Here is a 56,479-nt window from a genome sequence, read left to right as displayed (position 1 = left end):
GGGCGGTGCGCGATGCCGTGGCCGAAGCGGTGCCCGCGCCCGATGTCCGGCTGGACGCCGCCGGCTACGGCGAGGCGCTGCCCATGGCCTGCGACGAGACGCTCTGGGGCCAGCGGGTCAACCGCCGGGTGGAGGTCTGGCTGGACTAGGGCAGAGGTTCGTCCGCGGGGCTACAGGTAGCCTTCGGAGCGGAAGCTGAGCGTGCGGCCGCGCCCGATGATGACATGGTCGTGGAGCGCCAGGTCGAGGACCCGCGCGGCGGATTCGATGGCGCGGGTCAGGGCAATGTCCGCATCGGACGGGGTGGGATCGCCGGAGGGATGATTGTGCACCAGGATCAGCGACTTGGCGTTCAGTTCCAGCGCCCGCTTGACGACCTCCCGGGGGTAGACGGGCACATGGTCCACCGTGCCGCGGGACTGTTCCTCATCCGCGATCAGGGTGTTCTTGGTGTCGAGAAAGAGGATTCGGAACCGCTCGGTCGGGGCGTGGGCAAGCGTTGCCTGGCAGTAGTCGATCAGCGCCTGCCACGACGACACGACGGGCCGGTGCAGGGCCCGGCTGCGCAGGGTCCGGCGCGTGACCGCGTTGGTGATGGCGATCTCCTGCGCGATGGATGGCCCGATCCCGGGCGTGGCCGACAGCTCGCCCGGGCCTGCGGCAAGCACCGCGCCGAGATCGCCGAAGCGGTCGATCAGCGCGCGCGCCAGGGGCTTCACGTCGCGCCGGGGCACGATGCGGAAGAGCAGCAGTTCCAGCAGCTCATAGTCCGGCATGGCGTCGGCGCCGCCCTCAACGAAGCGCTGGCGCAGGCGCGCGCGGTGGTCCGCAAGGTAGGATGGCGCTCCGGGCGGTGCGGGCGTCTCATCGAAAAGGGCCGGCTGTTCCGCGAAGTGGCGCATGGGCGCGACGGTGCGGGGAACCGGGTTAAGATGGGGTTAATTGCACCGCCGGGCGGAGATCGGCCGCAGGCCTGCGCTCTGCGGCTTGATCTCTTCGCCGGAGCGATCCCAGGGGGCTATGCACCTGGGGGACCGCCGATCACCCCTTCATGCCGTCCCAGAAGGATTTCACCTTGCGGAAGAAGCCCGAACTTTCCGGATTGTTCTCTTCCGACAGGGAGTCGAACTCCCGCAGCAACTCCTTCTGGCGCGAGGTCAGGTTCACCGGAGTCTCGGCGGCCAGCTCTATGTACATATCGCCCGCCGCGTTGGAGCGGAGTACGGGCATCCCCTTGCCGCGCAGGCGCATCTGCTTGCCGGACTGGCTGCCCGGCGGGATCTTCACCCGGCTGCGCCCGCCGTCGATGGTCGGCACCTCTATGTCGCCGCCCAGCGCCGCGTCGATCATCGAGACCGGCACGCGACAGAAGAGATTTTCGGCTTCGCGCTGGAAGATCGGGTGCTCGGCGACCTCGATGAAGATATAGAGATCGCCCGACGGCCCGCCGCGCAGGCCGGCCTCACCCTCTCCGCCCAGGCGGATGCGGGTGCCGGTCTCGACCCCCTTGGGGATATTCACCGACAGCGCCCGGTCCTTCTGCACGCGGCCGGCGCCCCCGCAGGAATGGCAGGGGTTCTTCACGATCTGCCCGGCGCCAGAACAGGTGGGGCAGGTCCGCTCGACGGTGAAGAAACCCTGCTGCGCGCGGACCTTGCCCATGCCTGAGCAGGTGGGGCAGGTTGCGGGTTCTGCGCCGCCCTCCGCGCCCGTGCCGTCGCAGGTGCCGCAGGTCACGGCGGTGGGCACGGTGATGGTCTTTTGCAGGCCGCGATAGGCCTCTTCGAGGGAGACGCGCAGGTTGAAGCGCAGGTCGGAGCCGCGGGTTGCCCGCTGGGCGCCGCCGCGCCGCTGGCCCATGAAGTCGCCGAAGAGATCGTCGAACACGTCCGAGAAGGTGTTGGCGAAATCGCCCCCGCCGGTGCCGCCGTAGCCGCCGCCGGGCCGTCCGCCGCCGCCGCCCATGCCGCCATCGAAGGCGGCGTGGCCGAAGCGATCGTAGGCAGCTTTCTTCTCGGCGTCCTTCAAGACCTCGTAGGCCTCGTTCACCTCCTTGAACTGCGACTCCGCGTTGGCATTGCCGGTGTTGCGGTCGGGGTGCAGTTCCTTGGCCTTGCTGCGATAGGCTTTCTTAATCTCGTCGGCAGACGCGGCTTTCGACAGCCCGAGCACGTCGTAGAAATCACGTTTTGCCATGGTGGTTCGGTTCCTTGACGGAAGAAGGCCGGCCCATTGGGACCGGCCCCCTTATTTCGGAAGCGGGCGGGCCTCAGGAGGCGCGCTTGTCGTCGTCGATATCCTCGAAATCGGCATCGACGATGGATTCGTCCTCACCGTCGGGTCCCGCGCCGTCGCCGCCCTGATCGGCGCTCTCCTGGCTGGACTTGTAGATCGCCTCACCCAGCTTCATGGAGGCTTCGGTCACGTTCTGGATGCCGGACTTGATCTTGTCCGGGTTGTCGGTCTCAAGCTGCTCCTGCAGGTTCGAGATCGCCAGTTCGATGGCCTCGACCGTGGTCGGATCGACCTTGTCCTTGTGCTCTTCCAGCGACTTCTCGGTCGAATGGATGAGGCTTTCGGCCTGGTTGCGGGCCTCGACCAGTTCGCGCCGCTTCTTGTCGGCGTCGGCGTTGGCTTCCGCGTCCTTCACCATCTTGTCGATATCCTCGTCGGACAAGCCGCCGGAGGCCTGGATGGTGATGTTCTGCTCCTTGCCGGTGCCCTTGTCCTTGGCGGACACGGACACGATGCCGTTGGCGTCGATGTCGAACGTCACCTCGATCTGGGGCATGCCGCGCGGGGCGGGGGGGATGTCCTCAAGGTTGAACTGACCCAGCATCTTGTTGTCGGCGGCCATCTCGCGCTCACCCTGGAAGACCCGGATCGTCACCGCGTTCTGGTTGTCCTCGGCGGTGGAGAAGATCTGGCTCTTCTTGGTCGGGATCGTGGTGTTGCGGTCGATCAGGCGGGTGAACACGCCGCCCAGGGTCTCGATCCCCAGGGACAGGGGCGTTACGTCGAGCAGCACAACGTCCTTGACGTCGCCCTGCAGCACGCCGGCCTGGATCGCGGCGCCCATGGCCACGACCTCATCGGGATTGACGCCCTTGTGGGGCTCCTTGCCGAAGAACTTGGTCACTTCCTCGACCACGCGGGGCATCCGCGTCATGCCGCCGACCAGAACCACCTCGTCGATGGCGGAGGCCGAGACGCCGGCATCCTTCAGCGCGGCCTGGCACGGCTTGATCGAGCGCTTGATGAGATCGCCGACCAGGCTTTCCAGCTTGGCGCGGGTCAGCTTCATGACCATGTGCAGCGGCTGGCCGTTGACGCCCATGGTGATGAACGGCTGGTTGATCTCTGTCTGGCTGGAGGACGACAGCTCGATCTTGGCCTTCTCGGCGGCTTCCTTGAGGCGCTGGAGCGCCATCTTGTCCGCGCGCAGGTCGGCGCCGTGCTCTTTCTTGAACTCGGCCGCCAGGTAGTCGACGATCGCCATGTCGAAGTCCTCACCGCCCAGGAACGTGTCCCCGTTGGTGGACTTCACCTCGAAGAGGCCGTCGTCGATCTCCAGGATGGTGATGTCGAACGTGCCGCCGCCAAGGTCATAGACGGCAATGGTCTTGGTCTCTTTCTTGTCGAGTCCGTAGGCAAGGGCCGCTGCCGTCGGCTCGTTGATGATGCGCAGGACTTCAAGGCCGGCGATCTTGCCGGCGTCCTTGGTGGCCTGACGCTGCTGGTCGTTGAAATAGGCGGGAACCGTGATGACGGCCTGCGTCACCTCTTCGCCGAGATAGCTCTCGGCGGTTTCCTTCATCTTCTGAAGAATGAACGCGGAAATCTGGCTGGGCGAGTACTTCTCGCCGCGCGCCTGCACCCATGCGTCGCCCTGACCGCCATCGACGATGGTGTAGGGCAGGTTCTTCTTGTCCTTCTCCAGACCTTCGTCGGCGAATCGGCGCCCGATCAGGCGCTTGACCGCGAAGACGGTGTTCTCGGAGTTGGTGACGGCCTGCCGCTTGGCGGACTGGCCGACAAGGCGCTCATCGTCCGTGAACGCGACGATGGAGGGCGTCGTGCGCGCCCCTTCGGAGTTTTCGATGACCCGGGGCTGGCTGCCGTCCATGATGGCGACGCAGCTGTTGGTGGTCCCGAGGTCGATACCGATGACTTTAGCCATGCTCTCAATGGTCCTCTTGTTAGGCGATGTCTACGCTGGCAGACCCGCAAGTGCGGCACCCGCCCGCCGATCCCGATATGCCGATGTTTTTCGCCGTCGGCCGGCGTCCGCTCGTATATAGGGAGGGCGTTTTGGCGCTGCAATCCCGGTACGGACGCCGATTTCGCCGGATATTGCGGAAAGGACAGCGGGAATGGACAGGGTCGATCTTCGCGGGGTGGCGGTCTTTCGGGGCGCGCTGGACCCTGAGGCGCAGGTCCGGGTGCTGTCCGACCTGCGTGCGGTCCTGGCCGGGGCGCCGCTGTTTCGGCCCGAAACCCGGCGCGGGCGCAAGATGAGCGTGCGGATGACCTCTGCGGGGCGGGTCGGATGGATCAGCGACCGGCGCGGCTATCGATACGCGGCGCGGCATCCGGGCGGCGGCGCCTGGCCCGACATCCCGCAGAGCCTGCTGGCGCTGTGGGATGCGCACGCGGGCGCGGACCGGGCGCCGGACACCTGCCTGGTGAACTTCTACGGGGAGGGCGCGCGGATGGGATTGCACCAGGACCGGGACGAGGCCGACCTGTCCCATCCGGTCCTGTCGCTTTCGCTGGGCGACGAGGCGCTGTTTCGCGTCGGCAACGTGGCGTCCGGCGCGCCGACGGAAAGCCTGTGGCTGAGATCCGGCGACCTGGCGGTGATCGGCGGTGCGGCACGGCTGGTCCATCACGGGGTGGACCGGATCCGTTTCGGGTCTTCGTCGCTGCTGCCGGACGGGGGGCGGGTGAACGTCACCCTCCGCGTGGCGACCTGAGCGGGACCGCCCGCCGGTCCCGGACCTAGCGCCCGGCGCCCCAGCTCAGCGACGAGCTGCGGCGCGTGAAGTGCTCTCCCATCAGGCCGATCATCAGCACGACAAGGCTGGCGACGACGGGATAGGTGACGTTGGAATTGTGCGGGAAGTAGTTGATGAAGAGGAAACCGCGGGTCTGGTCGATGACGTGAAACAGCGGGTTCCAGTCGAACCAGCCCACCATGTAGCCGGGCATGGCGTTGGCCACGAACATCTTGCCAGAGGTGATCATCGACGCGCGGGTATAGATCAGCTGGATCTTCGAGATCAGGTCCGGGATCCAGGGCTTCAGCGACAGAAAGACCAGCCCCACCGCGACGCCGAAGAACCACGACAGCAGCACCATCCCGAAGGCTCCGGCCCACTGATGGATCTGTATCGGCCCCCAGCCCACGTGATAGATGTAAAGGACCGTGAGGACCGACAGGATCTGGATGTAGAGCGTGCTGAACGCGGCGGACATGATGGTGACCGCCGTGGTCATCGGCGCGTGCTGCATCATCCCCGATGTCGGCCCTTCGGACTTGAAGATCGCCGTCACGGTGCGGATGTGGACGATGTAGAGGAATATCCCGCTCATCAAATAGAGCATGAAGTCGCCCCTGATCGCCGCCCCGCGCATCCCCAGCACCACGAAGAGAAGGTAAAAGGACATCACCATGATGGCCATCTGCGCAATGTTGAGCACGATCGCCAGCACCGCGTTCGCATGGGTCGAGCGCACCGCGCGAACGGTGTTGTGGTAGATCAGTTCGAGAACGCTGGTCGCGCCGCCGAGCTTGGTCTTGTTGACGCGGTTCTGGAACATCGCGGATCCCCTGGCCCTGCGCTAACCATTGGCATCAAAACCTTTTGGTTTTCTTGACGCGCGATGATAACGGCTGCGGCGCGTGTCCGACAGGGCGCCGTGGATAAATCGGCAGGGAGATGCGACTTGGACCACCCCAAACTCGTCACCGTCATGCGGCGCCTCGCGCTCGAGGCGGGGGATGCGATCATGGAGATCTACGGGCGGGCCGACATGGGCGTGCGCGAAAAGGCCGACGACAGCCCCGTGACGGAGGCGGACGAAGCCGCGGACGGGCTGATTTCTGCCGGTCTGCAGGCGGTCTTTCCCGATATCCCCCTGGTGACGGAGGAGCAGGCGGCCAGCCACGGGCAGGATGTGGACACGTTCCTGATCGTCGATCCCCTGGACGGCACCAAGGAGTTCGTGCAGCGCCGCGGCGATTTCACCGTGAACATCGCCTATGTAGAGGCCGGCGTGCCGGTCCGCGGCGTCGTTTACGCACCCGCCAAGGGGCGGCTTTTCTATACCGATGCCGAAGGGCGCTCGGTCGAGGAGGCCGGCGATTTCGCCAAGGAAACACCGGGTGAAACCAAGGCCTTGTCGGTGCGCGCGCCGGACAATGACGCGCTTCTGGTCGTGGCGTCGAAATCGCATCGCGACAAGGCGACGGACGACTATATCGGCCAGTACCGCGTCGCGGACATGAAGAGCGCCGGCTCGTCGCTGAAGTTCTGCCTTGTCGCCACAGGCGAGGCGGATCTTTATCCCAGGCTGGGCCGGACGATGGAATGGGACACGGCGGCGGGCCACGCGGTGCTGTCCGGCGCGGGCGGGCAGGTCGTGCGCTTTGACGATCGCGAACCGTTGACCTATGGCAAGGACGGGTTCGCCAACCCGTTCTTCATCGCTCACGCACCGGGGGTGGCGTTGAAACACGGCGGATCGCACTAAGACATAACCCAAACGTCATTCCACCGGAGAGATACATTCCTCATGGCTCAGAAAGTCACCAAGGCCGTCCTTCCCATTGCCGGTCTCGGCACCCGGTTCCTGCCCGCCACGAAATCCATGCCAAAGGAGATGATGACCCTCGTCGATCGTCCCCTGATCCAATACGCCATGGACGAGGCGCGCGAGGCCGGGATCACCGATTTCATCCTGATCACGGCGCGGGGCAAAGGCTCTCTGGTGGATTACTTCGACCGCGCGCCGGAGCTGGAGGCCTCCCTTGAGGAGAAGGGCAAGACCGAGCTTCTGAAACAACTCGCCCACACGGACATGCCCTCCGGCGCGATCTCGACCATCCGCCAGCAGCAGGCCCTGGGGCTGGGCCACGCGGTCTGGTGCGCGCGGCGGCTGATCGGCGATGAGCCCTTCGCCGTGATCCTGCCCGATGACGTGATCGCGGGAGACACCGCCTGCCTCAAGCAGATGGTCGATGCCCATGAGCAGACCGGCGGCTGCATGGTCGCGGCGATGGAGGTCGATGCCTCGGAGACCTCGAAATACGGGATCCTCGACGTCGAGCCGGGCGACGGTGCCGCGGTCCGCGTCAAGGCCATGGTCGAGAAGCCCGACTCTCATGAGGCGCCATCCAACCTGGCAGTGATCGGGCGGTACATCCTCACACCCGAGGTGCTGAAGATCCTCGACAGCCAGGACACCGGCAAGGGCGGCGAGATTCAGCTGACCGACGCCATTGCCCAGCAGATCGGCAGCGAAAAGGGCGTCTGGGGCTACAAGTTCGACGGCCAGCGGTTCGATTGCGGCTCCAAGCCCGGGTTCCTGCAGGCGACGGTGGCCTATGGCCTGCGCCGGCCGGACCTGCGCGACGATCTGGCCGCCTACATCAAGACGCTCGGACCCCAAGAGCTCGGCTGAGCTTGCCGCCGCGCCGGCCCCTGCCGCCTCCGGGGGCCGCGCCGCGCCTGCCGCCCGATCCCTGGGCGGCCTACCGGCTGCGATGGAAGCGCCGCCGCTTGCTGGCGCGGGCCGTCGTCCGCCGGCGCCAGTTGTCCGCGGTACGGGACCGCACGGACGCGATCCGCCCCGGCGACATCCTGTGCTTCCTGACCGTTCGGAACGAGGCGGCGCGCCTGCCGCATTTTCTGGATCATCACCGCGCCCTGGGCGTGAACCAGTTCCTGGCGGTCGACAACGGCAGCACTGACGGCACCGGGCCGCTTCTGGCCGCCAGACCCGACGTGTCCCTCTGGCGCACGGACGCGTCCTATCGGCTGTCGCGGTTCGGACTGGACTGGCTGACATGGCTGATGATGCGCCACGGTCACGGACACTGGTGCCTGACCCTCGATGCCGATGAGCTGCTGATCTATCCGCACTGGCAGACCCGCCCCCTGGACGCGCTGACCGGATGGCTGGACGACAGCGGGACACGGATGATGGGCGCGCTGATGCTGGACCTTTACCCGGAGGGTCCGCTTGGTACCGCTGCGGCGTCGCACAGCGCCCTGACCCATTTCGATGCCGGCAATTACACGATCCAGCGCCAGGAGCCGATGGGCAACCTGTGGATTCAGGGCGGTCCGCGCGCCCGCGTCTTTTTCGCCGACGATCCCCGCCGCGCTCCGACGCTGCAGAAGGTGCCGCTGATCCGCTGGGACCGGCGCTATGTCTATGTGAACTCGACCCATGCCGCGCTGCCGCGCCGCCTCAACGCGATCTACGGCGATGGGGAGGCCCTGACCGGGATCCTGCTGCACACAAAATTCCTGGACGAGGTGATCGAGAAATCGGCCGAAGAACTCAACCGCGGCGAGCATTTCCGCCATTCGCCGCTCTACCGCGATTATTACAGAAAGATCCTGGACGGGCCCGTCCTGTGGTCGGAGCGCTCGACCCGGCTGACATCCTGGCGCCAGCTTGAGGCGCTGGGCCTCATGTCGCGCGGCGGATGGGTGTGACTGGACAGCGGCACCCGAAATGCGTTCAACCTGTGGTTAAGGGAACTCGGCCATAACCCGTGCACGGATCGGGACGATGCGGCGCTGACGAAGGACGATGCGGTTGAAACTCAGTTCGAGGATCCGGCTGGGGATGCGGCGGCGGCGGTGCTACTACCGCGCGATCCGCAAGCGCCGGGATCTTTCGCCGGTTGCGGTTCGAAAGGACCGCATCCGCAAGGCGCGCACGGTGCTGATCTGCGTCCTGCGCAACGAGCTGGTGCGGCTGCCGTATTTCCTGGACTACTACCGCGCCATGGGGGTCGAGCACTTCCTGTTCGTGGACAACGACAGCTCGGACGGCGGCGGGGCCTTTCTGGCAGAGCAGGCGGATTGCTCGGTCTGGACCACGGCGGCCAGCTACCGGCGGTCCCGCTACGGGGCCGACTGGATCAACTGGCTGGCCCGGCGATGGTGCTGCGGGCGCTGGGTGCTCTGCGTCGATGTGGACGAGTTCTTCGTCTATCCGTTCTGCGACACCCGCCCGATCCAGGCCCTGACCGACTGGCTGGACGGCTCGCAGGTCAAATCGTTCGGCGCGATGATGCTGGACATGTATCCCAAGGGACCCATCACCCGGACGCCCTATGAGGCGGGTAGGGATCCCATGGCCATCGCGTGCTGGTTCGATGCGGGCAACTACACCATCGCGCGCAATTGGCTCTATTGCTCGCTCTGGATCCAGGGCGGGCCGCGGTCGCGGATGTATTTCCGCGACGCTCCGGCCCAGGCCCCGGCGCTGAACAAGGTGCCTTTGGTGAAATGGCGGCGGGGCACCGTGTTCGTGTCATCCACGCACCTGGTTCTGCCGCGGAGCCTCAACCAGGTGTTCGAGGACGGCGGCGGCGAAAAGATCTGCGGCGTCCTGCTCCACGCCAAGTTCCTGGACACGTTCGCCGCCCGCGCGCGGGAAGAGGCCGCCCGGGGCGAGCACTACGCCGCAGCCCAGGAGTACCGCGCCTACGCCGACCGGGCGGAGGCCGACGCGGACATGTGGTGCATGTGGTCGGAGAAATACATCAACTGGCGGCAGCTTGAGATCCTGGGCCTCATGTCGAAGGGGAACTGGGCGTGACGGTCGGATTTATCATGCTGTGTCACGAGGCGCCGGACCGCGTCGCCCAGGTCGCGCGCCACTGGTCCGAGGCCGGCTGTCCGATCGTCATTCACCTCGATGCCGCGGTTGGCGCGCGGGAGCACGATGCGCTCCGGGCGCGGCTGTCGGACCGGCCCAACATCCTGTTTTCCCGCCGCGTGAAATGCCAGTGGGGACGCTGGTCGCTGATCCGCGCGACCCAGATGGCCGCCGAGACGATGCTGGAGCGGTTCGGGAACGTCAGCCATGTCTATCTGGCGTCGGGCAGCTGCCTGCCGCTCCGCCCGCCGGATGACCTGCACCGATACCTCGACACCCATCCCGGCGTCGATTTCATCGAGAGCGCCCGGATCGAGGACGTGCCATGGACCCAGGGCGGTCTGGACCACGAGCGGTTCACCCTGCGGTTCCCGTTTTCCTGGAAGCACCGGCGATGGCTCTTCGACGGCTTCGTTCGGTTGCAGCGGCGGATGCGGGTCCGGCGGCGGATCCCCAGGGGCCTGACGCCGCACATGGGCTCGCAGTGGTGGTGTCTGACGCGGGAAACGCTGGACGCGATCCTGACCCACCCGCGGCGGGCCGAATTCGACCGCTACTTCCGGTTGGTGTGGATCCCGGACGAGAGCTATTTCCAGACGCTGGTCCGGCTGGTTTCGGAACGCGTCGAAAGCCGGTCGCTGACGGTGGCCAAGTTCGATTTCCAGGGCAAGCCGCATGTGTTCTATGACGACCACCTGCAGCTCCTGCGCCGGTCAGACTGCTTCGTGGCGCGCAAGATCTGGCCCCGGGCGGACCGCCTCTACGCCGCGTTCCTGTCCGGACCGGCGGACGGCGCCGGCAGCGCTACCCCGCAACCCGGCAAGATCGACCGCATCTTCTCCAAGGCGATCCTGCGCCGGACGGAGGGCCGCGAGGGGCTCTACATGGCGGGCCGCTTCCCGCGGCCGGACCGGATCAAGGCGACGACCTCTGCGCGCTACTGCGTGTTCGAGGGCTACGGTGACCTCTTTGACGATTTCCCCGACTGGGTGCGGCGCGCCACCGGACTGCGCACCCATGGCCATCTCTTCGCGCCCGAACGGGCGGAATTCGCCGACGGGCACACGATGTATTCCGGGGCGCTTTCGGACAATCCCACCTTGCGCGACTACAATCCCAGCGCCTTCCTGACCAATCTGATCTGGACCACCCGCGGCGAGCGGCAGGCGTTTCTTTACGGCCCCCGCGACACGCCGGATCTGGACCGGATCTTTCCGTACGATCCGAATGCCGACGTGATGGTGGTCAGCGGGGCCTGGGCGGTCCGGCTGTTCCGCTCCGACATGCCGTTTGCCGAAATCCGGCAACGGGCGACGCTGCTGCAAAAGCGCGAAGACGCGCATTTGCAGCATCTCCGCTCGCGCTGGGTGAAGGCGCGGGTGCGGATCACGACCATGGCCGATTTCGTCGAAGCGCCGGAGGAGGCGTTGCAGACCATCGTCGATGACCTGTCGACCCGGAGGGCCGTCCAGCTGACGGAAGCGCCGCGCATGGTCGATCTGTCCGGCTTCGGCCAGTTCCTGCAGAACCTGCGCAACGTGGGGATGCACCCCTATCTGATGGGCGATTTCCCGACCGAGGAGCCGGCCAGTCGCGACGTTCCCATGGTCCGCAGGCCCTATGTCGCAAGGTAGCGGGCCGCCTCTGACCGACCGCTTCGATCGGTTCGTGCTGCTGGCCGAAATGCGGACCGGATCCAACTTTCTCGAGGAATGCCTGAACCAGATCGACGGCCTGCGCTGTTGGGGAGAGGCGTTCAACCCGCATTTCACCGGCCATGCCGGCAAGACCGAACTGGCCGGCGTGACCGTCGCGCAGCGCGACCGGGACCCGGGGCGGCTTTTGCAGGCGATGACCCGGCAGACCGACGGGATGGCGGGGTTCCGGTTCTTTCATGACCACGACCGCCGGGTGCTCGACCGGCTGCTGCCGGACCCGCGTTGCGCCAAGATCGTGCTGACCCGCAATCCGCTCGACAGCTATGTCAGTCTGAAGATCGCGCGAACCACCAACCAGTGGCGCCTGAATGACATGACGAGCGCGAAAACCGCACGGATCGCCTTTGATCCGCCTGAGTTTCGTGCCCATCTGGCCGCGCTGGGGGCATTCCAGATGGAGGTCCTGCGCGCGCTCCAGACCAGCGGGCAGACGGCGTTCTACATCGCCTATGAGGACGTGGGCGAGCTTGACGTGCTGAACGGGCTGGCCGCGTGGTTGGGTGCGCGGGGCCGGCTGGACAGGATTGCGCAAAGGACGCGGGTGCAGAATCCGTCCGACCTGCGAGACAAGGTCGAGAATTTCGACGAGATGGTCCGGAGCCTGAGCGATGTGGATCATTTCGGATTGGGCAGGACCCCGAATTTCGAGCCGCGGCGCGGTCCGCAGGTCTCCGGCTTCGTGACCGCCCGGACCGCGCCGCTGCTCTTCATGCCGGTGGCCGGCGCGCCGTTCGCGTCCGTGGAGCGCTGGCTGGCACGGCTGGACGGTGCGGAGGTTGCGGAACTGGGCCGGCCGACCTCTCAGAAGGACATCCGCCGGTGGAAGCGGCAGCGCCCTGAGACCCGCGCCTTCACCATGCTGCGCCATCCGGTGGCGCGGCTGCACGACACGTTCTGCCGCCACGTGCTGATGCCGGGACCGGAATGTTTCGTGGAGATCCGCGACACGCTGCGCAGCCACTACGGCGTGCCAATCCCCGAGACGGCACCGGGCAAGGGGTACGACGCGGCGGCCCATCGCGCGGCGTTCATGGCCTTCGCGCGCTTCGTCGCCGGCAATCTGGGCGGCCAGACCGCCATCCGCGTGGACCCGTCCTGGGCCAGCCAGTCGTCGCTGCTGCAAGGCATGGCGCAGTTCATGCTGCCGGACCTGATCCTGCGCGAGGACGAGGCCCCAGGTCACCTGCCGGAACTGGCCGCGCGGATCGGGCGGGACGCCCCCCCTTGGGCGGAAGAGACCCCCCCGCCGCCCCTGCCGCTGTCCGCGATTTACGATAGTGAGGTCGAGGAGACGGTGCGTGGCATCTACCGGCGCGACTACATCATGCTGGGTTTCGCATCCTGGCGCCGATGACCGTACCGCTCAGGCCGCATGGATGGCGCTCGGCTGGCTGAGGACCGCGTGGATCGTGTCGGCCTCATGGTTGGCGCGCAGGGTGGCGCAAAGATCGGGGTCGCGCAGGGTGCGAGAGACGGAGGCCAGCGCCTTCAGGTGATCGACGCCGGCGTTCTCCGGCGCGAAAAGGCCGAAGATCAGGTCCACGGGCTGGCGGTCCGCGGCGCCGAAGTCCAGCGGGCGATCCAGCTTCAGGAAGGCACCGCGCACCTTGTCGAGCCCGGCCATCCGCGCATGGGGCAGTGCCACGCCCTGGCCGACGGCGGTGGGACCCAGGTTCTCACGCTCCATGAGCGCCTCGCGCACGACCTCCCGGTCAAGCGCATAGGCCTGCTCGGCCACTTCGGCAAGGACCTGGAATAGGCGCTTCTTGCTGGAGATGGACGGAACGATCCGAATGGCCTCTTGCGCAAGAAGGTCGGACAGAATCATGAATGTACCTGAATTGCTTTGCGGACGGGCCGCTCATCGTGCCGTGTTGGGGTCGATCCAGCCTATGTTGCCGTCATCCCGGCGGTAGACCACGTTGACCCCGCTTGACTGTTTCTCGTTGCGGAACACCAGGACGGGGGCGCCCGCCAGTTCCATCTGCATGACCGCCTCACCGACCGACAGGGACGGGATCCGGGTTTCCATCTCGGCGACGATGACGGGCTGTAGCGTGTCGGGCTCTTCCGTATCGGCTGCTTCGTTTCCGGCGAGGATATACGAGGCGGCGCCGGAAAGTTCAACGGGGTCCACCCGCTCCTTGTGGTGGTCCTTGAGGCGGCGCTTGTAGCGACGCAACTGCTTTTCCATCTTTGCCACGGCCGCGTCCGCGGCGGCGTAGATGTCGTGTTCCCGGGCGCTGGCCTGAACGGTCAGCCCGGTGGACAGATGCACGACGGTTTCGCAGCAAAAGGCCGACCCGTCCTTGGAAAACACAACCAGAGCGTCGGTCGGACGGCCGGGATACTTGCCCAGTGCCGTCTCGATCTCTGACCGGACGTGGCCCTGCAAGGCTTCGCCGACATCGATCTGCTTGCCGCTGATCTGATAGCGCATTGTGGTCTCCCTTCTGGAATGGGCGGGACAGCGTGTGCGGGGCAACCGGTCGGTCGCCGCGCAGATCCGCGCTGTAGGGCTGCAGGTCCGGCACCGGGGCGATGAAGAGATCCAAGCCCCTGAAAGGACTGATCTTTGCCGTGCGGTCCGGTGTCATCTTGGCCGGGTCTCATCCGATACATTTCGCGCTCAAAACTGCTGCCCTGTCAAGGCGAAGCGCAGCATTGTCGGCGTTTCACCCCAGCCGGAAGCTTTCGCCCAGATAGACCCGCTGCACGTCCGGATCGGCCACCACCTGGGCGCTGGTGCCGCTCATCAAGACCCGGCCATCGTGCAGGATATAGGCGCGATCGACGATCGACAGGGTTTCCCGCACGTTGTGGTCGGTCACCAGCACGCCTATTCCGCGGTCGGTCAGCCCGGCGACAAGATGGCGGATGTCACCCACGGCGATCGGATCGACTCCGGCGAACGGTTCGTCCAGCAGCAGGTACTTGGGTTCGGCAGCCAGGCAGCGCGCGATCTCGGCGCGACGCCGCTCCCCGCCCGACAGAGCCAGCGCGGGGGTGGCGCGCAGATGCGCGATCGAAAACTCGTCCAGCAGCGTCTCAAGGCGCTCTCGCCGGCGCTGCCGGTCCGGCACGGCAAGCTCCAGGATCGCCATGATGTTGTCTTCGACCGACAGACCGCGAAAGATCGACATTTCCTGCGGCAGGTATCCGATGCCCATGCGCGCGCGGCGGTACATGGGCAGCGACGTGACCTCTCGCCCATCGATCCGCACCGCGCCGCCGTCGGGCGTGACAAGGCCCGCGATGGCGTAAAAGCAGGTGGTCTTGCCCGATCCGTTGGGCCCCAGCAGCGCGACGACCTCTCCGCGCCGAAGCTGGAGAGAGACGTCGCGGATCACCGGACGCTTGCGGTAGCTCTTGGCAAGGTGCTCGACGTTGAGGCCGGTTGCGGCCGCTGCCGCGACCGTGGCGGGGGCTGCGTCCATCTACCGGCCGCTGGTCTCGAAGATGGTGCGCACGCGCCCCTCCATCCGGCCGGTGCCGCTGGTCAGGTCGATTACCAGCCGGTTGCCTGACAGAGCCGTCTGGCCCTGCGTCAGCAGCACGTCGCCGGTCATCACCACGTTACCGGCGTCGATGTCGTAGACGGCCTCTGACGCTTCGGCGGCCTCGGATCCGTTGACCAGGGTGACGCCGCCATTCGCGTTCAGCGTCCGGATCCGGCCCTGGCCGCCGGTCGCGTAGACGACCTGGATGCGGTCGGCGGAAAGCTTCATCTCACCCTGGGTGACCAGGACGTTGCCGGTGAACACCGCGGTTCCGTCGGTCTGGCTGACATCGAGGTTGTCGGCGGCGACCTCCACGGGCAGGGAGGTATCCTGGGTCAGCCCGCCGAACTCGATCGCGGCCTGTTGCGCCGTGACGGGCGCGGCCGTCAGGAGCAGGCAGAGGGTCAGGGCGCGGGCGATCATGTCACTCTCCGTCGGGTGTCGCGGGATCGTATATCAGCTTAACGCCGTCTGAGAAGGTCAAGCGGGGCTCCCCCTCCTTTTGCACCACGCGCATGGACCCGGCGGCGATCTCTCCGGCGGGCGAGGTTCCGCTGACCGGACCCGGCGAGACGACATCGGCGGTCTCCAGGTCGATCTCCAGCGCCTCGCTGCGGAGTCGGTAGCCCTGCGCGTCGCGGATCGACACGTCGCCCTCCAGAAGCGCGCGGCCGCCGCCGCCGGTCAGCCGCGCGGCGTCCGAGCTTAGCGCGACGCGGGCGCCGTCGGACGTCTCCCAGGCGCCGATGACGTTGGACGCAAGCATCGTCTCGCGGCTGGCATCCTCGGGCCAGGCCTCGTCCGCCGACAGGGTGACGGCGGCGCCGCCGGGGGCGACGCCGGCATAGGAGGGGTTGGCGATCCGCCCTTCGTTCACGATCCGGTCAAGCTGCACGTCGCTGTAGGGAATGGCGTCGCCGCTGCCGCGCCGGTCGGCGACAAGAAACAGGGTCGACAGGATCGCGAGCGCCGCCAAGGGCAGCGCGACCTTGAGCCAGGCAACCCAACGCGAATGCGGATTGTCGAAATGGCCCGTCGGGCTGGAGGATGTGCCGCGTCGCATGACATCCGATCTACACGTCCCGGATCGCTCCGCACAGGTCAGTGCGCGAAAATGTCAACGTCCGGCCAGCCCTCAAGGTCCAGAAGCGCCCGCGTCGGCAGGAAGTCGAAGCAGCTTCGGGCCAGATCCATGCGTCCCTCACGCGTCAGCCGACGGTCCAGTTCGTCCCGCAGGCGATGAAGATACAGCACGTCCGACGCAGCGTAAGAGAGCTGGGCGGGGGTCAGCGTCTCTGCCCCCCAGTCGGATTGCTGCTGGAACTTGGAGATGTCCACATCGAGCAATTCGCCCAGCAGCTGCTTCAGCCCGTGGCGGTCGGTGTAGGTGCGGACCAGCTTGGACGCGATCTTCGTGCAGTAGACAGGCCGCGCCAATGCGCCGAAGGCGTGGTGCAGGGCGGCGATGTCGAAACGGCCGAAATGAAAGAGCTTCAGGACCGCCGGATCGGCGAGAAGCCGGGCGAGGTTCGGCGCGGCGCCCTGGCCGGGGGCGACCTGGATCATATGCGCGTCGCCGTCGCCGCCGGACATCTGCACCACGCAGAGCCTGTCGCGGTGGGGGTTCAGCCCCATGGTCTCGCAGTCGATGGCGACCACCGGCCCCAGGTCGAGCCCGTCCGGAAGATCGCCCTGATAGAGATGATTGGTCATGCAGCCTCCGGTGACTCCAAGCCTCGTAACGCGGCGGAGGCCGTGCGTCCATCGCGGCCGGGGCCGAATTTCCTTGAGACCCGGAGCATTTGCCTCAAGAAAGGGCGGTGATCCGCCCGGAAGGAGACCCATGTCGCTTATCCTGATCGTTCTCGCTCCCTTCCTCGGCGCGCTCCTTCCCGCCGTCATGGCCAATGCCGGCCGGCGGACCTGTGCTCTGACGACGCTGACGGTGTCGGCGGTGGCGCTGGTGGGTCTCGTCTCGCGGGTGCCGGAGGTGCTGGCCGGCGACATGCCGGTGGCGCAGGTCGAATGGATGCCGGAGCTGGGGCTGAACTTCACCCTGATGCTGGACGGGCTGGGGCTGTTCTTTGCCGCGCTGATCCTGGGGATCGGCTGTCTCGTCATCATCTACGCGCGCTACTACCTGTCGCGCGACGACAACATGGGCGAGTTCTTCACCTACCTGCTGCTGTTCCAGGGGGCGATGCTGGGCATCGTGCTGAGCGACAACATCCTGGTCCTGCTGGTGTTCTGGGAACTCACGTCGCTGTCGTCCTTCCTCTTGATCGGTTACTGGAAGCACCTGCCAGACGGGCGGCAGGGCGCGCGGATGGCGCTGACCGTGACCGGCATGGGCGGCCTGGCGATGATCGGGGGGATGCTGATCCTGGGCCGGATCGCGGGCAGCTATGACCTGTCCGTGATCCTGGAGAACCGGGAGGCGATCCAGGCAAGCCCGCTGTACCTGCCCGCGCTGCTTTTGATCCTGCTGGGATGCTTCACAAAGTCGGCGCAGTTTCCGTTCCACTTCTGGTTGCCCCATGCGATGGCCGCGCCCACGCCGGTGTCGGCCTACCTGCATTCAGCGACCATGGTGAAGGCGGGGATTTTCCTGATGGCCCGCCTCTGGCCGGTCCTGTCGGGCACCGAGGTGTGGTTCTACCTTGTCGCCGGAACCGGCCTTGTAACCATGGTGATCGGCGCGGTCGTGGCGCTGTTCAAGGACGACCTCAAGGCGCTGCTGGCCTTCTCTACCGTCAGTCAGCTGGGGCTGATCACCTTCCTGCTGGGCACCGGGTCGGCCTATGCCGCCGTGGCTGCGGTGTTCCACATCCTCAACCACGCGATCTTCAAATGCGCGCTCTTCATGACCGCCGGGATCGTGGATCACGAGGCCGGAACCCGGGATATCAGGCGGCTTGGGGGGCTCTGGCGTCTGATGCCCGTGACCTTCGCCATCGCCCTGATCTCTGGCCTGTCTTTGGCGGGGGTTCCGCTCTTCAACGGGTTCCCGTCGAAGGAGATGATGCTCGAAGAGGCCACCCACGTCACGTTCTTCGGGCCAGAGTGGCTGGTTCCGGCGCTGGCGACCGTGGGCGCCCTGTTCTCGGCGGCCTATTCGTTCCGGCTGATCGGACACGCGTTCCTGGGGGCCAAGCGCGACGACTACCCCGCCAAGCCGCACGATCCGGGGATCGGCATGTGGGGCCCGCCCGCATTGCTCTGCGTGCTGGTGCTGGTCATCGGCATCCTGCCCTGGCTGGCCCAACCTGCGGTGTTCTTCGTCGCGCAGTCCGTCCTGGGGACCACGGCGGACATCCCCGAGGGCCTGTATCTCAAGCTGTGGCCCGGCATCACCGAGGCGCTGATGATGTCGGCGATCTCGCTGGCGGGGGGGCTGGTCGTGCTGCTGCTCTTCCGGCCGGCGGCATGGCTCTGGACGGCGGCCCATGTCCCCCACGCCAAGTCGATCTTCGACGGGATCGTGGCCGGTGCCGTGGCGCTGTCGCGCGGGCTGACCCAACCGCTCCACGACGGGGCGTTCACCCGTTACGCCATGATCTTCGCCGTTGCCGTGGCGGCCCTGTCCGGCCACGCCTGGCTGACCGGAGAGGTCGGCCCGCCCACCCGCGAACCGCTGCCGATGAACGAGGTCGCGGTAGCCGGCTGGCTGATGCTGGTGACCGCCACGGCGGCGATCGTCGTGTTCCACCGCAACCGGCTGTTCGCGCTGATCCTGATGGGGATCGTCGGGCTGATGGTGTCGATCGGCTTCGCGCTCTTCTCTGCGCCGGACCTGGCGATGACCCAGATTTCGGTCGAGGTGGTAACGATCATCCTGCTGCTCCTGGCGCTCAACTTCCTGCCGGACGAGACGCCGCGCGAAAGCTCCGGCTTGCGGCGGCTCCGCGACGGGACGGTGGCGGTCGTCGGCGGGCTGATGGCCGCAGGGCTCAGCTATCATCTGCTGCTGAGGGATTTCGTGGAGCCGTCGATCTCTGCCTACCAGCTGGAGAACAGCTACAAGGGCGGCGGCGGCACAAATGTCGTCAACGTCATCCTGGTGGACTTCCGCGGCTTCGACACGTTCGGAGAGATCATCGTGCTCGGCATCGCGGCGGTGGTGATCTACGCCCTGACCGAGGCGCTGCTGTCCGGACCCGTGCGCGCCAAGCTCCTGAACCGCCGTCCCGAAAAGGATCTGGCCGGCGACATGCACCCGCTGATGATGGTGGTGCTGACGCGGGTCATCATGCCGCTGGTGCTGATGGTCGGCGTTTACATCTTCCTGCGCGGCCACAACATGCCCGGCGGCGGTTTCATCGCCGGCCTGATCGTGGCCATCGGACTGGTCATGCAGTACATGGCCTCTGGCTACTACTGGGCCGCCGACCGCCAGCGCTATCCGTTCCACGGCATCATCGGCGCGGGGGTTCTGGTTGCGGGCATCACCGGCATCGGCGCATGGTTCGCGGGCTATCCGTTCCTGACCAGTTCCTACGGCTACATCACCATCCCGCCGCTGGAAGAGTTCGAGTGGGCCAGCGCCATGGGCTTCGATCTGGGCGTGTTCCTGGCCGTGGTGGGCGCGGTGATGCTGTCGCTGGAAAGCTTCGCGCGGATGGCCCGCAGGCGGGACCAGAAGGACAGCGAACACGCCATGGACATCGATCCGTCGCGCAAGGAGACGACATGAGCATGGAGCTGATCGTCGCCTCCGCCATCGGCATCCTGACCGCCGCCGGGCTCTACCTGGTGATGCGGTTCCGCACCTTTCCGGTCATCGTCGGGACTTCACTTCTGACTTATGCGGTGAACGTGTTCCTGTTCGCCTCCGGGCGGCTGGTGGTGAACCGCCCGCCGATCCTGACCGGGGCGGACACCTACACCGATCCGCTGCCCCAGGCCCTGGTGCTGACCGCCATCGTGATCTCCTTCGGTATGACGGCCGTGGCGGTGATGATCGCCCTGGGCGCCTATCTGGGCGTCGGCGACGACCGCGTGAATGCGGATGAGAGGCTGCGGGATGAGCCCGACGCCGGGCGAGAGGACCGGGCATGAGCCACTGGATCGTCATGCCCATCGTGCTGCCGGCGATGCTTGCCGCGCTGATCGTGCTTGCCGCGCGCTATCACGTCGCCCTGCAACGGGTGCTGTCGGTCGGCGGCACCGTGGCGCTGCTGGGCATCTCCGCGGGGCTTGCCTTTGGTGCGTCCGACGGCACGGTGACGGTCTATCTGCTGGGCGACTGGACGCCGCCCTTCGGGATCGTGCTGGTGGCCGACCGGCTTTCAACCTACATGGTGGTTCTCACCGCGCTTCTGGCTTTTCTGGTCCTGCTTCACGCCATCGGCAGCGGCTGGGATCGGCGCGGGCGGCATTTTCATGCGCTGTTCCAGTTCCAGATCATGGGGATCATGGGCGCGTTCCTGACCGGTGACGTGTTCAACCTTTTTGTTTTCTTCGAGGTCCTGCTCATCGCGTCCTACGGGCTGATGATCCATTCTGGCGGCGCGATTCGACTGCGCGCCGGCACGCAATACGTAATCTACAACCTGCTCGGCTCGACGCTGTTCCTGTTCGCGCTGGGCACGCTCTACGCAGAGACCGGAACCCTCAACATGGCGGATCTGGCCGGCCGCGTGGCGGCGATCGACCCCGGTGCGTCGTCGGCGATCCGCGTGGCGTCGGTGCTGCTGCTGCTGGTCTTTGCCGTCAAGGCCGCCCTGGTGCCGCTGCACTTCTGGCTGCCGGCCTCCTACGCAGAGGCGCCAGGCCCCGTCGCGGCACTGTTCGCGATCATGACCAAGGTGGGCGCCTATGCGATCATCCGGATCTATACGCTGATCTTTCCGCCGGACCTGCCGCTGACCGAAGGCCTGCACGGCATCTGGCTGCTGCCGCTGGCACTGGTGTCGGTCGCCGTCGGCATGATCGGCGTGCTGGCCGCGCGCCGTCTGGACCGGCTGGCGGCGTTCTCGGTCATCGGCTCCATGGGGATGGTGATGACGGCCATCGCATTGATGACGCCGGCGGGGATCGAGGCGGCGCTCTACTACATCGGACATTCCACCTTTGCCACGGCGGCGCTGTTCCTGATCGTGGACATCGTGCGCGACAGGCGCGGCGGCCACGGCGTCCGGGTAGAGCGCGCGCCGCCGATTGCCGGCGGCGCGCTGATCGCGGGCCTGTTCTTCGCGGCGGCCATCGCCATGGCGGGCCTGCCGCCGCTGTCCGGCTTCCTTGGCAAGCTGCTGATCCTGGACGCGGGGTTCGGGTCGCCCCTGGTGGGCTGGATCTGGTCCGTCGTGCTAGCGTCGTCCCTGGTGGCTGTGTTGGGCTTCGCGCGGGCCGGATCGACCGTCTTCTGGAAATCCCGGGAGGCCACGGCGACCGATGCCGGCGACACGGGCGACGCCCCCCCTGAGGCCGGGGTCGACGGTGGCCCGGTCTCTCTCACGCCGGCCCTTCCGGTGATCGCCGCGGCCGGCTGTATCGCGGTTCTGGTGGCGCTCACGGTATTCGCGGGACCGATGACCGGCTACCTGAGGGCCACCACGGCGCAGTTGATGACGCCGCAACCCTATATCTCGTCCGTGATGACCGCAGAGGGCAAGCCGATCCCCGACAAGGAAAAGGACTACGGCAAGGACCCAGGGGGCGACGACGACGGCGCCGCACCGGACGGGCTGGTCGGCACCGAAGGCGCGGAGGGCGGCGACCGATGAGGACTGTTTTCCTGCGTCTTCTGCCGCATCCGATCCTGTCGCTCCTGCTGACAGTGGTCTGGCTGCTTCTGGTCAACAGCTTCAGCCTGGGCACGCTGGTCCTGGCGGTGATCCTGGGTCTGGTGATCCCGGTGCTCACCGCCGCCTACTGGCCGGATCGCCCGCGTGTGCCGCGTCTGGGCAGGCTGGCGGTCTATCTGGTTATCGTGATGTGGGACATCCTGGTGGCCAATGTCACGGTGGCCTTCATCGTCCTGTTCCGCAGCAACCGGGCGATGCGGACGCATTGGGTGGTCATCCCGCTGGACCTCAAGACACCGGAGGCCATCGCGATCCTGGCCGGGACCATCACCCTGACCCCGGGCACCGTTTCCGCGGATCTCTCCGCGGAGGGTCGCTGCCTGCTGGTCCACACGCTTGACACCGCCGACCCCGACGAGGAGTCGAAAGGCATCAAGAACCGCTACGAAAGACGGCTCAAGGAGATCTTCGAATGATGACACTCGCCTTCATCGTCTCGTTCTTCTGCGTCAGCCTGGCGCAGGTCCTTGCCATGGTCCGGCTTATCAAGGGCCCCTGCGTCGGCGACCGGATCCTGGCGTTGGACACGATGGCGGTGAACGCCATAGCACTCTTGATTCTTCTGGGACTGGCCGGCGGCACGCAGATCTATTTCGAGGCGGCGCTGATCTTCGCCATGCTCGGTTTCGTGTCCACCGTCGCCTACGCGCGGTTCGTACTGCGGGGGGATATCATCGAATGACCATGGAAATCGCCGACATCGCCATCGCTCTGGCGCTGCTGTCGGGGGCGTTCTTCACCCTCGTCGGCTCCATCGGCCTGCTGAAGCTCGACACGCCGATGAAGCGCGTCCATGCGCCGACCAAGGCGGGAACCCTGGGCGTGGGGTCTTTCCTTCTGGCGTCGATGATCGACGGATTCGCCTATCGCGGCGGATCGCTGCATGAACTGCTGATCATGGCGTTCCTGTTCGTCACAGCGCCGATTTCGGCCAATTTCATCTCAAAGGTCAACATGCATCGCGGCGATATCGACCCGACCCCGCCGCCGCCGGGCGAGCGGACATGGGCCACCTTCAATACCGGCCCCGCAGACAAGGCGGGAGACGGGCCCATGTGACCGATGCGGTGCCCACCCGGCTAGCGCGCCAGCAGGGCGTCGATCGCGGCCCGATCCGGCATCGACGGGGCGGCGCCGGCCCGGGTCACCGAAAGCGCCGCCGTCGCATTGGCAAAGCGCAGCGCGGCGCCGATCTCACTGCCTTCCGACAGGGCCACGGCCAGCCCGCCGTTGAAGGCGTCGCCCGCGCCCGTCGTCTCTACCACCGGGCCGGCGGACAGCCCGTCAATCCGCGTCACGGTGGCGCCGTCCACGTAGAGCGCCCCGGCTGCGCCCAGCGTCACCGCAACGGCGCCCGCACCGCGCGCGAGCAGAACCCGCGCCGCGGCTTCGGCGTCATTGACGGAGGTCACGGCGCGGCCGGACAGCAGCGCTGCTTCGCTCTCGTTCGGGGTGACGATGTCGCAGAGTGCAAGCATGGCGTCGGACACTTCCGCGGCGGGGGCCGGGTTCAGGATGGTGCGCACCCCGGATGCGCGCGCGATCTCCAGCGCGCGTCCGGCGGCCTCCAGCGGTTGTTCGAGCTGCACCAGGAAAATCTTTGCGGCCCGGATCGTGTCGGCCCAGCCGTCCACCTCCGCCGCGCCGATGGTGCCCGCGGCGCCCGGCGCCACGATGATCGCGTTGTCTCCGCTGGCCGCGTCCACATAGATGAACGCCGCCCCGGTGGGATGCTCGGCCACACGCGACCCGGCGAAACGAACGCCCGCCCGGGTCCAGGTATCCACGGCCAGATCGCCGAACGTATCCGTGCCGATCCGGGTCAGAAACGCCACGTGCCCGCCTGCCTGGGCCGCCGCGACCGCCTGGTTCGATCCCTTGCCGCCGGGGTTCAGTGCAAAGCCTTCGCCCAGGATCGTTTCTCCCATTTCGGGCATCCGGCTGGCCCGATAGGCCGTATCTGCGGCAAAGATGCCCAGCACGGCGATGTCATGGGTCATTCGGCGTGTCCTTCCGGTTCAGGCTCTGGAGCACCGGCGTTCCGGCTGATGCGACACCGGGTCCGATGATAGGGTAAGTTGAGGGTTTCGCCAGGCCGTCATCGTCTCCGATCTGCCCGCGAATGGCACGGCCCCGTTCAACGCTGCCGGCCCGGTGCGTCGACGCAAACCTCCCGCGAGACGGGCCTTGTCCCAAGGGCACTCAATTCGGTTGCGGAATGTGACGGAAGGGGCGCCTGGCGACGCCCCCCGGGTGGACCGCTCGCTTTCAGAGATGCGAGAAGATCCGGTCAGGTGTCGCGGGGTAGTCGCGGACGCGCACGCCGCAGGCGTTGTAGATCGCGTTGGTGATCGCGGCACCGGCACCGGAAAGTCCCAACTCTCCGATTCCCTTTGCCTGGATCGGGTTTGCGTCGTCGTCCCGCTCTTCCACGAAGATCACGTCCAGGTCCGGCACATCCAGGTTCACCGGCACGTGGTACTCTGCCAGGTCGTTGTTGACGATATGACCGGTGCGGGGATCGTGGTCGAGCCCTTCGGTCAGCGCCGTCCCGATCCCCCAGATCTGACCGCCCCAGACCTGGCTCCGGGCGGTCTGCTCGTTCAGGATCCGGCCCGCGGCCATTGCGGCAAGCATCCGCCGCACGCGAACCTCTCCGGTCACGGTATTGACCGCGACTTCCGCGAAATGGGCGCCGTAGCCGGCCTGATGGACGTCATTCGACTTCGCACCCGTTTCCAGATGGCCGATTTCGGACAGGGGCGCATCCATCAGCTCGGCCAGGGGGCGCCTGTTGTTGCCCCCGGTGGCGACGCCGTCCTGAAGGCGCAGGTCCTCCGGCGTGCAGCCCAGCCGCTCTGCCAGCCGTCTGCGGATGCCCTTCGCGCCCAGGAATACCGCCGATCCGGCGGAGGCCGCGCCCCAGGAGCCGCCGGAGCCCGATGCCTTGGGCAGGTCGGTGTCGCCGAGTTCGACCGTCACTTTTTCCGGCGGCAGGCCCAGCATCTCTGCCGCGATCTGACCCAGGATGGCGTAGGTGCCCGTGCCGATGTCCGTCATGTCGGTTTCGACCAAGGCCGTGCCGTCCGGGTTCAAGGTGACCCGCGCCTTGCTTTCCTGCAAGATGTTGGTCCGCGCCGCAGAGGCGACGCCCATGCCGATGAGCCACTCTCCCTCACGCCGCGCCCCGGGGGCCTGTCGCGCGGACCAGCCGAAGGCTTCCGCGCCCTGGCGCAGGCATTCCGCCAGCGAGCGGGACGAGAACGGCTTGCCGTTTTCAGGGTGGGTTTCGGGGATGTTCGCCACGCGCAGATCGATCGGGTCGATGCCGGCGGCTTCCGCCAGTTCGTCCATGGCGTTTTCCAGTGCCAGCATCCCCACGGCCTCACCCGGTGCGCGGACGGAGCCCGCGGCGGACCGGTTCACGATGGCGATATGCTGCCCATAGCGGCGATTGGCGCCGGCATAGAGGAAATGCGTCGCCAGATCGACGGGTTCGGCAAAGGGTTCTTCGGGCAGGTTCGACTGCCAGTTCTCCTGTCCGATGCCCGTCAGCTTACCGTCCGCGTCCAGCGCCAGGCGCAGGCGCTGACGGGTTTCCGTCCGGCGCACGACCGTTTCGAACACATTGTTGCGGGTCATGACGACGCGCACCGGGCGGCCAAGCTCCTTGGCCGCGACGGACGCCGCGATGGCCTCTGGCGAGATTCCCAGCTTGGATCCGAATCCACCGCCGATATAGGGCGACAGCAAGCGCAGGTTTTCCGCGTCGATCCCCAGCGAATCGGCCAGTTCGTTGCGGTTGTAGCCGAGCATCTGCAGCGATGCGCGCACGGTCAGCTTGTCACCGTCCCAGACCGCAAGGGCGGCATGGGGTTCCATCGCGGCGGAATTGTGGCCCTTGGTGGTGTAGGTCGCGTCCACGGAATGGGCCGCGTCCGCCATCGCCCGGTCGAGGTCGCCCTGATCGAACGGGTCGTCCTTTTCGTTCACCTGCTGCGCGGTGTCGGGGCCCGCGGCCACGTCATCGTCGCGGTCGTAGTCGATCTTGAGGGCGGCGGCGATGTCGCGGGCCTGTTCGAACGTCTCGGCCACGGCCACGGCGATCGGCTGGCCAAGGTACTGTATCTCATCGCCGATCTGCGCGGGGTTGGTATTCATCGTGCCCTGCGCGGCGTTGCGCGGCATCCGGTCGGTATAGACGCCCAGAAATCCCGGCATCGCCTCGACCGAGGATGCGTCAACTTTGTAGTGCCCTTTCGGGATGGCGGCGCGGACCAGCACCCCGTTGGCGGCATTGTCCATCTTCCATTCGGCGGCGTAGGTCGCCCGGCCAGAGACCTTGAGCGGTCCCTCGGGGCGCGGCATGGGGCGATGGATCGCGCCCTGGGTGGTTTCGTCGAGAAGGCGCGGCTGCACCTCATCCATCTTCAGATGTTCGGTCATTGGGATACTCCCGTCAGGTCGCTCAGCACCGCGGCGACGACGCGGCGGGTCAGCGGGATCTTGAAATCGTTCTCGCCCTGGCCCTTGGCATCGGCCAGAAGCACGTCGGCGGCCTTGTCGAAAAGCGCGCGGGACGGCGTTTCGCCCTCCAGGACGGATTCGGCATCGTGGTCGCGCCAGGGGCGCGGCCCAAGCCCGCCGAACGCCATGGCGGCGGACGCGATCTTGCCGTTCTCCACCGAAACGACGGCACCCATGGACACCAGGGCAAAGGCGTAGGAGGACCGGTCCCGCACCTTGCGGTAGGCCTGCGCGCCGGCGGGCGGGTCGGGCAGGTGGACCGCCACGATCAGATCACCGGGCTCCAGCGCGGTTTCCCGTTCCGGCGTGTCGCCGGGCAGACGGTAGAACTCGTCCAGGGGCAGGAGCTTCGTGTCGCCGTCGGCGGTTTCGATCTCTACCCGCGCGTCGAGCGTGCGCATCCCCACCGCCATGTCGGACGGGTGCGTGGCGATGCAGTGGTCGGACGTCCCGAGGATGGCCAGGATGCGGTTCACCCCGCCGATGGCCTGGCAGCCGGTGCCGGGCGCGCGCTTGTTGCAGGGCTGCGTGGTGTCGTAGAAATACGGGCACCTTGTGCGCTGCATCAGGTTGCCGCCGGTCGTCGCCTTGTTGCGTAACTGCCCCGACGCGCCGGCCAGAAGCGCGCGGCTCAGCACCGGATAACGCTTGCGGATGAGGGGATGCGCGGCAAGGTCCGAATTGGTGACGAGCGCACCGATACGGACCGAATTCTCGGCCTCGTCTATCTCATGCATGTCGAGGCGTGTGACGTCGAGCAGACGCTCGGGCGTCTCGACCTGCAGTTTCATCAGGTCCAGCAGGTTGGTGCCGCCGGCGATGATGCGCCCGTCAGCGCGGTGGGCGTCGTCGCGGGTTTCGGCGCGAACATACTCGAACGGTCTCATTCGGCGGCCTCCGTCTTGTGCATGCCCTCATCCGGGGCGGCGTCGCGGATGGCGCGGCAGATGCCGGGATAGGCCGAACAGCGGCACAGATTGCCGGACATGCGCTCCTTGATTTCGGCGTCGGAAAAATCGGGCGCGGCGGTGAGGTCGTCGGTCACGTTGGACGGCCAGCCATTCCCGAACTCCTCAAGCATCGACTTGGCCGACATGATCTGGCCGGGGGTGCAGTAGCCACACTGAAAACCATCGTGCCGCACAAAGGCGGCCTGAAGCGGCGACAGGTTTCCGGGTTCGCCCAGACCTTCGATGGTGGTGACCTCATCGCCTTCGTGCATGACCGCCAGCGCCAGGCAGGAATTGATCCGGCGGCCGTTCACGTGCACCGTGCAGGCGCCGCACTGGCCGTGGTCGCAGCCCTTCTTGGAACCGGTCAGATCGAGGTGATCCCGGAGCGCGTCGAGCAGTGTCGTCCTTGGGTCTATGTCGAGAGCGTGGCTCTCTCCGTTGACGGAGAGTGTGATCTGCATGGCAAGTCTCCTGGATTCCTTCTGCCTCTCAAAAGCATGGTCGGCCGTAAGGTTCCTGCGACAGTTCGCGACATGCGGGTGACCGCGCACGAAGGGGCCCACCCGGGATCGGCAAGCTGCACGGCTCATGGACGGGTCGCGGTGCCTGCGGTCGCGGATTATTCGAAAAGCGCGGCCATCAATGCGGAATCGGGTTCGAGAAGCCCATCGATGACGTCGAAATGATGCCTGTCCGCGTCGATGACCAGAGGGGCCGACCACGCGTCCGACAACCATCGTGCCTGGTCGAGAAACGCCGGCAGCTCCGCACCGCCGACCCAAACGGCCGCGGGAAAGGCGCGGGCGGACGGCAGCAGCGCGGGGCTTTCCGCCGCGGCCTCTTCCGGGGTCAGCCGCAGATCTTCGTTGATCGCAAGGGCGAGGAGCGGGCGCAGGTCCGACACAGGTGAGATCGGCACGATGCGCGCGATCCGTCCTGCCACGGCGTCGGGCAGCATCACGTCAGCGGCGCGCATACGGGCGACCAGATGGCCGCCCGCGGAGTGGCCGACAAGCCGGATCGGGACGTCGGGGACCTCTTCGGCCAGCCGCACGACGGCCAAGGCGATCTGTAGTGTGATGCGTGAGATCCGTGCGTCCGGCGCCAGCGTGTAGGAGGGCATGGCGACGGCCCATCCCCGTGCCAGGGCGCCCGCGGCGAAATGGGACCAGTCGTGGCGGTGGCGCGAGCGCCAGTAACCGCCATGAACGAAGATCAACAGCCCCTCCGGCGCGCGATCGGGAAGGAACAGGTCCGCCTTTTCGCGCGGCGTGGCGCCGTAGGGTATGGCAAGCCGGGCGCGGTCGCCGCGCGCGTCGCGGAAGGCCGCCGCCTTCTTCTGCCAGACCGCGGAGATCCGGTCGATCTCGGGCACCGCCGCGCTGTTGTCGTACTCGGCGTCGGTGGCGGTGACCGTATCCATGCGCGTGTCCTGCAATTGTCGCACCGATTAAGCCGCCTCCGGCGCGAAAAGGCAATCGGCGGGTGCGGGGCTTTCGGCGATTCCGACGATAGGATAGGGACCGCAAAGGCCGTGCCGCGCGTTCGGCAGGCACAGCTTGACGAAAGGACAGGACATGGCTGACACGACCGATCTGGCCTCGCGGCTTTCGGACCCGGAGTTGCTGCGCGATCAGGCATATCTGGCCGGCGATTGGGTCGGGGCCGGAGATGGCAAGACCTTCGAGGTCAAGAACCCCGCACGCGGCGACGTTCTGGCGAGCGTCGCGGATCTGGGCCGCAAGGACGTGGCGCGGGCGCTCGACGCAGCCGCCGCCGCCCAGAAGGACTGGGCCAGGCGCACCGCAGAGGACCGCGGCAAGGTGCTGATGGCGTGGCACGACCTGATGGTGGACCATGCCGACGACCTGGCGACGATCCTGACCGCCGAGCAAGGCAAGCCCCTGGCCGAGGCGAAGGGTGAGGTCATGTACGGCGCCGGCTTCATCAAGTGGTTCGCCGAAGAGGCGCGCCGCGTCTATGGTGAGATCATCCCCGGGCACGCGCCCGACAAGCGTATCCACGTCATCAAGCAGCCCATCGGCGTGGCTGCGGCGATTACGCCGTGGAACTTCCCGAACGCTATGATCACCCGAAAAGCGGGTCCGGCGCTGGCCGCCGGCTGCGCCTTCGTCGTGCGCCCACCGACGCTGACGCCGCTGTCGGCTCTGGCGCTCGGCGTTCTGGCCACCCGTGCAGGTCTGCCGGAGGGCATCTTCTCGGTCCTGCCGTCGAGCGACTCCAGCGGCATCGGCAAGGAATTCTGCGAGAACGACATCGTCGGCAAGCTGACCTTCACCGGCTCGACCGAGGTCGGGCGCATACTCCTCCGGCAATCGGCCGACCGGGTCCTCAAGACGTCGATGGAGCTGGGCGGCAACGCGCCGTTCCTGGTGTTCGACGACGCCGATCTGGACAAGGCCGTGGACGGCGCCATCGCCTGCAAGTTCCGCAATGCCGGTCAGACCTGCGTCTGCGCGAATCGGATCTACGTTCAGGCTGGGGTCTATGACGCCTTCGCCCAGAAGTTGAAGGACCGGGTGTCGAAGATGACCGTCGGCGACGCGCTGGAGGGCGATGTCGATTTCGGCCCGTTAATCGAACCGAGCGCCGTGAAAAAGGTCGAAGAGCACATCGCAGACGCCAAGTCCAAAGGCGCGGACGTGATCTATGGCGGGTCGCGTCACGAGAAGGGCGGCACGTTCTTCCAACCCACCATCGTCACCGGCGCGACCCAGGACATGGCCTTTGCCACCGAAGAGACGTTCGGACCGCTCGCCCCGCTGTTCAAGTTCGACACCGAGGAGGAGGCGATCGCCCTTGCCAACGACACGATCTTCGGGCTGGCGTCCTATTTCTTCTCCAATGACCTGTCCCGCGTCACGCGGGTGTCGGAGTCGCTGGAATACGGCATCGTCGGCGTGAACACGGGGCTGATCTCGACCCCCGTGGCGCCGTTCGGCGGGGTCAAGCAGTCCGGCCTGGGCCGCGAGGGATCCCACCACGGGATCGACGAGTATCTTGAGGTCAAGTATATCTGCCTCGACGTAACGCTCTGATCGCGAAGGGGTAGCGGCGCGGCGTGTGCCCGCCGCCTCTCGAAGACATGTGCCTGTCAGGTCGGTTTACCGGCCGTCAGATCGCCAAGGGCGCGGTTTCGCCGCTTTCTTCCAGTTGCCACGCGGCGGTCCAGTCCCCGTCGCGGCGGCGCAGCATCAGATAGTTGCGTTCCGCCGCGTAGGGGCGGGGCTGTCCCGGCAAGGGGCGCAGGCGGATCCGGTGACCCTTGATCGGCGATTCACCCAGCCGCGACAGCAGGCTCAGCCCGATCGCCATGGCCTTCGGCGGCGCGGGGTGCGAGATGCCGGAGGCAACCAGTTGGTGCAGCGGGCCCGTGGCCGTGTCCATGGTGCCCCGGGTGGCCAGGTGGATCTCACCCGACAGGACGGTGACGGCGTGGCCGTCGCGGTCGTGGACCGCCATCAGGGCGCGCAGGAACCTCTGCCATTCGGTGCGGTGTGCGTAGCTCTGCCACTGGTCGCGCAGGTCGTCTTCATAGTCCTCCATCCGGCGGGTCAGCTTCATGAGCCGTTCCACCAGCGACAGCCGCGGCCCCAGCGCCGGGACGGAAGAGACCAGCAGGACGCGCTCCTCCGTCCGCTCCAGCCCTTTGAGGAAACCGGACCAGGTATCCCCGTCCATCACGTTGCGCTTCGTGCGGGTCGAGCGCAGGTCCGGTGCGACAACGCTCAGCCCCGGCAGGTCCACCCGCCAGGACAGCGCCCGGCCGGAGCCGAGCGAAATCCCGGGCCGCTCGTCCGGGTGGCAACCGAACTGGAACAGCAAAAACGCCTCTCGGGCCGCGTCGAACAGCACCCGCGCCACGTCGCTGGCCTGTGCCCGGCGGCGCAGAGAGCCCCATCCGTCACAGATGTCGTGATCGTCCCACATGCACACCGACGGCACGCGGGCGACAACGTTCTCGTAGCCCGGTTGCGGCCATTGGGTCGCGTAGCGGCGGAAGAACGCGTCGTCCAAAGCGGCGCGCAGATCGCGCGCCTGGTCCGCGTCCAGGCGATCCGGAACGTCGTTCGGCCAGTCGCGGGAGAGCGGATGGACGCGCGTCACCTCGTCTGCGTAGATCTGGTCGCCGCCGTGGATCAGCAGCTGCACCGTCTCTGCGTCCAGCCGGCGCGCAAGATGCGACCACATCAGGTTGCGATCCTGAGGCGGGCGGTCCAGGTCGCCATGCTCCTGTCCGTTGCAGGAGACGAAGGCCACCGTCAGATCGCCGCCCAGGTCGGTCGCGACGTCGTAGGCCGTCCCATCGCAGCTATAGCGCGCGCCACCGGCCGGCAGGTCCAGGTCGGCCCGCCAGAGCGTCGCGCCCGCGCGGGTCACCAGGGCCCGGGCCTCATGGTCGCGGTCGGTCCGGATCACGGGGGCGGGCGCGCCCTGGGGCCGCAGGCAGGTCGCGGCCACCCGGACGCCCTGAGGGGAGGCGGATCGCAGGAACAGCATCGGTCCGGTGGGGGTCAGTGCATCGGTCATCGCGCTTACCTAGCCATGCGGGCGATGGTTGCAACAGCCGCCCCCTCGCCGTCGCGCGGCGGAGCCCGTATGAGAGGGGATGCGCCGCACCCATGACATTTTCCTGATCGCGCCGCCCGGTCTGGAGCCGCTGCTGGCAGAGGAGGCGTTGGCACTGGGATTTGCCCCTGCCACGCCCGTCCCGGGCGGCGTGGAGATCCGCGGCGATGGGGCAGAGATCCGGCGCGCGAACCTGATGCTGCGCGGTGCCACGCGGGTGCTCGTCCGGATAGCATCGTTCCGGGCCATGCATCTGGCGCAACTGGACAAGCGGGCGCACAAGGTGGACTGGGCCGCCATCCTGCGCCCGGACGTGCCCGTGCGGGTCGAGGTCACCACGCGGAAGTCCCGGATCTACCATGCCGGCGCCGCACAGTCCCGCATCGAGCGCGCCATCGCCGACACCGTGGGCGCACCGGCGACATCCGATGCGCCGGTCACGCTGAAGGTCCGGATCGACGACGACCTGGTGACCGTTTCGGTCGATACCTCGGGTGAGGCGCTGCACAGGCGCGGTCACAAGGAATGGGTCGGAAAGGCGCCGCTGCGAGAGACCATGGCCGCCCTGGTCCTGCGCGCGTGCGGCTATGCGGGGGATGAGCCGGTCGTCGATCCGATGTGCGGCTCCGGCACGTTCGTGCTGGAGGCCGCCGAGATCGCGCTTGGACTCATGCCGGGACGCGACCGTCGATTTGCACTGGATGATCTGGCGCTGGAGTCGCCGGCCCCCGTCTTGCCGGCATCACGGGACACGGCGCTGCGGTTTCATGGAGCGGACCGCGACACGGGTGCGGTCAGGGGTGCTGCGGCCAACGCGGTTCGCGCGGGCGTGGACGGGGTCACGACATTCACCGCCGCGCCGGTCTCCGACGCCCAGCCCCCCGAAGGGCCGCCCGGTCTGGTGGTCGTGAACCCGCCTTACGGTGCGCGGATCGGCAACCGCCGCCAGCTCTTCGGTCTCTACGGCGCACTGGGCGTGACGCTGGCGCAGAGGTTCCGGGGATGGCGGGTGGGACTTGTCACGTCAGACGACGGGCTGGCGAGGGCGACCGGACTGGACCTGACCGCCTCCGCCCCGATCGCCCATGGGGGGCTGCGGGTAAAGCTCTGGCAATGCGACCTGTCGTGACGGCGCTTCCGCGCAAGGCTGTGGATGCGGACGGCACCCGGTGTCGCCTTTGCATCCCTACCGCGACCCGCGACCGGCTATCGGACCGGCCGGGGCCAACGGCTGCATGCGCAACGCATGGCCGTTTGTCGCTGGAAGCGGTGGGATCAGGTCATCGAACTGCAATCGCGCCAGACTGGATGCTGGCATATCGTCGCACAAACATCCCGGCCCTCACCGAGCGCGGGCACGCAAACTGCGACCGGAAACCCTATCTTCAGGGTCCTGGACGGCAAGCGCAGTCCCGGCCGATCATGCCCCGACGGATCCGGCCCGGTGCTCCGCGGGGATCATGGACGTGGGCCCCGCGCCTTCAGGGAACCTTGCCGGGTCCGGCTTCCCGTCCCCGCAGCCCTGTCGCCGCTTCAACGCGGCGGATAGGAGGCCACGACGGGTCCGATCTCCCCGTTTTCGATGAGCATGACGTCGAAGGACATGTCGCCCGTCAACTCTCCCATGCCGGGCGAGCCCATGGGCATTCCGGGGACGGCGATACCGTCGGCTTCGGGGCGCTCGGCCATGACCGCCTCGATCTCCGCCGCCGGCACGTGGCCCTCGATCGCGAAATCTCCGATCATCGCGGTGTGGCAGGCATAGGCCTCTTCCGGAATGCCGGCCTCCGCCTTGCGTGCGATCAGGGCATCGTAGTCGAGGTTGCGGATCGTCACCTCGAAACCGGCCTTGGACATTTCGTCCGCCCATGCCGCGCAGCAGCCGCAGTTGGGATCCTTGAAGACGGTCATCGCCGTCTCCGCTCCGGCGGTGCCGGCGGTCACGATCCCGAAAGCGGCGAGAATCAGCGGATATTTCATATGGCTTGTTCCTGTGAATGTTTCGTCAGACGTAGCGGACAGTCGTCATCATGCCGGCATACATGTGATACAGGTTATGGCAGTGCAAAGGCCACTCACCTGGGTTTGATGCGTCGAAGGCGATCGTGACGCTGTCCATCGCCGGCACGAGCACCGTGTCGCGCATCGCCCCCGCAAAGCGCGCCCGGCCAAGCCCGACCACCTGGAAATGGTGTCCGTGCAGATGCATGGGGTGGGACATCATGGTGCGGTTGACCATCGTCAGTTCGACCCGCTCTCCCATGGCGATGTCGGTGGGGGCGCGGTTCTCGAACGCCCGTCCGTCGATCGTCCAGGCATAGGGCGACATCGCTCCGGTCAGGTACACCGTGACCGCGCGGCCGGCGTCGCGCGGCTCCAGAGGGTTTCGCGCGACAAGACGGCGTTCGAGGTGGGACAGAACCGGTGAGGCGTCGGTGTCGCCCACCTGCGCCAGCCGAGGGATCTCCCCCCCCGGGGTCGCGAGTACGATACCGGTGCGGCCGACGTCGCCCTCACGCTGGGCGATGATGGGCAGCGCGGTGGCGGCGTTGGGCACGTCCAGCACGATATCGAGCCTCTGCGCGATCGCGATTTCGAAGCCGCGCCCGACGATGGGCGCGACATCCATGCCGTCGACGGCGATGAGACGCCCGGTGACCGCGCCCAGGTCGATCCAGAAGTTCGTGGCGGCGGCGGCGTTGACGATGCGAAGCCGTACCGGGGCGCCGCGTTCGACGGGCACGACCTCTGGATCGTCGAGCGTACGGTCGTTCGCAAGATAGGCGTCGAAGGTGATGTCGTTCAGGTCCATCTCCATCGGCATGTCGCCATCCGCGTCCCCGTCGCCCTGCGCCATCATGCCGCCGTCCATCCCGGGCATCGGCATCCGCATCATGCCCTTCTTCGACGCCGCCACCCCCGATCCGACATGCGTGGCCTCGCCGGCCGCGAGCCGCTCGAAAATCTCTTCGGGATGGGCGAAGCTGAAGTCGTGTAGGACCATCACGACCTCCTGCATCTGCGGCGGGCCGTCGCGGACGATCAGCGGCGCGGCCATGAGCTGCGCCTCCTGAAGCCCGACGTGCGAATGCATCCAATGGGTGCCCGCGCGCGGCAGGTCGAAGGCGAAATCCATGCTGCCGCCGGGCGCGATGGGCGGCTGAGACAGGGTGTTGCCATCCTGGGCGAAGGGTGGCGTCAGACCGTGCCAGTGGACGATCGTCGGCACGTCGGCCTTGTTGGTCAGCCGCACGTCGAACCCCTGCGACCGATCCAGGGTCAGGCCGGGCCTGCCATCCGGGCCGGTAATGCCATAGACGCGCGCCGCACGCCCTGCCACGTCAAGCGTGCGGGTCTCTACCGTCAGGTCCCTTTTGGGCGCGGCGCCGGCGGCGCGCGGCACGGCGCTCATGGCAAGGGCGGCCGCCCCGCACTGCAACAGCGAACGGCGAGAGATACGGGGTGCGAGCATGTGAATGTTCCGGATGAAAAGAGATCACCCGGCAAGTGGGCTTTCCAGCGCAGTAAGCTCAAGTGCCAATCTCGTGAATGGCGACATCTGCGGCGCCGACTGTTCCGGTGCCCGTGCGTGCGCCGGGATCGCCAATGCGCGCAGGGCCGTGTCGCCGGCAGGGGGCTGAACCCTCAGCGCCCCCGTTTCCGGCCGAACATGGTCCAGACCAGGGGCGCACCGGTGACCAGCCCCAGCCCCGCGATGGCCCAGGTCGCGATGCCGTTGCCATCACTCATCGCCGCTGTCCCGAGATGGCTGAGCACGAAACTTGCCGGGACGATCCCGGCAAGCGTGGCCAGCGCAAAGCGCCAGAAGTGGATCGCGCTGAGTCCGGCCGCGTAGCTGACGATATCGAAGGAGACGAATGGCATGAGCCGGCTCAGGAAGACCGCCAGGGTCAACGCGTTCTGGGACCCGACAAGCCCTTTTTCGATGCTGTCCCCGAGCCAGCGGCGCACGACATCGCGCCCCAGGATGCGGGCAAGCCCGAACGCGATGAGCGCGCCGATTTCCGCGCCTGCAACGGTGAGCAGCGTACCCTCGATATGTCCGTAGGCCGCGCCGGCCGCCATGGCGATGGGTGCGCTGGGAATGGGGGACGCGACCACGGCGACGATCATCGCGGCCACGATCACGATGGGGCCGTATATGCCGGCGCGCGCCACCAGCGCCTCGACCGCCTGCCGGTCGAACGCCCCGCGCAGCGATGCGAAGGCCGGCGTATCCCAAAGAAGGAAAAGCGCCAGCCCGACCAGCGCCAGCAGCGCAACGATACCGAACCGCAGATATCGCTTGCCCGCCGGACTCATCGCGCGGTCCCGCCGCCGGCCCGACGATGGAGGCCGCCTTGCCAGCGACCCGGCTGGTTGCCGATGCCCGCGCCGGGGATCGCACGGTCACGTCGCGGCACATGCTGACCCGTTTTATCGGTTTCCACACGGATAGTGCGCGCCGCAGATCTCGCGGCGCCCGTGGCGGTATCGCAGATGTTCGGTCCTGCTGTCCGGCCCGCCTTCGGGTATTCCGGGTTCGGTCCGGTCGCGGACGGTTCCGGCCCTCTGCCGCCGGCTGGCCCGGCTCCAAAACCTCGATATGTCATGAGGGTGCGGATGCCGGCCGGCTCTGTCGCCAATCGTGCGCGGGCACCGGTGTCCACCGTCCGTCGGCCTGCGCTGACGTTACACTGCCGACCGGGTAAGCGATCGGTTTCGTCCTATGCATCATGCTCCGCTTTTCCCATGTTGTTGCCGCGCTCCGTTCCATTTGACGCAGGGATCGGCGCATGGAGGTTTTCCAGGCGGTCGATGCCGTCCTCGAGGCGAAAATCGTCGGCAGGACGACAGACGGAAATGTCGCCCCGACAGGCACGACGATGCCGCCGGCCAGGCCCAGGGCCATACCGGTGGCGGAAGTCGCAAGATGTGCGATCGGACGCATGTCATTCCCAGCCGGATAGGGTATATCCGGGTTTAGGTGGAGTTTCCGCTGCGGGAGGGTCAAGCGCGTGGGATATCACGGATTTGTCACCGCAGAAAACGGTTCCCGTTCACGCGGGACGGTTGACCTTCCAGCAACGGAACCGGTCAGGTGAAAACATAAGATCGACCCGGGCAGAAAGAAGGAAGACACATGATTCCCGAACTTGGCCAATTCGCACTGCTTCTTGCCCTTGTCGCGGCGCTCGTCCAGTCGGTCCTGCCCATCGTCGGCGCTGCGAAACGCAATGTCCTGTGGATGCAGAGCGCGACAACCACAGCCGTCTTGCAGCTCGGCCTGATCGGACTGGCCTTTGCGGCGCTGATGCGGTCCTTCGTGGTGAGCGATTTCACGGTGCGCAACGTGGTCGAGAATTCGAACTCGCTGAAGCCGATGCTGTTCAAGGTCTCCGGCACGTGGGGCAGCCATGAGGGGTCGCTGCTTTTGTGGGTTCTGATCCTCGCCCTGTTCGGAGCCGGTGTGGCGATCATGGGGCGGAATGTGCCGGACGGGTTGAAGGCGCGGACGCTGAGCGTGCAGGCCTGGATCAGCGTCGGTTTCCTGAGCTTCATGCTGTTCACATCCAACCCGTTCGAGCGTGTGTTTCCGCCCCCCGTGGACGGTCAGGACCTGAATCCGCTGTTGCAGGACGTGGGTCTCGCGATGCATCCGCCGCTGCTCTACATCGGGTATGTCGGATTCTCGATCGTGTTCAGCTTTGCCGTCGCCGCCTTGATCGAGGGGCGCATAGATCCCGCCTGGGCGCGCTGGGTCCGGCCCTGGACCCTGGCGGCCTGGACCAGCCTGACGGCGGGCATCGCGCTCGGGTCCTGGTGGGCATATTACGAGCTTGGCTGGGGCGGCTGGTGGTTCTGGGATCCGGTCGAGAACGTCAGCTTCATGCCCTGGCTTCTGGGCACCGCGCTGCTTCACTCGGCGATCGTCACGGAAAAGCGCGACGCGTTCAAAAGCTGGACGATCCTGCTTGCGATCCTGACATTCTCCCTGTCGCTTCTGGGGACGTTCGTCGTGCGTTCGGGCCTTCTGACCAGCGTTCATGCCTTCGCCGTGGACCCCGAGCGCGGGCTTTACATCCTTGGCCTGCTCGGCATCACGATCGTCGGATCGCTGACGCTCTACGCGGTGCGCGCCCCCAAGCTGGAGGCGGGCGGCATCTTCGCACCGATCAGCCGCGAGGGCGGACTTCTGGTCAACAATCTGCTTCTGGCGACCGCCACCGCCGTGGTGTTGTTCGGCACGCTCTACCCGCTCTTCGTGGAAGCCGTCGCCGACGACAAGATTTCGGTCGGACCGCCGTTCTTCAACGCAAGCTTCATCCCGATCATGCTGCCGCTGATCGTCGTCATGGCGGTCGGACCGCTGCTGTCATGGAAGCGGGCCGACCTGCCGGGCGTGCTGTCGCGGCTGAAATGGGTGGCGGCGCTGACCGCCATCGCGGCTCTTGTCGCATGGTATATCGATACGGGCGGGCCGGTTCTGGCCGTCATCGCCATTGCGGTCGCGGTGTGGCTCTTCTTCGCCACCCTGCGCGAATGGGCCCTGCGGGTGAAGCTGGGCAGCGCGCCGCTGGCCGAGAGCTGGCGGCGCGCACGCGGTCTGCCGCGCGCGTCGCACGGGATGACGCTGGCGCACGCCGGGCTTGCCGTCTGCATCCTTGGCTTCACCGGATCGAGCGCCTGGAAGGATGAGGTGATCCGCTTCGGGGCGCCGGGGACCGAAGTCTCCATCGCCGGCTTCGACCTGCGGCTCGAAAAGGTCGAGCGGTTGCGCGGACCCAACTACTTCTCTGACATGGGGACATTCACCGTCACCCGGGACGGCGAACCGGTCGCGGTGATGCGGCCCGAGCGGCGGAGTTATCCGGTCGCACAGTCGCAGACGACCGAAGCGGCGATCAGGTCGACCATAGCGGGCGATCTCTACGTCTCGATCACCGCACCCGCGGACGAAGAGGCGCAGGCTGCCGGCATGTGGACCATGCGCATCCTCTATGAGCCGCTGGTGGGGTTCATCTGGCTGGGCACGTTCATGCTGGTCGGCGGCGGCCTGCTTTCCCTGTCGGACCGGCGGCTGCGGGTCGGCGCGCCGCGACGGTCGCGCGTGCCGTCGGCAGTCGCGACGCCAGCGGAGTAGCCCGATGGCGAGATTGCTGATCGCGCTCCCGGCCCTGGTCGCCGTCCTGATCGGAGCACTCTTTCTCTGGGGGCTGGATCCCGACCGGGACCCGGGGGCGATCCCGTCCGTGCTGATATCGCAACCGGTGCCGGAGTTCGATCTGGAGCCGATCGACGGCGTCGGCGTACCGGGGTTGTCGAAGGCGGACCTTGCAGGGTTGGGCAAACCCGCGCTGGTCAATGTCTTTGCATCGTGGTGTGTGCCCTGCCGCGCCGAGCACGCGGTGCTGACGCGCCTTGTCGAAGACGATGGCGTGACGCTGATGGGTCTGAACTACAAGGACAAGCCCGCGGATGCTGCCGCTTGGCTCGCCAGGTTGGGGAACCCCTACACCCGGATCGGTTCGGACCTGTCGGGACGTGCCGGCATCGAATGGGGCATCTCCGGCGTGCCGGAAACCTTTGTGGTCGACGCCACCGGAACCGTCATCTATCGCCAGGTCGGCGCGATTTCCACCGCCGACGACCTTGCCAAAATCAAGGCGGCCCTTGCGGCGGCCGGAAGCGGAGACGTTGCGTCATGAAGCGGCTGTTGGCTTCCCTCTCTGTTGCGCTGGCCCTGATCGCAGGCGCGGCACCCGCAGTGGAACCCGATGAAATGCTGGCCGATCCCGCCCTTGAGGCGCGCGCGCGCGACCTCTCCACAGAACTGCGCTGTGTGGTCTGCCAGAATGAGAACATCGACAGCTCGAACGCCGGGGTCGCGCGCGATCTGCGCCTTCTGGTGCGCGAACGGCTTGTCGCGGGCGACAGCGACAAGGAGGTGCTGGAATACGTCGTTGCACGCTACGGCGATTTCGTGCTGTTCCGCCCGCCGTGGAAGCCGATCACCTACGCGCTGTGGCTGGCTCCGGCGCTGATCTTCCTGGGGGGTGCAGTGGGCATCGCGGCCGCACTGCGCCGCCGGCGCGGGCGCAGGACCGAACCGCTCACCGAACAGGAACTGGCCGAGATCGACGTCCTCATGGGGCATTCGGGTAAGTCGACATGATGTGGGTTCTCTTCGGTGCGCTGGCTCTGGCCTCGGGGCTGTTCATCGCGCTTCCGCTCCGGCGTGGCGCGTCGGTCCGCTCGCTTGGACGCAGCGACAGCACCATGGCGATCCTGCGTGACCAGCTTGCCGAGGTCGACCGCGACCGCGCGCGCGGCCTGATCTCGAAGGCCGAGGCGGACGCGGCCACGATAGAGGTCAAGCGGAGGATGCTTGCGCTGTCGCGCCAATCCGAAAAGGCGACCATGGAGGCCGGGTCCGGCCGGGGGGTCCTGCTTGTCGCCGCCGGACTGGTCCCTGCCCTGGCCGTCGTTCTCTATCTGCTCAGCGGCTCGCCCGACGTGCCTAGTGTGGCGTTTGCCGACCGGGCGGACGAGCGCGCGGAATCGGCCGAGATCGCGGAGCTGGCGGGCCGCTTGCAGGACCAGCTGGAGAGCGATCCCGAAGGCGGTCCCACCGAGGGCTGGCAGCTTCTTGCGGCAGTCTATTCGCGAATGAACCGGCCTGCTGCGGCGGCCGAGGTCTACGGCCGCTTGCTCGACCGTGAGGATGCCACATCGGCGACGTTCTCCCTCTACGCCGAGGCTCTTATCCAGGCGGAAAACGGGATCGTCACGCCGGACGCGGAAGGGGCGCTCGACCGGGCGCAGGAGCTCGACCCGAGCAATCCCGCCGCGACGTTCTACAAGTCGGTCGCCATGGAGCAGGCCGGCGCGCGCGCGGACGCCCGCGACCTTCTTCTGGCACGGCTCGACGCGTCCGACGGGTTCCAGCCCTGGATGGAAAGCTTCGTCGCCCGCGCCAACCTGCTGGGCGACCAGATCGGCGCCGACGCGATTTCCCTGGCCGACTATGCGCCGATGCTGCGCGGCCCCGACGCGGCCGACATGGCCGCCGCATCGGAGATGAGCGAAGAGGATCGTGGCGCGTTCATCCGGTCGATGGTCGACGGCCTCGCGACGCGGCTGGAGGAGAACCCCGACGACCTCGACGGCTGGCTGCGGTTGGGAAGGGCCTATGCGGTTCTGGGCGACACCGAAAAATCGCGTTCGGCCTATGAGAGCGCAGAGGCCCTGTTGGCCGATGTCCCGCAGGACGACCCCCGCCGGGCGGTCGTCCGCAACGCGCTTGGCGGCAGTTCCGAATGAGCCACGGCGATCCTTCGAAAGGTCCGGGCTCCGCCACCGACATGCGCGCGGGATTGCCCAGCTTCTAGACCGCGGCTGCGCCACCCGGCGACGAAGGAACAGTTCGGCGCCGGTGCTCTGTCAGTACCTCGGTGCGAAAACGACCACCAGCGGGTGTCGAGAGCCTCGAAATCCGGCAAATTACGCAGCCCGGCAGTTCATGCACGCGGTCGCTGGACAAGTTCCGCCGGGTGGCGCAGCATGTTTCCAAACGGTCGCAGGGATCGACCACGGCAATCGGGCCTCGCAATCCACCGGACCTCCGGCGGATCGGGGCCTTTTTAGTTTTCGGGGGGCGCGTGGCATACAGACTCGGTCTCATCTTCTCGACCACTGGCAGCTACGCCGCGCTTGGGCGCAGCGCTCTTGCGGGCGCGCTCGGAGCCATCGAGCAGACACGCCGCGCGGGTGGTATCGGGATCGAGCCGGTTATCCGCGATCCGGGCGGAGACCCCGCTCTCTACGAGGCGCAGACGGCGGAACTGCTCGACGCGGGCGTGCGCAACATCATCGGTGCCATCACATCCTGGAGCCGGAAGGACATGATCCCGGTGCTCGAACGGAAGGGCGGGCTGCTGTGGTACCCGTGCCCCTATGAGGGGTTCGAGTGCAACGATCACGTCGTGTACCTTGGTGCGGCGCCCAACCATCACGTCGTGCCGGCGATCGACTGGATCGCGGCGCAGGGGATGTCGCGCGCCTATCTCGTCGGTTCCAACTATGTCTGGGGCTGGGAGACCCTGCGGTTGGCACGCGAGCGGCTCCAGGCGCACGGAATAGAGGTGGCCGGCGAGCGTTTCGTGCCCCTGGGGTCGACCGAGCACGGTCACGTCATCGACGAGATTCGGGCCGCATGTCCCGATTGCGTCGTCAACAGCCTGATCGGACCGTCCAGCGTCAGTTTCGTGCGCGGGCTCGGGGCGCGCGACCCAGACCGGCGCGGCCGTCCAGGGCATCTTGTCAGCTTCAACCAGACGGAGGCCGACCTCGACGAACTCGGACCCTATGCCGACGGGTTGCTGTCGGCGGGCGGTTTCTTCGCCGAGGATGCAAGCCCGGAGTTGCGTGCCGTCGCCCGGACCCATGCGCCCAACGGTCGGGTCTCTGCGTTCCTTGCCACGGCCCATGCCGCGGTCGAACTCTTCGCCGCGGCGGTTGCGCGCGCCGGCACCGACACTCCCCATGCCGTGTTCCGGGCGACCTGCGACGCGCCGGTGGCCACTGCGCTGGGCGATATCCGCATCGACCCGGTGATGCGGCACGCGGCGCTCGCCCCGCGTCTCGCCCTGGCGGGGGAGGGCCGGTTTCATGTCATCGACCGGGCGGCCGCGCCCGTTGCCGCGGACCCGTACCTGTCTCACCAGACGGTCCCGCACATCGACCGGCCTCCGGCCCTGAGGATCGTGACGTGACCGGCATCCCCGAGCACAACTTCGCCGGCCGGTGCGCCCTGGTCCTGCACCGGTCCGAGGATGCGATCCGGCGCGTTGTCGAGCGGTGCGAACGTCTAGGTGTTCACGCGACAGGTCGTCTTCGCGAACTGGACGCGACGGATGTCGAGGCGGCTCACGTGGTGATCTTCGATATCGATAGCGGCCATGACGCGGCTTTGCCATGGACGCCCGGAGACGCGCCGGTGCCGTCGATCGGCCTTGTCGGATCCGAAAGTCCCGGCCGGCTGGGCTGGGCGCTGGGCCAGAACGTGGATGCATTCCTGCCGCTCTCTGCGCTGGGCAATCTGTTTTCGGCGCTGGTCATAGCCCACGCGACCTTCGCGCGCCGGTCCGCCATGGCGCGGGAGCGTGCCGAGATCGCGCGTCAACGGGCCGGACGGCTCGACGTGATCCGCGCAGTGATCGCGCTGATGGCGGACGGCAGAGACGAGGCGCTGGCCCTGAAACAGTTGCGCACCATGGCGATGATCGGGCAGACGACCCTGGAAGATGCGGCGCGCGCGCTCTTGTCGGCGCGGACCGGGCGCCGGGAAGAGGGCCGATGAGCGCCGCGGCCGATCCCGCCGCGCGGCCGCGCCGCAAGGGGGCGGGCGATGTCCTGCGCCAGCTTCTGCAGCGCCCGCGCGCGGCTTTCGGCCTGATCGTCATCGCCGCGATGGTGCTTGCCGCCGTTTTCGCGCCGATCATCATGCCGGCCGATCCCTTCGCGCAAAGCTTCGACGGGCTCGACCTCATGGGCGCGCCGCTTCCGCCGGGCGGCGAATACCCGCTGGGCACCGACCTGCTCGGCCGCGATCTCGCCTCGCGGTTGATCCTCGGGACGCGCACCTCTCTCATCATCGGGGTTCTGGCCAACGGCATCGCCGTCGTCCTGGGCGCGGGGGTCGGCATCACGGCAGGGTATTTCGGCGGCTGGACGGCGGCGATCCTGATGCGGTTCACCGATCTGATGATGGCCTTTCCGGCGCTGCTGCTGGCCATCGTCCTGGCCGCGATCTTCCAGCCGTCGCTGCTGATCGTCGCGCTGGTGATCGCCATGGTGAACTGGGTGCAGATGAGCCGCGTGATCTACACCGAGACGCGCAGCCTTGCCGAGCGCGAATTCATCCAGGTCCAACGCGCCATCGGTTCCGGCCCCATCCGCATCCTGTTCCGGCACCTGCTGCCGCACCTGCTGTCGACGATCATCGTGTTCGGCACGCTCGGCATCTCGACCACCGTCCTGCTGGAGGCGACGCTCAGTTATCTCGGGGTGGGCGTGCAGCCGCCCATGCCGTCCTGGGGCAACATCATCTTCGAGAACCAGACATATTTCTCCTCCGCGCCTTGGCTGGTGTTCTTTCCCGGGCTGCTGATCGTTCTGCTGGCGCTGGCGTTCAACCTGGTCGGCGACGCGCTGCGCGACATTCTCGACCCGACGCTGAGGGGGCGGCACTGATGTGGGCCTATCTGCTGCGCCGCCTTTTCGAGAGCGCGCTGATCCTTCTGGGAATTACCTTCGTCACCTTCGTGCTGCTGTATCTGGTCCCCGCCGATCCCGCCCGGCAGATCGCGGGGCGGTCGGCCACCGCCGCGACGGTCGAGAACATCCGCGACCAGCTTGGCCTGAACGATCCCCTCGTGGTGCAATACTGGCGCTACCTGACCGGGCTGGCGCAGGGCGATATGGGCCGCTCCTATCTGCAGCGGGCGGAGGTCTCGTCCCTGATCGCCGCGCGCCTGCCCGCAAGCCTTCTGCTCATGGTGTCGGCCATCGTCACCGAGTTGATCATCGGACTGACCATCGGCGTGGTCGCCGCCCTGCGCCGCAACCGGCCCGTGGACCATTCGCTGATGATCTTCTCCTTTGTCGCGATCTCGGCGCCGCAGTTCGTCATCGGTATCCTGCTTCTCTACGTTTTCGCGGTGCAACTCGGCTGGTTCCCGATCGGGGGCTACGGCACGTTCGCGCATCTCGTGCTGCCCTCGGTCACGCTCGGGCTGCTCGGGGCGGGGTGGTACAGCCGTATGATGCGGTCTTCGATGATCGAGGTGCTGAACCAGGACCTTGTCCGCACCGCGCGCGCCAAGGGCCTGTCGAAGCTGCGCATCGTCACGCGGCACGTGATGCCGAACGCGATCCTGCCGATCATCGCGATGATCGGGATCGACATCGGACTGTTCATGTCCGGCATCGTCGTGGTGGAAAGCGTGTTCGGCTGGCCCGGTATCGGCCAACTTGCATGGCAGGCGATCCAGCGCGTCGACATCCCGGTGATCATGGGCGTCACCATGGTCTCTGCCACCGCCATCGTGCTGGGAAACCTGTTGGCCGACCTGGTCGCGCCCCTCATCGACCCCCGCATCAAGACGAAATGAGAACCGCGAGTCCAACAAGGAGAAAGTCAATGAAATCGATGCTTCTATCCTCGGCCCTGGGCCTGAGCATGATCGCGGCCGGCGCGCAAGCCCAGGTGGACGAAAACGCGCCACAGGGCGGCGAGATGATCGTGACCTACCAGGACGACGTCGCCACGCTCGATCCGGCGATCGGCTATGACTGGCAGAACTGGTCGATGATCAAGTCCCTGTTCGACGGGCTGATGGGATATGAGCCGGGGACCACCACTCTCAGGAACGAGCTGGCCGAAACCTACGACATCAGCGAGGACGGGCAGACCTACACGTTCACGCTGAAAGACGGGATCAAGTTCCACAACGGCCGCGAAATCGTGGCCGATGACGTGAAATACTCGCTAGAGCGGGTCACCGACCCCGAGACGCGCAGCCCGGGGGCGGGCTTTTTCGGCATGATCGAAGGGTTCGATACCTGGAACGCGGGTGAGGGAGAGGGCCTGTCGGGCGTGCGGGTCGTGGACGACAAGACCGTCGAGATCACCCTATCCCGTCCCGACGCAACGTTCGGCCATGTCATGGCGCTGAACTTCGCCTCCATCGTGCCGCGCGAGGCCGTGGAGGAGGCGGGCGAGGATTTCGGCCGCAGGCCCGTGGGGTCCGGTGCCTTCCGCCTGGCCGAATGGACGCCCGGCCAGCAACTCGTCTTCGAACGGTTCGGGGAGTACCACCGCGACGGCGTGCCGAAGCTCGACCGCGTGTCGTTCAACATCGGGTTGGAGCCGACCGTCGCGCTGCTGCGCATTCAGAACGGTGACGCCGACGTGCCGGGCGACGGCATCCCGCCGGCGCAGTTCCTGCAAGTCGTCAACGACGCGGAGTATGAGGATCAGATCGTCGAAGGCGGTCAGTTGCAGACCGGCTACATCACCATGAACACGCAGATGGCGCCGTTCGACAACGTCGATGTGCGCAAGGCCGTGAACATGGCGATCAACAAGGACCGCATCGTTCAGATGATCAACAACCGCGCGGTGCCGGCGAACCAGCCGTTGCCGCCGTCGATGCCCGGATACGCGGAGGATTACGAAGGCTACGAATACGACCCCGAGGCCGCGCGGCAGATGCTTGCCGATGCGGGCTTTCCCGACGGGTTCGAGACCGAACTCTTCGTGATGAACGTGGATCCCAATCCGCGCATCGCCCAGGCCATCCAGCAGGATCTGAGCGAAATCGGCATCACCGCCGGGATCCGCAGCCTTGCGCAGGCCAACGTGATCGCCGCGGGAGGCGAGTCGGATCAGGCGCCGATGATCTGGTCGGGCGGCATGGCGTGGATCGCGGATTTCCCCGATCCGTCCAATTTCTACGGTCCGATCCTGGGCTGCGCAGGCGCGGTGCCGGGCGGCTGGAACTGGTCGTGGTACTGCAATGAGGAGATCGACGCCCGCGCGGCGGACGCCGATGCCATGGTCGGCGACGCCGCCGCCCGCGAGGACGCGTGGCGCCAGATCTACGTCGACATCATGGCCGACGCGCCATGGGTGCCCGTTTTCAACGAGCAGCGCTTCACCCTGCATTCGGACGCCGTTGCCGGCGACGACAGCCTGTTCGTCGATCCGGTGCATATCCCGGTGAACTACGACTACATCTATTCGACCGAGGCGGAATAATCGCATGTGCAGGAATTGCGACTATACGATCCACGGCCATCACCATCACGGGTGGGACCGGTCGATCCCGCCCGCCCAGACCGTCGCGCCGGGGTCCCGGCTGCACTTCCAGTGTCTCGACAGCTCGGGCGGTCAGTTCACCGCCGACAGCACGTCGGCCGATGTCGCGAAGCTCGATTTCGGCAAGATCAACCCGGTCACCGGCCCCGTCCACGTGGATGGCGCCGAACCGGGCGATATCCTCAAGGTGCAGATCGAGGCGTTCCACCCCTCTGGTTTTGGCTGGACGGCGAACATCCCGGGGTTCGGGTTGCTCGCGGATCAGTTCGAGGCACCGCATCTGAGGACGTGGAGCTACGATCCCGACACGCTCGCGCCTGCGCTGTTCTCGGATATCGCGCAGGTTCCGCTCAAGCCCTTCGCGGGCACGATCGGCCTGGCGCCCGCGGAACCGGGGCTGCATTCGGTCGTGCCGCCCCGGCGCATGGGCGGCAACCTGGATATCCGCGATCTGGCGGCCGGCACCACGCTCTACCTGCCGGTCGAGGTCGCGGGCGCGCTCTTTTCCATCGGCGACACGCATGCCGCGCAGGGCGACGGCGAAGTTTGCGGCACCGCCATCGAAAGCCCGATGGATGTCGAGGTGACGCTCGACCTGATCAAGCAGGAAAGACTTGCCTTTCCGCGCTTCACCACGCCGGGGCCGGTCACGCGTCATGTCGACGCCAAGGGCTACGAGGTGACGACCGGGATCGGCCCGGACCTGATGAGCGGGGCGCGCGACGCGGTGTCTGGCATGATCGACCTGCTGGGCGCGACCCACGGGATCGCCGCCGAGGACGCCTATCTGCTGTGTTCGGTCGCCGGCGACCTGCGCATTTCGGAGATCGTGGATATGCCCAACTGGGTGGTCTCGTTCTATTTTCCGCGCGCCGTGCTGGAATGAGCGGAGCCGAAGACATCGGGCCGGGCGATGGACGCCTGGTCCTCACCGTCCGCGACCTGACGATTCAGGTCGCGACCGAAACCGGCGCGACGACGGTGCTCGATGCCCTGTCCTTCGACCTGGTGCGGGGCGAGACGCTTGCGCTCGCCGGAGAGAGCGGGTCGGGCAAGTCGATGACGGCGCTGGCGATCATGGGCCTGTTGCCGCAACCCATGGCGCGGATCGCGCAAGGCTCGATCCGGATGGGAGACACCGAGCTGACCGGGCTGGGCGAGCGCGGCTACCGCAAGGTCCGCTCCAACCGAATCGCGATGATCTTTCAGGAGCCGATGACCTCGCTCAATCCGCTGATGACGGTCGAGCGGCAGATCTGCGAGGTTCTGCTCGAACATGGCGTCTGCGCCCGCGGCGCGGCCTCGAAACGGGCGCTGCGACTGTTGCAGGATGTGCGCCTGACCGAACCCGAACGGCGCCTGTCGCAATATCCGCACGAGTTGTCGGGCGGGATGCGCCAGCGGGTGATGATCGCCATGGCGCTGGCCTGCGATCCCGAAATCCTGATCGCGGACGAGCCGACGACGGCGCTCGACGTGACGGTGCAGGCCGAGATCCTGGATCTGATCCGCACGCTCCAGGCAGAGCACGGCACTGCCTTGCTTATGATCACCCACGACATGGGCGTGGTGGCAGAGATGGCCGACCGCGTGATCGTGCTGCGCGACGGCAAGGTGGAGGAATCCGCGCCGGTCCGCGAACTCTTCGCGGCACCTCGTTCCGACTACGCCCGCGCCCTTCTGGCGGCGGTCCCGCAACTCGGCGCCGCGCCGGACCGTCCGGCGCCGTCCGGGGCGAGAAAGGTCATAGAGGTGGACGACCTGAGCGTCCGCTTCGACATCTCCGGCGGTCTTTTCAACCGCACGGTGGCGCGGGTCCACGCGGTGGAGGGCATCTCTTTTTACATCCGCGAACGTGAGACGCTGGCGCTGGTGGGCGAATCGGGCTGCGGGAAATCGACCATCGGCAAGGCGCTCCTCGGCCTCGTGCCATGGGAGGGCTCGATCCGCATCGGCGGCGTGCAGACGCGCGGTCGATCGCGCGCGGCCATGCGGCCGCTGCTGCGCGACATCCAGATGGTGTTCCAGGATCCCGGCGCCTCTCTCGACGCGCGGATGAGCGTGGGCGAGCAGGTTGTAGAGCCGCTGCGCGTGCATGGGCTGGCCAGCGGATCGGAACTTGCCGATCGCGCGGAATGGCTGTTCCGCCGCGTCGGACTGTCGCCCGACATGCTGTCGCGCTATCCGCACGAATTTTCCGGCGGCCAGCGGCAGCGGGTCTGCGTCGCGCGCGCGTTGTCGCTGTCGCCCAAGGTCATCGTCGCGGACGAGAGCGTTTCGGCGCTCGACGTGAGCGTGCAGGCGCAGGTGCTCGACCTGCTGCAGGAGTTGCAGGAAGAGGACGGGCTTTCCTATCTCTTCATCAGTCACGACATGGCCGTGATCGATCAGGTGGCCGACCGGGTCGTGGTGATGCGACTGGGCGAGGTCGTGGAAGAGGGGCCCCGCGACGCCGTGTTGCGCGACCCGCGCCACCCGTACACGAGACGGCTGCTCGCCGCGGTGCCCGTACCCGACCCCACGCGGCAGCGCCCGCCCCTGCCTGACGCTGCCGGGATAGAGGAGGACAGCCCGATCTTCGCGGTCGGCTCCGGTCCGGCGCGAGTCGAACTGCACGACATGTCGCAAGGCCACCGCGCCGCCCTGACCGCGCCGTGACCGGCAAGGGCCACATCCTGACGGTCGAGGGACTGTCCATCGACTTCGGCGAAACACCTGCCGTGCGCGACCTCAGCTTTCGCGTGCCGCGCGGCAAGACCCTTGCAATCGTAGGCGAAAGCGGCTCCGGCAAATCGGTCACCTCGCTGGCGGCGATGGGGCTGCTGCGCTATACCGGCGGGCGTGTCGCATCGGGGCGGATCACCCTGCACGGCACGGATGGCGCCACAGAGATCACCACCGCGAAGGAGGCCGTGCTCCGGCGCATCCGCGGCAACAGGATCTCGATGATCTTCCAAGAGCCGATGAGCTCGCTCGATCCGGTCTTCACCGTGGGCAGCCAGATCGGCGAGGCGCTGCGGCTGCATCGCGGCCTGTCGCGCGCCAAGGCGCGGGACGAGGCCGCGCGGCTTCTGGATCTGGTGCGGATGCCCAACGCGCGCCAGCAGCTCGGCCGTTATCCCCACCAGCTCTCGGGCGGCATGCGCCAGCGCGTGATGATCGCCATGGCCGTGTCCTGCCGCCCGGACCTGCTGATCGCGGACGAACCCACCACGGCGCTCGACGTGACGATTCAGGCGCGGCGGAGCGGAACGGGGGGCCGCGCCTGCGCTCGGCCTACAAGACGCTGCTGCATGACGTGATCGAGGACGGGCTGCTGGACGGTGCGACGCGGGCCACGGTTCACTACCCCGTGGTCGACGGCTGCCCCAGCGATCGCTTCCGTCTTGAATGTTATCCGCTTCACGCGCTGTTTGAGGGTTGCGAGATCCGTTTCGCGCCCCGCGAACACAACGTGGGCGGCCTGCCGGAATATACAGTCGAGACGGATCGCGCGCGCCACAAGGTCGCGGTTCCGGTGCGATGGACCACGATGGCGGACGGGCGGTCCGCCCTTTCCGCCTGCGGGTGGTGGGAGCCGGGGACCGGAGACGGCGGGCCGCTGCCGACCGAGTACGAACTGATCTTCGCGCGCGCCTGCAAGGCCCTGTCGGCGCTGCCGCTCGACCCTCTCTCACCGGACGCGCCGCACGGCCCGTTCTTCGAGAGGCTGGAGATCGACGCGACCATCCCCGCCGCCGACATGCGCCTGCCGGTTGGCCACGAATGCATCTCGCTTGCCGAGGCGCTGCACGAGGAGTTGTATTTCGCCAGTCTCGAAATCTTTCGTGCGCGTCTCGGCCTAGGGCCGGAGGATCGCAGTGTCGCCTGTGGCCAGATCGTGCCGCGGATCGCGGTCTCTTCGACGCCGCGCCTGACCATGCGCCTTTCGTCCGGCACGGCGGCCCGTGAGGCGACGCCGCCGACGCGCCCCGCGCTTGCGGATGCGACGGACTGGCTGGCGCCGGAAGCGATCGCGGGGCATCTTTCGCTGCTCGGCGGCACAAGATACGCGGCGGTGTCCCGTCAGGGCAGGGCGGTCCCGGGCACATTCGTCGCCGGCACCGGCGCGGCCCGCCTTGCGATCTCGGCCGGCCAGCATGCCAACGAAAGCTCGCCCATGGTCGGCGCCCTTCGCGCCGCACATGACCTGGCGGCCGAAGGCACTGTCAGCTTCACCCTGAACGCACTCGAAAATCCCGATGGCTACGCCGTGTTCCGGGAACTCTGTGCCGCGAACCCCACCCACATGCACCACGCCGCGCGCTATACCGCCAGCGGCGCGGATCTCAGCCATGGCATGGGGACATACGAAAGCGCGATCCGCACGCTGGCGCGCAGTCATCTCGCCGCTGATGTCCATGTGAACCTTCATGGCTATCCCAGCCACGAGTGGACCCGTCCCTTGACCGGCTACGTGCCCGACGGGTTCGCGCAATGGACGATCCCAAAGGGCTTCTTCCTGATACTGAGACATGCCCCGGACCGGGCCGATCTGGCGCGCCTCGTTCTGGAGGCCGCGCTCGACGCGCTGGCCGGGTTTCCGCAGCTTGTCGCGCAGAACCGCCGGATGCTCGACCTCTACGGACAGTATGTCCCTCAGCGCAGCTTTGAGGTCCACCGGGGTGCCATCCCGTTCACCGCGACGCCGACGGCCGATCCGGATTACCCCGTCACGCTCATCACCGAAGCCCCGGACGAGACCATCCGCGGAGAGGACTTCCGCATTGCGCATGAGGCGCAGTACCGCACCGTGCGCGCCGTCGCCGCGGCCCTTGCGACGCGTGGCGCGACCCGCGACGGGGCATGAGTCGCTGCGACGGACAGGGGTTGTCTGGAACGTCGTTTCCAGCCCCAGGGCCATCGGCCCGTGGTACCGGTGCGAAGGACGGACCATGCCTGCCGGCACCCGAAATGTCCGGATCCCGATGACCGTCTTGCGACGCCGGACACGTCGCGCACGGATCGCCGCACCGAAGGGTCGCCCGATGACGTGCCGATCTGGGCGGTCGCCCAAAAAAGGTGCCGATGCGCCGACGCCGGTCCGTGCGTGATGGGCTCCGACGCCGCCGCTGCCCTACGTCGCGTCCGAGTCGCCGCGGGCACTGGACAAGTGCGTCTTGAAAGTGCCTTCATGGCCCCGTCCTAACCGTGGCGGCGATCGCGGAGGGTTGTGGGGGGAGAGAATCCGACAATGAGCCTGACGCTCGAAAACATCTCCAGGGTGGTGGGGGCCGAAACCCACATCCATCCAACGGATCTGACGCTGGAACCTGGCACCATGAATGTGCTTCTGGGGCCGACCAGTTCCGGCAAGACCTCCTTGATGCGGCTTATGGCGGGACTAGATCAGCCGACCACGGGACGGATCCTGTGGAAGGGCGACGACGTGACCGGCCAGCGCGTGCAGGACCGCAAGGTCGCCATGGTCTACCAGCAGTTCATCAACTACCCGTCGATGTCGGTCTACGACAACATCGCCTCACCGCTTCGCCTCATGGGTCTGAAGAAGGATGAGATCGACACACGCGTGCGCGGAACCGCGGACCTCATGCAGCTGTCGCCCATGCTCGACCGCAGGCCGCTGGAGCTGTCCGGCGGGCAGCAGCAGCGCTGCGCCCTGGCCCGCGCCCTGGTCAAGAACGCGGGACTGGTCCTGCTGGACGAACCGCTGGCGAACCTGGACTACAAGCTGCGCGAGGAGTTGCGCGCCGAGATTCCGAACATCTTCGAACGCTCCGGCTCGATCTTCGTCTATGCGACCACAGAGCCGGAGGAGGCGCTGCTTCTCGGCGGGCATTGCGCAACCCTGTGGCAGGGCCGTGTGACCCAGTTCGGCCCGACGCCCACGGTCTACCGCCGGCCCGCCGATGCGACGACGGCGCGCGTGTTCTCCGATCCGCCGATGAACTTTCTCAAGGTAGAGAAATCCGGCGACCGGATCAGCTTCGGCACGGATCAGACGCTGCCCTCCGGCACGATCGCGTGCGGCGTCGCGGACGGGACGTATCTGGCGGGCTTCCGGCCCAACCACCTGTCCCTCACCCCGGGCGCCGACACGCTGTCTTTCGACACGGAACTCACGGTGACCGAGATCACCGGGTCGGAAACCTTCGTCCATCTCGACCACCATGGCGAACGCTGGGTCGGCCTGGTGCACGGGGTCGAGACGCTCGAACCCGGACAGGTCCTGACGGTCCATCTCGACCCGGCCCATGTCTATCTTTTCGATGCCGACGGCGCACTGGTCCAGGCGGCCCCCTACGCAGAGGCTGCCTGATGGCCAAGATCACCCTGAAGAACCTGGCCCATTCGTACCTGCCCAATCCGTCGGCAGAGGATGATTTCGCGCTCAAGGAAATGACCCACGACTGGCGCGACGGCGAAGCCTATGCCCTGCTTGGCTCATCGGGCTGCGGCAAGTCCACGCTGCTCAACATCATCTCCGGCCTGCTGCGGCCCAGCCACGGCCGGGTGCTGTTCGATGGGCGCGACGTGACCGATCAGGCGACGGCAGAGCGCAACATCGCCCAGGTGTTCCAGTTTCCGGTGGTCTACGACACGATGACCGTGCGCGAGAACCTTGCCTTTCCGCTGAAGAACCGCGGTATCGCCGCCGCCGAGATCGCCGAGCGGGTGCAGCGTGTCGGCCGGATGATCGGGATGGAGGCGACGCTGAACCACAAGGCCCGCGGCCTCACCGCCGATGCCAAGCAGAAGATCAGCCTGGGTCGCGGCATGGTGCGCGAGGACGTGAATGCGCTGCTGTTCGACGAACCCCTGACGGTGATCGACCCGCACATGAAATGGGAGCTGCGCACCCAGCTGAAGAAGCTGCATCAGGACTTCGGGCATACCATGATCTACGTCACCCACGACCAGACAGAGGCTCTGACCTTCGCTGACCGGGTGGTGGTGATGTACGATGGCCGCGTGGTCCAGATCGGCACGCCGCAGGAGCTGTTCGAGCGTCCCGCGCATACGTTTGTGGGCTACTTCATCGGCTCGCCGGGCATGAATCTGTTCGACGCCAGCATCGACGGCACCAAGGCGCAGATCGCCGGCACGCAGTTCGATCTTGGGACCACCTACGCGACCAACGGCGGCGACACGAAGATCGGCGTGCGGCCCGAATACATCCGTCTGGCGCCGAAGGGCCTGCCCGCCCGGGTCACGCGGGTGGAAGATGTCGGCCGGCACAAGATCATCCGCCTGGAGCTTGGCGGACAAGAGGTCAGCGCCATCGCCGGAGAGGGCGATACGGTTCCCGACGGGGGCACGCACGTGCAGTTCATCGAGGGCGGGGTCAACGTGTACGAGGACGGCTGGCGCGTGCCCTCCGCCAAAGAGAAGGACGCCGCGTGATGAAGACCGACAACCAGAAGGCGTGGTTCCTGGTCCTGCCGGTGCTGGTGCTGGTGTCGTTCTCGGCGGTGATCCCGCTGATGACGGTGGTCAACTACTCGGTCCAGGACACGTTCGGAAACAACGTGTTCTTCTGGGCGGGGCTGGAATGGTTCGACCAGATGCTGCGTTCGGAGCGGATGTGGAACGCGCTCGGCCGTCAGCTGGCGTTCTCCTCGATCATCCTGGCGATAGAAGTTCCGCTGGGCGTGTTCGTCGCGCTCAACATGCCCAAAAAGGGCGTCTGGGCCTCTGTCTGCCTGGTGCTCATGTCGCTGCCGCTGCTGATCCCCTGGAACGTGGTCGGCACGATCTGGCAGATCTTCGGGCGGGTGGACATCGGCCTGCTGGGCTACGCGCTGGACGCCATCGGGATCGACTACAACTACACCCAGGGGTTCTATGCGGCCTGGGCCACGGTCATCGTCATGGACGTGTGGCACTGGACGTCCCTGGTGGCTCTGCTGGCCTATGCGGGGCTGCAATCCATTCCCGACGCCTATTATCAGGCCGCGAAGATCGACCAGGCGTCGCGCTGGGCCGTGTTCCGCTATATCGAGCTTCCGAAGATGCTGGGCGTCCTGATGATCGCGATCCTGCTGCGGTTCATGGACAGCTTCATGATCTACACCGAACCCTTCGTGGTCACCGGAGGCGGACCGGGCAATGCCACAACCTTCCTGTCCATCGACCTGGTGAAGATGGCGCTGGGACAGTTCGACCTTGGCCCGGCGGCGGCGTTCTCGCTGATGTATTTCCTGGTGATCATGGTGATCAGCTTCGTGTTCTACACGGTGATGACGAGCCTCGACAAAAGGGACGCGAAATGACCGACGCAACCGCCCAGGCGCCCGGCGCGTCGTCCCTGCCGGAGGACCTGACCGCCGAGCGCAACGCCTCCAGGGTCGGGCGCCGGTTCGGCCCCTCCGGCTCGGCCGTGGTGATGGTGCTCTACCTGCTTTTCCTGATGCTGCCGATCTACTGGCTGCTCAACATGAGCCTCAAGACCAACAACGAGATCCTAGGCGCCTTCTCGCTCTGGCCCCGGAACGCGACGTTGCAGAACTACGTGACGATCCTGACCGATCCGTCCTGGTACATGGGCTATGTCAACTCGCTGATCTACGTGCTGATGAACACGGCAATCTCACTGACCGTGGCGCTGCCGGCGGCCTATGCGTTCTCCCGCTACAACTTCATGGGCGACAAGCACCTGTTTTTCTGGCTGCTGACCAACCGTATGGCGCCGCCGGCGGTGTTCGCGCTGCCGTTCTTCCAGCTCTACTCATCCGTGGGGCTGTTCGACACACATATCGCCGTGGCTCTGGCGCACGCTCTCTTCAACGTGCCGCTGGCGGTCTGGATCCTGGAAGGCTTCATGCGCGGCGTCCCCAAGGAGATCGACGAGACCGCCTATATCGACGGCTATTCCTTCGGCAGGTTCTTCGTGAAGATCTTCATGCCGCTGATCTCCTCCGGGATTGGCGTGGCGGCGTTCTTCTGCTTCATGTTTTCCTGGGTCGAGCTTTTGCTGTCGCGGACCCTGACATCCGTCGACGCCAAGCCCATCGCCGCCACCATGACCCGCACTGGCGGCGCCGGCGGCATCGACTGGGGCGTGCTCGCGGCGGCGGGCGTGCTGACCATCATTCCGGGCGCGCTGGTGGTGTTCTTCGTGCGCAACTACATCGCCAAGGGCTTTGCTTTGGGGCGGGTGTGATGGTGTATTTCCTTATACTGGCTTTCGTCAGCCTGTCAGGCACTGCATTCGCTTTTGACGATTCAGCGATCATTGCGAAGTGTGATGAAGATTGGGGCACAGATTTCGAGATGGTAGCTTACTGCCGTAAAGAACAGCGAGAAGCTGGCCAGGCCGTAGACGCCTTCCGTGAGCGAGCCGAGAGCGATGACAACTCCGCAACTATCCTGGCACGTTGCGACAACGAATGGGGACGTGACTATGCAATGGTTGAATACTGCATCGAACAACAGAGTGACGCTCTAGAATCTCTTGCCTCGGTATCTGCTGATGTGCCGGTCGATGTGAAGGATCTCATAATGCAGAAGTGTTCTGCCGACTGGGGGTCCGATTTCGCGATGGTGGCCTACTGTCGCGACCAGCAAATCGACGCTTGGGAGAGCCTACAGTGATGGC

Annotated in this window: 54 protein-coding genes (2 of these 54 only partly in view); 35 read left to right on the top strand and 19 right to left on the bottom strand. The window is 66.7% G+C overall.

Features of this window, described 5'->3' with window-relative positions:
• A protein-coding gene (locus KW83_RS02710; protein ID WP_161785438.1) for an OmpA family protein crosses the window boundary here: on the top strand, positions 1-149 show its 3' portion. Its footprint begins 1,312 nt before the window's first position; 149 of the gene's 1,461 nt are visible here — the last part of the coding sequence; its start codon lies off the left edge, out of view; its stop codon occupies positions 147-149.
• Between the two features lie 21 nt (positions 150-170).
• Here KW83_RS02710 and radC read toward each other — a convergent pair whose 3' ends face one another.
• The 3 genes from radC to dnaK form a co-directional block, all read right to left on the bottom strand.
• Positions 171-902, bottom strand: coding sequence for a RadC family protein (gene radC / locus KW83_RS02705; protein WP_036174040.1), 732 nt, complete (start codon positions 900-902; stop codon positions 171-173).
• A gap of 139 nt (positions 903-1,041) precedes the next feature.
• Positions 1,042-2,196 carry a molecular chaperone DnaJ gene (gene dnaJ, locus KW83_RS02700; RefSeq protein ID WP_036174037.1) on the bottom strand — a complete coding sequence of 385 codons (1,155 nt, stop codon included), beginning with the start codon at positions 2,194-2,196 and terminating at the stop codon, positions 1,042-1,044.
• A gap of 73 nt (positions 2,197-2,269) precedes the next feature.
• The gene (dnaK, locus tag KW83_RS02695; RefSeq protein WP_036174035.1) at positions 2,270-4,180 is read right to left on the bottom strand and encodes a molecular chaperone DnaK; all 1,911 of its coding nucleotides are present in this window, start codon (positions 4,178-4,180) and stop codon (positions 2,270-2,272) included.
• A 193-nt stretch (positions 4,181-4,373) separates the two neighbouring features.
• Between dnaK and KW83_RS02690 the strand changes: the two genes are divergently transcribed.
• Positions 4,374-4,976, top strand: a complete 603-nt coding sequence (locus KW83_RS02690; RefSeq protein WP_036174033.1) for an alpha-ketoglutarate-dependent dioxygenase AlkB — start codon at positions 4,374-4,376, stop codon at positions 4,974-4,976.
• A 25-nt stretch (positions 4,977-5,001) separates the two neighbouring features.
• Here the strand turns inward: KW83_RS02690 and KW83_RS02685 are convergent, their stop codons facing one another.
• Complete coding sequence (locus KW83_RS02685; protein ID WP_036174031.1) at positions 5,002-5,823, bottom strand: ABC transporter permease; 822 nt, start codon at positions 5,821-5,823, stop codon at positions 5,002-5,004.
• A 126-nt stretch (positions 5,824-5,949) separates the two neighbouring features.
• On the opposite strand from KW83_RS02685, the gene cysQ reads away from it, so the two are divergent.
• From cysQ to KW83_RS02655, 6 genes are all read left to right on the top strand, one after another.
• Complete coding sequence (gene cysQ / locus KW83_RS02680; RefSeq protein ID WP_036174029.1) at positions 5,950-6,756, top strand: 3'(2'),5'-bisphosphate nucleotidase CysQ; 807 nt, start codon at positions 5,950-5,952, stop codon at positions 6,754-6,756.
• A gap of 42 nt (positions 6,757-6,798) precedes the next feature.
• Positions 6,799-7,686 (top strand): UTP--glucose-1-phosphate uridylyltransferase GalU, encoded by an 888-nt coding sequence (gene galU, locus KW83_RS02675; protein ID WP_036174027.1) that lies wholly within the window; start codon positions 6,799-6,801, stop codon positions 7,684-7,686.
• Positions 7,687-7,688: 2 nt separating this feature from the next.
• The gene (locus KW83_RS02670; RefSeq protein ID WP_407667834.1) at positions 7,689-8,729 is read left to right on the top strand and encodes a glycosyltransferase family 2 protein; all 1,041 of its coding nucleotides are present in this window, start codon (positions 7,689-7,691) and stop codon (positions 8,727-8,729) included.
• A gap of 133 nt (positions 8,730-8,862) precedes the next feature.
• Positions 8,863-9,843: a glycosyltransferase family 2 protein gene (locus KW83_RS02665; RefSeq protein WP_081904413.1), complete on the top strand. Its 981-nt coding sequence runs from the start codon at positions 8,863-8,865 to the stop codon at positions 9,841-9,843.
• Positions 9,840-11,537: a DUF5927 domain-containing protein gene (locus KW83_RS02660; RefSeq protein ID WP_036174023.1), complete on the top strand. Its 1,698-nt coding sequence runs from the start codon at positions 9,840-9,842 to the stop codon at positions 11,535-11,537. Before KW83_RS02665 ends, KW83_RS02660 begins: the two co-directional genes overlap by 4 nt.
• Positions 11,524-12,975 (top strand): nodulation protein NodH, encoded by a 1,452-nt coding sequence (locus KW83_RS02655; RefSeq protein WP_235191341.1) that lies wholly within the window; start codon positions 11,524-11,526, stop codon positions 12,973-12,975. Before KW83_RS02660 ends, KW83_RS02655 begins: the two co-directional genes overlap by 14 nt.
• Before the next feature lie 9 nt (positions 12,976-12,984).
• On the opposite strand, the gene KW83_RS02650 is transcribed toward KW83_RS02655, so the two are convergent.
• From KW83_RS02650 to KW83_RS02625, 6 genes are all read right to left on the bottom strand, one after another.
• Positions 12,985-13,449, bottom strand: coding sequence for a PTS sugar transporter subunit IIA (locus KW83_RS02650; RefSeq protein ID WP_036174021.1), 465 nt, complete (start codon positions 13,447-13,449; stop codon positions 12,985-12,987).
• A 33-nt stretch (positions 13,450-13,482) separates the two neighbouring features.
• On the bottom strand, positions 13,483-14,061 hold the full coding sequence (gene hpf, locus KW83_RS02645) for a ribosome hibernation-promoting factor, HPF/YfiA family (protein WP_036174017.1): 579 nt from the start codon (positions 14,059-14,061) through the stop codon (positions 13,483-13,485).
• A gap of 235 nt (positions 14,062-14,296) precedes the next feature.
• Entirely contained in the window at positions 14,297-15,058 is a 762-nt protein-coding gene (lptB, locus tag KW83_RS02640; protein ID WP_036174014.1) for an LPS export ABC transporter ATP-binding protein, read from the bottom strand.
• Positions 15,059-15,544: a lipopolysaccharide transport periplasmic protein LptA gene (gene lptA, locus KW83_RS02635; RefSeq protein WP_036174011.1), complete on the bottom strand. Its 486-nt coding sequence runs from the start codon at positions 15,542-15,544 to the stop codon at positions 15,059-15,061. It lies immediately after the preceding gene.
• Position 15,545: 1 nt separating this feature from the next.
• The gene (gene lptC, locus KW83_RS02630) at positions 15,546-16,184 is read right to left on the bottom strand and encodes an LPS export ABC transporter periplasmic protein LptC (protein ID WP_051928160.1); all 639 of its coding nucleotides are present in this window, start codon (positions 16,182-16,184) and stop codon (positions 15,546-15,548) included.
• A 38-nt stretch (positions 16,185-16,222) separates the two neighbouring features.
• Positions 16,223-16,834, bottom strand: a complete 612-nt coding sequence (locus KW83_RS02625; RefSeq protein ID WP_036174008.1) for a ribonuclease D — start codon at positions 16,832-16,834, stop codon at positions 16,223-16,225.
• A 130-nt stretch (positions 16,835-16,964) separates the two neighbouring features.
• Between KW83_RS02625 and KW83_RS02620 the strand changes: the two genes are divergently transcribed.
• Genes KW83_RS02620 through KW83_RS02595 form a run of 6 tightly spaced genes read left to right on the top strand, consistent with a single transcriptional unit; the run spans position 16,965 to position 22,986 of the window.
• Positions 16,965-19,814, top strand: coding sequence for a monovalent cation/H+ antiporter subunit A (locus KW83_RS02620; RefSeq protein WP_036174004.1), 2,850 nt, complete (start codon positions 16,965-16,967; stop codon positions 19,812-19,814).
• 2 nt (positions 19,815-19,816) lie between these two features.
• Positions 19,817-20,179, top strand: coding sequence for a Na+/H+ antiporter subunit C (locus KW83_RS02615; protein WP_036174001.1), 363 nt, complete (start codon positions 19,817-19,819; stop codon positions 20,177-20,179).
• Complete coding sequence (locus KW83_RS02610) at positions 20,176-21,846, top strand: monovalent cation/H+ antiporter subunit D (RefSeq protein ID WP_051928158.1); 1,671 nt, start codon at positions 20,176-20,178, stop codon at positions 21,844-21,846. Before KW83_RS02615 ends, KW83_RS02610 begins: the two co-directional genes overlap by 4 nt.
• Positions 21,843-22,343, top strand: coding sequence for a Na+/H+ antiporter subunit E (locus KW83_RS02605; RefSeq protein ID WP_036173998.1), 501 nt, complete (start codon positions 21,843-21,845; stop codon positions 22,341-22,343). Before KW83_RS02610 ends, KW83_RS02605 begins: the two co-directional genes overlap by 4 nt.
• The gene (locus KW83_RS02600; protein WP_036173995.1) at positions 22,340-22,609 is read left to right on the top strand and encodes a K+/H+ antiporter subunit F; all 270 of its coding nucleotides are present in this window, start codon (positions 22,340-22,342) and stop codon (positions 22,607-22,609) included. The genes KW83_RS02605 and KW83_RS02600 overlap by 4 nt, the downstream gene beginning before the upstream one ends.
• Complete coding sequence (locus KW83_RS02595; RefSeq protein ID WP_051928156.1) at positions 22,606-22,986, top strand: cation:proton antiporter; 381 nt, start codon at positions 22,606-22,608, stop codon at positions 22,984-22,986. Before KW83_RS02600 ends, KW83_RS02595 begins: the two co-directional genes overlap by 4 nt.
• A 20-nt stretch (positions 22,987-23,006) precedes the next feature.
• On the opposite strand, the gene KW83_RS02590 is transcribed toward KW83_RS02595, so the two are convergent.
• The 5 genes from KW83_RS02590 to KW83_RS02570 all read right to left on the bottom strand — a co-directional run bounded on the left by KW83_RS02590 (position 23,007) and on the right by KW83_RS02570 (position 28,830).
• Positions 23,007-23,927, bottom strand: coding sequence for a ribokinase (locus KW83_RS02590; RefSeq protein WP_036173991.1), 921 nt, complete (start codon positions 23,925-23,927; stop codon positions 23,007-23,009).
• 268 nt (positions 23,928-24,195) lie between these two features.
• Positions 24,196-26,373, bottom strand: coding sequence for a xanthine dehydrogenase family protein molybdopterin-binding subunit (locus KW83_RS02585; protein ID WP_036173987.1), 2,178 nt, complete (start codon positions 26,371-26,373; stop codon positions 24,196-24,198).
• Positions 26,370-27,341: an FAD binding domain-containing protein gene (locus KW83_RS02580; protein ID WP_036173984.1), complete on the bottom strand. Its 972-nt coding sequence runs from the start codon at positions 27,339-27,341 to the stop codon at positions 26,370-26,372. Before KW83_RS02580 ends, KW83_RS02585 begins: the two co-directional genes overlap by 4 nt.
• Entirely contained in the window at positions 27,338-27,868 is a 531-nt protein-coding gene (locus KW83_RS02575) for a 2Fe-2S iron-sulfur cluster-binding protein (protein WP_081904412.1), read from the bottom strand. Before KW83_RS02575 ends, KW83_RS02580 begins: the two co-directional genes overlap by 4 nt.
• Positions 27,869-28,026: 158 nt before the next feature.
• The gene (locus tag KW83_RS02570) at positions 28,027-28,830 is read right to left on the bottom strand and encodes an alpha/beta hydrolase (protein WP_036173981.1); all 804 of its coding nucleotides are present in this window, start codon (positions 28,828-28,830) and stop codon (positions 28,027-28,029) included.
• A gap of 154 nt (positions 28,831-28,984) precedes the next feature.
• Between KW83_RS02570 and KW83_RS02565 the strand changes: the two genes are divergently transcribed.
• A complete protein-coding gene (locus KW83_RS02565; RefSeq protein WP_036173978.1) occupies positions 28,985-30,466 on the top strand; it encodes an NAD-dependent succinate-semialdehyde dehydrogenase in 1,482 nt (493 codons plus the stop codon).
• 76 nt (positions 30,467-30,542) lie between these two features.
• Here KW83_RS02565 and KW83_RS02560 read toward each other — a convergent pair whose 3' ends face one another.
• A complete protein-coding gene (locus KW83_RS02560) occupies positions 30,543-31,958 on the bottom strand; it encodes an alkaline phosphatase D family protein (RefSeq protein ID WP_036173975.1) in 1,416 nt (471 codons plus the stop codon).
• A 79-nt stretch (positions 31,959-32,037) separates the two neighbouring features.
• Between KW83_RS02560 and KW83_RS02555 the strand changes: the two genes are divergently transcribed.
• Complete coding sequence (locus KW83_RS02555; protein ID WP_036173972.1) at positions 32,038-33,126, top strand: THUMP domain-containing class I SAM-dependent RNA methyltransferase; 1,089 nt, start codon at positions 32,038-32,040, stop codon at positions 33,124-33,126.
• 404 nt (positions 33,127-33,530) lie between these two features.
• Here KW83_RS02555 and KW83_RS02550 read toward each other — a convergent pair whose 3' ends face one another.
• The 3 genes from KW83_RS02550 to KW83_RS02540 all read right to left on the bottom strand — a co-directional run bounded on the left by KW83_RS02550 (position 33,531) and on the right by KW83_RS02540 (position 36,320).
• Complete coding sequence (locus tag KW83_RS02550) at positions 33,531-33,977, bottom strand: DUF411 domain-containing protein (protein WP_051928153.1); 447 nt, start codon at positions 33,975-33,977, stop codon at positions 33,531-33,533.
• A 25-nt stretch (positions 33,978-34,002) separates the two neighbouring features.
• Positions 34,003-35,469 (bottom strand): multicopper oxidase family protein, encoded by a 1,467-nt coding sequence (locus KW83_RS02545; protein WP_036173969.1) that lies wholly within the window; start codon positions 35,467-35,469, stop codon positions 34,003-34,005.
• Between the two features lie 173 nt (positions 35,470-35,642).
• Positions 35,643-36,320: a TVP38/TMEM64 family protein gene (locus KW83_RS02540; RefSeq protein ID WP_036173966.1), complete on the bottom strand. Its 678-nt coding sequence runs from the start codon at positions 36,318-36,320 to the stop codon at positions 35,643-35,645.
• Positions 36,321-37,140: 820 nt separating this feature from the next.
• On the opposite strand from KW83_RS02540, the gene KW83_RS02535 reads away from it, so the two are divergent.
• From KW83_RS02535 to KW83_RS02450, 19 genes are all read left to right on the top strand, one after another.
• The gene (locus KW83_RS02535; RefSeq protein WP_036173963.1) at positions 37,141-39,141 is read left to right on the top strand and encodes a heme lyase CcmF/NrfE family subunit; all 2,001 of its coding nucleotides are present in this window, start codon (positions 37,141-37,143) and stop codon (positions 39,139-39,141) included.
• Positions 39,142-39,145: 4 nt separating this feature from the next.
• Positions 39,146-39,706, top strand: coding sequence for a DsbE family thiol:disulfide interchange protein (locus KW83_RS02530; protein WP_036173960.1), 561 nt, complete (start codon positions 39,146-39,148; stop codon positions 39,704-39,706).
• Positions 39,703-40,173 carry a cytochrome c-type biogenesis protein gene (locus tag KW83_RS02525; RefSeq protein WP_036173957.1) on the top strand — a complete coding sequence of 157 codons (471 nt, stop codon included), beginning with the start codon at positions 39,703-39,705 and terminating at the stop codon, positions 40,171-40,173. The genes KW83_RS02530 and KW83_RS02525 overlap by 4 nt, the downstream gene beginning before the upstream one ends.
• Positions 40,170-41,321 (top strand): c-type cytochrome biogenesis protein CcmI, encoded by a 1,152-nt coding sequence (gene ccmI / locus KW83_RS02520; RefSeq protein ID WP_036173954.1) that lies wholly within the window; start codon positions 40,170-40,172, stop codon positions 41,319-41,321. The genes KW83_RS02525 and ccmI overlap by 4 nt, the downstream gene beginning before the upstream one ends.
• A 338-nt stretch (positions 41,322-41,659) precedes the next feature.
• The gene (locus KW83_RS02515; protein ID WP_036173951.1) at positions 41,660-42,772 is read left to right on the top strand and encodes a transporter substrate-binding protein; all 1,113 of its coding nucleotides are present in this window, start codon (positions 41,660-41,662) and stop codon (positions 42,770-42,772) included.
• Entirely contained in the window at positions 42,769-43,359 is a 591-nt protein-coding gene (locus KW83_RS02510; RefSeq protein ID WP_051928151.1) for an ANTAR domain-containing response regulator, read from the top strand. The genes KW83_RS02515 and KW83_RS02510 overlap by 4 nt, the downstream gene beginning before the upstream one ends.
• Positions 43,356-44,252, top strand: coding sequence for an ABC transporter permease (locus KW83_RS02505; RefSeq protein ID WP_036173947.1), 897 nt, complete (start codon positions 43,356-43,358; stop codon positions 44,250-44,252). The genes KW83_RS02510 and KW83_RS02505 overlap by 4 nt, the downstream gene beginning before the upstream one ends.
• Positions 44,252-45,172, top strand: a complete 921-nt coding sequence (locus KW83_RS02500; RefSeq protein ID WP_036173944.1) for an ABC transporter permease — start codon at positions 44,252-44,254, stop codon at positions 45,170-45,172. Before KW83_RS02505 ends, KW83_RS02500 begins: the two co-directional genes overlap by 1 nt.
• A gap of 29 nt (positions 45,173-45,201) precedes the next feature.
• Complete coding sequence (locus tag KW83_RS02495; RefSeq protein ID WP_036173941.1) at positions 45,202-46,821, top strand: ABC transporter substrate-binding protein; 1,620 nt, start codon at positions 45,202-45,204, stop codon at positions 46,819-46,821.
• Positions 46,822-46,825: 4 nt separating this feature from the next.
• Entirely contained in the window at positions 46,826-47,767 is a 942-nt protein-coding gene (locus tag KW83_RS02490; RefSeq protein ID WP_036173938.1) for an acetamidase/formamidase family protein, read from the top strand.
• Positions 47,764-49,539, top strand: a complete 1,776-nt coding sequence (locus tag KW83_RS02485) for an ABC transporter ATP-binding protein (protein ID WP_051928149.1) — start codon at positions 47,764-47,766, stop codon at positions 49,537-49,539. The genes KW83_RS02490 and KW83_RS02485 overlap by 4 nt, the downstream gene beginning before the upstream one ends.
• On the top strand, positions 49,536-50,183 hold the full coding sequence (locus KW83_RS02480) for an ATP-binding cassette domain-containing protein (RefSeq protein ID WP_036173935.1): 648 nt from the start codon (positions 49,536-49,538) through the stop codon (positions 50,181-50,183). Before KW83_RS02485 ends, KW83_RS02480 begins: the two co-directional genes overlap by 4 nt.
• On the top strand, positions 50,180-51,730 hold the full coding sequence (locus tag KW83_RS02475; RefSeq protein ID WP_051928148.1) for a M14 family metallopeptidase: 1,551 nt from the start codon (positions 50,180-50,182) through the stop codon (positions 51,728-51,730). The genes KW83_RS02480 and KW83_RS02475 overlap by 4 nt, the downstream gene beginning before the upstream one ends.
• A 384-nt stretch (positions 51,731-52,114) precedes the next feature.
• The gene (locus tag KW83_RS02470; RefSeq protein WP_036173932.1) at positions 52,115-53,200 is read left to right on the top strand and encodes an ABC transporter ATP-binding protein; all 1,086 of its coding nucleotides are present in this window, start codon (positions 52,115-52,117) and stop codon (positions 53,198-53,200) included.
• On the top strand, positions 53,200-54,285 hold the full coding sequence (locus KW83_RS02465) for an ABC transporter ATP-binding protein (RefSeq protein ID WP_036173929.1): 1,086 nt from the start codon (positions 53,200-53,202) through the stop codon (positions 54,283-54,285). The genes KW83_RS02470 and KW83_RS02465 overlap by 1 nt, the downstream gene beginning before the upstream one ends.
• Entirely contained in the window at positions 54,282-55,154 is an 873-nt protein-coding gene (locus tag KW83_RS02460; protein ID WP_036173926.1) for a carbohydrate ABC transporter permease, read from the top strand. Before KW83_RS02465 ends, KW83_RS02460 begins: the two co-directional genes overlap by 4 nt.
• Positions 55,151-56,044, top strand: coding sequence for a carbohydrate ABC transporter permease (locus KW83_RS02455; protein WP_036173923.1), 894 nt, complete (start codon positions 55,151-55,153; stop codon positions 56,042-56,044). Before KW83_RS02460 ends, KW83_RS02455 begins: the two co-directional genes overlap by 4 nt.
• Positions 56,044-56,475, top strand: coding sequence for a hypothetical protein (locus KW83_RS20380; protein WP_152563452.1), 432 nt, complete (start codon positions 56,044-56,046; stop codon positions 56,473-56,475). Before KW83_RS02455 ends, KW83_RS20380 begins: the two co-directional genes overlap by 1 nt.
• Positions 56,475-56,479: the 5' portion of a DUF2160 domain-containing protein gene (locus KW83_RS02450; RefSeq protein ID WP_036173920.1), read on the top strand. It continues 268 nt past the right edge of the window; the window shows 5 of its 273 coding nt (coding positions 1-5); it begins with the start codon at positions 56,475-56,477; its stop codon lies off the right edge, out of view. The genes KW83_RS20380 and KW83_RS02450 overlap by 1 nt, the downstream gene beginning before the upstream one ends.

Origin of the sequence: Palleronia rufa, assembly GCF_000743715.1 — a bacterium.
Classification (GTDB): Bacteria; Pseudomonadota; Alphaproteobacteria; order Rhodobacterales; family Rhodobacteraceae; genus Palleronia; species Palleronia rufa.
The sequence above is the reverse complement of the archived record's forward strand: the minus strand, read 5'-3'. Positions and strand labels throughout refer to the sequence as shown.

Bases quoted from the DNA above. Each gene is read 5' to 3' on its own strand.
- KW83_RS02470 (WP_036173932.1), top strand. From the start codon at position 52,115: ATGAGCCTGACGCTCGAAAACATCTCCAGGGTGGTGGGGGCCGAAACC.
- KW83_RS02690 (WP_036174033.1), top strand. From the start codon at position 4,374: ATGGACAGGGTCGATCTTCGCGGGGTGGCGGTCTTTCGGGGCGCGCTG.
- KW83_RS02605 (WP_036173998.1), top strand. From the start codon at position 21,843: ATGAGGACTGTTTTCCTGCGTCTTCTGCCGCATCCGATCCTGTCGCTC.
- KW83_RS02455 (WP_036173923.1), top strand. From the start codon at position 55,151: ATGACCGACGCAACCGCCCAGGCGCCCGGCGCGTCGTCCCTGCCGGAG.
- KW83_RS02560 (WP_036173975.1), bottom strand. From the start codon at position 31,958: ATGACCGATGCACTGACCCCCACCGGACCGATGCTGTTCCTGCGATCC.
- KW83_RS02620 (WP_036174004.1), top strand. From the start codon at position 16,965: ATGTCGCTTATCCTGATCGTTCTCGCTCCCTTCCTCGGCGCGCTCCTT.
- KW83_RS02625 (WP_036174008.1), bottom strand. From the start codon at position 16,834: ATGACCAATCATCTCTATCAGGGCGATCTTCCGGACGGGCTCGACCTG.
- lptC (WP_051928160.1), bottom strand. From the start codon at position 16,184: ATGCGACGCGGCACATCCTCCAGCCCGACGGGCCATTTCGACAATCCG.
- KW83_RS02600 (WP_036173995.1), top strand. From the start codon at position 22,340: ATGATGACACTCGCCTTCATCGTCTCGTTCTTCTGCGTCAGCCTGGCG.
- dnaK (WP_036174035.1), bottom strand. From the start codon at position 4,180: ATGGCTAAAGTCATCGGTATCGACCTCGGGACCACCAACAGCTGCGTC.
- KW83_RS02655 (WP_235191341.1), top strand. From the start codon at position 11,524: ATGTCGCAAGGTAGCGGGCCGCCTCTGACCGACCGCTTCGATCGGTTC.
- lptA (WP_036174011.1), bottom strand. From the start codon at position 15,544: ATGATCGCCCGCGCCCTGACCCTCTGCCTGCTCCTGACGGCCGCGCCC.
- KW83_RS02590 (WP_036173991.1), bottom strand. From the start codon at position 23,927: ATGACCCATGACATCGCCGTGCTGGGCATCTTTGCCGCAGATACGGCC.
- dnaJ (WP_036174037.1), bottom strand. From the start codon at position 2,196: ATGGCAAAACGTGATTTCTACGACGTGCTCGGGCTGTCGAAAGCCGCG.
- KW83_RS02530 (WP_036173960.1), top strand. From the start codon at position 39,146: ATGGCGAGATTGCTGATCGCGCTCCCGGCCCTGGTCGCCGTCCTGATC.
- KW83_RS02585 (WP_036173987.1), bottom strand. From the start codon at position 26,373: ATGACCGAACATCTGAAGATGGATGAGGTGCAGCCGCGCCTTCTCGAC.
- KW83_RS02485 (WP_051928149.1), top strand. From the start codon at position 47,764: ATGAGCGGAGCCGAAGACATCGGGCCGGGCGATGGACGCCTGGTCCTC.
- KW83_RS02505 (WP_036173947.1), top strand. From the start codon at position 43,356: ATGAGCGCCGCGGCCGATCCCGCCGCGCGGCCGCGCCGCAAGGGGGCG.
- KW83_RS02610 (WP_051928158.1), top strand. From the start codon at position 20,176: ATGAGCCACTGGATCGTCATGCCCATCGTGCTGCCGGCGATGCTTGCC.
- KW83_RS02685 (WP_036174031.1), bottom strand. From the start codon at position 5,823: ATGTTCCAGAACCGCGTCAACAAGACCAAGCTCGGCGGCGCGACCAGC.
- lptB (WP_036174014.1), bottom strand. From the start codon at position 15,058: ATGGACGCAGCCCCCGCCACGGTCGCGGCAGCGGCCGCAACCGGCCTC.
- KW83_RS02570 (WP_036173981.1), bottom strand. From the start codon at position 28,830: ATGGATACGGTCACCGCCACCGACGCCGAGTACGACAACAGCGCGGCG.
- KW83_RS02575 (WP_081904412.1), bottom strand. From the start codon at position 27,868: ATGCAGATCACACTCTCCGTCAACGGAGAGAGCCACGCTCTCGACATA.
- KW83_RS02650 (WP_036174021.1), bottom strand. From the start codon at position 13,449: ATGATTCTGTCCGACCTTCTTGCGCAAGAGGCCATTCGGATCGTTCCG.
- KW83_RS02540 (WP_036173966.1), bottom strand. From the start codon at position 36,320: ATGAGTCCGGCGGGCAAGCGATATCTGCGGTTCGGTATCGTTGCGCTG.
- KW83_RS02665 (WP_081904413.1), top strand. From the start codon at position 8,863: ATGCGGCGGCGGCGGTGCTACTACCGCGCGATCCGCAAGCGCCGGGAT.
- KW83_RS02490 (WP_036173938.1), top strand. From the start codon at position 46,826: ATGTGCAGGAATTGCGACTATACGATCCACGGCCATCACCATCACGGG.
- KW83_RS02615 (WP_036174001.1), top strand. From the start codon at position 19,817: ATGGAGCTGATCGTCGCCTCCGCCATCGGCATCCTGACCGCCGCCGGG.
- KW83_RS02580 (WP_036173984.1), bottom strand. From the start codon at position 27,341: ATGAGACCGTTCGAGTATGTTCGCGCCGAAACCCGCGACGACGCCCAC.
- radC (WP_036174040.1), bottom strand. From the start codon at position 902: ATGCGCCACTTCGCGGAACAGCCGGCCCTTTTCGATGAGACGCCCGCA.
- KW83_RS02555 (WP_036173972.1), top strand. From the start codon at position 32,038: ATGCGCCGCACCCATGACATTTTCCTGATCGCGCCGCCCGGTCTGGAG.
- KW83_RS02525 (WP_036173957.1), top strand. From the start codon at position 39,703: ATGAAGCGGCTGTTGGCTTCCCTCTCTGTTGCGCTGGCCCTGATCGCA.
- KW83_RS02550 (WP_051928153.1), bottom strand. From the start codon at position 33,977: ATGAAATATCCGCTGATTCTCGCCGCTTTCGGGATCGTGACCGCCGGC.
- KW83_RS02565 (WP_036173978.1), top strand. From the start codon at position 28,985: ATGGCTGACACGACCGATCTGGCCTCGCGGCTTTCGGACCCGGAGTTG.
- ccmI (WP_036173954.1), top strand. From the start codon at position 40,170: ATGATGTGGGTTCTCTTCGGTGCGCTGGCTCTGGCCTCGGGGCTGTTC.
- KW83_RS20380 (WP_152563452.1), top strand. From the start codon at position 56,044: ATGGTGTATTTCCTTATACTGGCTTTCGTCAGCCTGTCAGGCACTGCA.
- galU (WP_036174027.1), top strand. From the start codon at position 6,799: ATGGCTCAGAAAGTCACCAAGGCCGTCCTTCCCATTGCCGGTCTCGGC.
- KW83_RS02500 (WP_036173944.1), top strand. From the start codon at position 44,252: ATGTGGGCCTATCTGCTGCGCCGCCTTTTCGAGAGCGCGCTGATCCTT.
- KW83_RS02465 (WP_036173929.1), top strand. From the start codon at position 53,200: ATGGCCAAGATCACCCTGAAGAACCTGGCCCATTCGTACCTGCCCAAT.
- KW83_RS02545 (WP_036173969.1), bottom strand. From the start codon at position 35,469: ATGCTCGCACCCCGTATCTCTCGCCGTTCGCTGTTGCAGTGCGGGGCG.
- KW83_RS02495 (WP_036173941.1), top strand. From the start codon at position 45,202: ATGAAATCGATGCTTCTATCCTCGGCCCTGGGCCTGAGCATGATCGCG.
- KW83_RS02595 (WP_051928156.1), top strand. From the start codon at position 22,606: ATGACCATGGAAATCGCCGACATCGCCATCGCTCTGGCGCTGCTGTCG.
- KW83_RS02535 (WP_036173963.1), top strand. From the start codon at position 37,141: ATGATTCCCGAACTTGGCCAATTCGCACTGCTTCTTGCCCTTGTCGCG.
- hpf (WP_036174017.1), bottom strand. From the start codon at position 14,061: ATGCGCTATCAGATCAGCGGCAAGCAGATCGATGTCGGCGAAGCCTTG.